Origin of the sequence: Paenibacillus sp. cl6col (assembly GCF_900102125.1) — a bacterium.
Lineage (GTDB): Bacteria > Bacillota > Bacilli > Paenibacillales > Paenibacillaceae > Paenibacillus_B > Paenibacillus_B suaedae.
The window spans coordinates 584,788-642,458 of sequence record NZ_FNAZ01000002.1 but is presented as its reverse complement, the minus strand read 5'-3'; the positions used below and the strand labels follow the sequence as shown (position 1 = coordinate 642,458).

Annotated in this window: 52 protein-coding genes (1 of these 52 running past the window's edge); 12 read left to right on the top strand and 40 right to left on the bottom strand. The window is 43.6% G+C overall.

Annotation, left to right across the window (positions count from 1 at the left end; translation table 11 throughout):
* Positions 1-954 carry the 5' portion of a GMC oxidoreductase gene (locus tag BLS15_RS07040; protein WP_254777299.1) on the bottom strand. It extends 549 nt beyond the left edge of the window, so the window shows 954 of its 1,503 coding nt (coding positions 1-954); the start codon lies at positions 952-954; its stop codon lies off the left edge, out of view.
* Between the two features lie 201 nt (positions 955-1,155).
* Here BLS15_RS07040 and BLS15_RS07035 point away from each other — a divergent pair, with 201 nt between their 5' ends.
* From BLS15_RS07035 to BLS15_RS07020, 4 genes are all read left to right on the top strand, one after another.
* On the top strand, positions 1,156-2,100 hold the full coding sequence (locus BLS15_RS07035; protein WP_090510640.1) for a ring-cleaving dioxygenase: 945 nt from the start codon (positions 1,156-1,158) through the stop codon (positions 2,098-2,100).
* Between the two features lie 2 nt (positions 2,101-2,102).
* On the top strand, positions 2,103-2,717 hold the full coding sequence (locus tag BLS15_RS07030; protein ID WP_021253758.1) for an alpha/beta hydrolase: 615 nt from the start codon (positions 2,103-2,105) through the stop codon (positions 2,715-2,717).
* A 4-nt stretch (positions 2,718-2,721) separates the two neighbouring features.
* Positions 2,722-3,276 (top strand): flavin reductase family protein, encoded by a 555-nt coding sequence (locus tag BLS15_RS07025; protein WP_090510637.1) that lies wholly within the window; start codon positions 2,722-2,724, stop codon positions 3,274-3,276.
* A 279-nt stretch (positions 3,277-3,555) separates the two neighbouring features.
* Positions 3,556-3,939 carry a hypothetical protein gene (locus tag BLS15_RS07020; RefSeq protein ID WP_021253760.1) on the top strand — a complete coding sequence of 128 codons (384 nt, stop codon included), beginning with the start codon at positions 3,556-3,558 and terminating at the stop codon, positions 3,937-3,939.
* A gap of 133 nt (positions 3,940-4,072) precedes the next feature.
* Here BLS15_RS07020 and BLS15_RS07015 read toward each other — a convergent pair whose 3' ends face one another.
* The 7 genes from BLS15_RS07015 to BLS15_RS06985 form a co-directional block, all read right to left on the bottom strand.
* Entirely contained in the window at positions 4,073-5,308 is a 1,236-nt protein-coding gene (locus BLS15_RS07015) for a HAMP domain-containing sensor histidine kinase (RefSeq protein ID WP_175460740.1), read from the bottom strand.
* Positions 5,309-5,312: 4 nt separating this feature from the next.
* Entirely contained in the window at positions 5,313-6,008 is a 696-nt protein-coding gene (locus BLS15_RS07010; protein WP_021253762.1) for a response regulator transcription factor, read from the bottom strand.
* An 85-nt stretch (positions 6,009-6,093) separates the two neighbouring features.
* A complete protein-coding gene (locus BLS15_RS07005; RefSeq protein ID WP_028532997.1) occupies positions 6,094-8,076 on the bottom strand; it encodes an ABC transporter permease in 1,983 nt (660 codons plus the stop codon).
* 17 nt (positions 8,077-8,093) lie between these two features.
* Positions 8,094-8,786 carry an ABC transporter ATP-binding protein gene (locus tag BLS15_RS07000; protein ID WP_028532998.1) on the bottom strand — a complete coding sequence of 231 codons (693 nt, stop codon included), beginning with the start codon at positions 8,784-8,786 and terminating at the stop codon, positions 8,094-8,096.
* Positions 8,787-8,826: 40 nt separating this feature from the next.
* Complete coding sequence (locus BLS15_RS06995) at positions 8,827-9,543, bottom strand: lipoprotein BA_5634 family protein (RefSeq protein ID WP_021253765.1); 717 nt, start codon at positions 9,541-9,543, stop codon at positions 8,827-8,829.
* A 240-nt stretch (positions 9,544-9,783) separates the two neighbouring features.
* Positions 9,784-10,329 carry a hypothetical protein gene (locus tag BLS15_RS06990; protein ID WP_021253766.1) on the bottom strand — a complete coding sequence of 182 codons (546 nt, stop codon included), beginning with the start codon at positions 10,327-10,329 and terminating at the stop codon, positions 9,784-9,786.
* Positions 10,330-10,551: 222 nt separating this feature from the next.
* The gene (locus BLS15_RS06985) at positions 10,552-11,733 is read right to left on the bottom strand and encodes a multidrug effflux MFS transporter (RefSeq protein WP_090510630.1); all 1,182 of its coding nucleotides are present in this window, start codon (positions 11,731-11,733) and stop codon (positions 10,552-10,554) included.
* A gap of 282 nt (positions 11,734-12,015) precedes the next feature.
* On the opposite strand from BLS15_RS06985, the gene BLS15_RS06980 reads away from it, so the two are divergent.
* Together BLS15_RS06980 and BLS15_RS06975 are read left to right on the top strand one after the other, a co-directional pair.
* Positions 12,016-12,972: an endonuclease/exonuclease/phosphatase family protein gene (locus tag BLS15_RS06980; RefSeq protein WP_090510628.1), complete on the top strand. Its 957-nt coding sequence runs from the start codon at positions 12,016-12,018 to the stop codon at positions 12,970-12,972.
* A 465-nt stretch (positions 12,973-13,437) separates the two neighbouring features.
* Positions 13,438-14,964: a flavocytochrome c gene (locus BLS15_RS06975; RefSeq protein ID WP_090510626.1), complete on the top strand. Its 1,527-nt coding sequence runs from the start codon at positions 13,438-13,440 to the stop codon at positions 14,962-14,964.
* 470 nt (positions 14,965-15,434) lie between these two features.
* Here the strand turns inward: BLS15_RS06975 and BLS15_RS06970 are convergent, their stop codons facing one another.
* The 8 genes from BLS15_RS06970 to BLS15_RS06935 form a co-directional block, all read right to left on the bottom strand.
* Complete coding sequence (locus tag BLS15_RS06970; RefSeq protein ID WP_021253772.1) at positions 15,435-17,150, bottom strand: methyl-accepting chemotaxis protein; 1,716 nt, start codon at positions 17,148-17,150, stop codon at positions 15,435-15,437.
* A gap of 335 nt (positions 17,151-17,485) precedes the next feature.
* On the bottom strand, positions 17,486-18,463 hold the full coding sequence (gene glpX / locus BLS15_RS06965) for a class II fructose-bisphosphatase (protein ID WP_021253773.1): 978 nt from the start codon (positions 18,461-18,463) through the stop codon (positions 17,486-17,488).
* A 41-nt stretch (positions 18,464-18,504) separates the two neighbouring features.
* Entirely contained in the window at positions 18,505-19,308 is an 804-nt protein-coding gene (locus BLS15_RS06960) for a pyruvate, water dikinase regulatory protein (RefSeq protein WP_021253774.1), read from the bottom strand.
* 16 nt (positions 19,309-19,324) lie between these two features.
* Entirely contained in the window at positions 19,325-19,963 is a 639-nt protein-coding gene (locus tag BLS15_RS06955; RefSeq protein WP_028533002.1) for a CBS domain-containing protein, read from the bottom strand.
* A gap of 192 nt (positions 19,964-20,155) precedes the next feature.
* The gene (gene ppdK / locus BLS15_RS06950) at positions 20,156-22,885 is read right to left on the bottom strand and encodes a pyruvate, phosphate dikinase (protein ID WP_021253776.1); all 2,730 of its coding nucleotides are present in this window, start codon (positions 22,883-22,885) and stop codon (positions 20,156-20,158) included.
* Positions 22,882-23,061 carry a GapA-binding peptide SR1P gene (locus BLS15_RS06945; RefSeq protein WP_021253777.1) on the bottom strand — a complete coding sequence of 60 codons (180 nt, stop codon included), beginning with the start codon at positions 23,059-23,061 and terminating at the stop codon, positions 22,882-22,884. Before BLS15_RS06945 ends, ppdK begins: the two co-directional genes overlap by 4 nt.
* Entirely contained in the window at positions 23,022-24,080 is a 1,059-nt protein-coding gene (gap, locus tag BLS15_RS06940) for a type I glyceraldehyde-3-phosphate dehydrogenase (RefSeq protein ID WP_021253778.1), read from the bottom strand. Before gap ends, BLS15_RS06945 begins: the two co-directional genes overlap by 40 nt.
* 300 nt (positions 24,081-24,380) lie before the next feature.
* Complete coding sequence (locus BLS15_RS06935) at positions 24,381-24,725, bottom strand: CHY zinc finger protein (RefSeq protein ID WP_021253780.1); 345 nt, start codon at positions 24,723-24,725, stop codon at positions 24,381-24,383.
* A 256-nt stretch (positions 24,726-24,981) separates the two neighbouring features.
* On the opposite strand from BLS15_RS06935, the gene BLS15_RS06930 reads away from it, so the two are divergent.
* Positions 24,982-25,518: a superoxide dismutase family protein gene (locus tag BLS15_RS06930; protein WP_021253782.1), complete on the top strand. Its 537-nt coding sequence runs from the start codon at positions 24,982-24,984 to the stop codon at positions 25,516-25,518.
* Positions 25,519-25,602: 84 nt separating this feature from the next.
* Here BLS15_RS06930 and BLS15_RS06925 read toward each other — a convergent pair whose 3' ends face one another.
* The 3 genes from BLS15_RS06925 to BLS15_RS06915 form a co-directional block, all read right to left on the bottom strand.
* Complete coding sequence (locus BLS15_RS06925) at positions 25,603-26,571, bottom strand: ABC transporter substrate-binding protein (RefSeq protein WP_028533004.1); 969 nt, start codon at positions 26,569-26,571, stop codon at positions 25,603-25,605.
* 110 nt (positions 26,572-26,681) lie between these two features.
* Positions 26,682-28,301: an AraC family transcriptional regulator gene (locus BLS15_RS06920; protein WP_139170645.1), complete on the bottom strand. Its 1,620-nt coding sequence runs from the start codon at positions 28,299-28,301 to the stop codon at positions 26,682-26,684.
* Positions 28,302-28,492: 191 nt separating this feature from the next.
* Positions 28,493-29,335: an aldo/keto reductase gene (locus BLS15_RS06915; RefSeq protein WP_021261505.1), complete on the bottom strand. Its 843-nt coding sequence runs from the start codon at positions 29,333-29,335 to the stop codon at positions 28,493-28,495.
* A gap of 351 nt (positions 29,336-29,686) precedes the next feature.
* Between BLS15_RS06915 and BLS15_RS06910 the strand changes: the two genes are divergently transcribed.
* A complete protein-coding gene (locus tag BLS15_RS06910; protein ID WP_254777298.1) occupies positions 29,687-31,285 on the top strand; it encodes a M3 family metallopeptidase in 1,599 nt (532 codons plus the stop codon).
* Between the two features lie 74 nt (positions 31,286-31,359).
* Here BLS15_RS06910 and BLS15_RS06905 read toward each other — a convergent pair whose 3' ends face one another.
* The 4 genes from BLS15_RS06905 to BLS15_RS06890 all read right to left on the bottom strand — a co-directional run bounded on the left by BLS15_RS06905 (position 31,360) and on the right by BLS15_RS06890 (position 34,880).
* Complete coding sequence (locus BLS15_RS06905; RefSeq protein WP_028533007.1) at positions 31,360-32,409, bottom strand: phosphotransferase enzyme family protein; 1,050 nt, start codon at positions 32,407-32,409, stop codon at positions 31,360-31,362.
* A 261-nt stretch (positions 32,410-32,670) separates the two neighbouring features.
* Positions 32,671-32,937 carry a CD3324 family protein gene (locus tag BLS15_RS06900; RefSeq protein WP_021253788.1) on the bottom strand — a complete coding sequence of 89 codons (267 nt, stop codon included), beginning with the start codon at positions 32,935-32,937 and terminating at the stop codon, positions 32,671-32,673.
* A gap of 334 nt (positions 32,938-33,271) precedes the next feature.
* Positions 33,272-33,976 (bottom strand): hypothetical protein, encoded by a 705-nt coding sequence (locus tag BLS15_RS06895; RefSeq protein ID WP_090510624.1) that lies wholly within the window; start codon positions 33,974-33,976, stop codon positions 33,272-33,274.
* The gene (locus BLS15_RS06890; protein ID WP_090510622.1) at positions 33,969-34,880 is read right to left on the bottom strand and encodes an ATP-binding cassette domain-containing protein; all 912 of its coding nucleotides are present in this window, start codon (positions 34,878-34,880) and stop codon (positions 33,969-33,971) included. Before BLS15_RS06890 ends, BLS15_RS06895 begins: the two co-directional genes overlap by 8 nt.
* 429 nt (positions 34,881-35,309) lie before the next feature.
* On the opposite strand from BLS15_RS06890, the gene BLS15_RS06885 reads away from it, so the two are divergent.
* The gene (locus BLS15_RS06885) at positions 35,310-36,206 is read left to right on the top strand and encodes a hypothetical protein (protein WP_090510619.1); all 897 of its coding nucleotides are present in this window, start codon (positions 35,310-35,312) and stop codon (positions 36,204-36,206) included.
* A 43-nt stretch (positions 36,207-36,249) separates the two neighbouring features.
* On the opposite strand, the gene BLS15_RS06880 is transcribed toward BLS15_RS06885, so the two are convergent.
* Positions 36,250-37,926 (bottom strand): M28 family peptidase, encoded by a 1,677-nt coding sequence (locus tag BLS15_RS06880; protein WP_254777297.1) that lies wholly within the window; start codon positions 37,924-37,926, stop codon positions 36,250-36,252.
* Positions 37,927-38,397: 471 nt separating this feature from the next.
* On the opposite strand from BLS15_RS06880, the gene BLS15_RS06875 reads away from it, so the two are divergent.
* The gene (locus BLS15_RS06875; RefSeq protein WP_021253794.1) at positions 38,398-39,237 is read left to right on the top strand and encodes an undecaprenyl-diphosphate phosphatase; all 840 of its coding nucleotides are present in this window, start codon (positions 38,398-38,400) and stop codon (positions 39,235-39,237) included.
* A gap of 140 nt (positions 39,238-39,377) precedes the next feature.
* On the opposite strand, the gene BLS15_RS06870 is transcribed toward BLS15_RS06875, so the two are convergent.
* The 9 genes from BLS15_RS06870 to BLS15_RS06830 form a co-directional block, all read right to left on the bottom strand.
* On the bottom strand, positions 39,378-39,929 hold the full coding sequence (locus BLS15_RS06870; RefSeq protein ID WP_021253795.1) for a GNAT family N-acetyltransferase: 552 nt from the start codon (positions 39,927-39,929) through the stop codon (positions 39,378-39,380).
* A 28-nt stretch (positions 39,930-39,957) separates the two neighbouring features.
* Complete coding sequence (locus BLS15_RS06865) at positions 39,958-41,253, bottom strand: CapA family protein (RefSeq protein ID WP_090510972.1); 1,296 nt, start codon at positions 41,251-41,253, stop codon at positions 39,958-39,960.
* A 23-nt stretch (positions 41,254-41,276) separates the two neighbouring features.
* Entirely contained in the window at positions 41,277-42,536 is a 1,260-nt protein-coding gene (locus BLS15_RS06860; protein ID WP_090510616.1) for an MFS transporter, read from the bottom strand.
* 47 nt (positions 42,537-42,583) lie between these two features.
* Complete coding sequence (locus tag BLS15_RS06855) at positions 42,584-44,521, bottom strand: B12-binding domain-containing radical SAM protein (RefSeq protein ID WP_090510613.1); 1,938 nt, start codon at positions 44,519-44,521, stop codon at positions 42,584-42,586.
* 744 nt (positions 44,522-45,265) lie between these two features.
* Complete coding sequence (locus tag BLS15_RS06850) at positions 45,266-45,547, bottom strand: barstar family protein (protein ID WP_021253799.1); 282 nt, start codon at positions 45,545-45,547, stop codon at positions 45,266-45,268.
* Positions 45,544-46,035, bottom strand: coding sequence for a ribonuclease domain-containing protein (locus tag BLS15_RS06845; RefSeq protein ID WP_254777296.1), 492 nt, complete (start codon positions 46,033-46,035; stop codon positions 45,544-45,546). The genes BLS15_RS06850 and BLS15_RS06845 overlap by 4 nt, the downstream gene beginning before the upstream one ends.
* A gap of 243 nt (positions 46,036-46,278) precedes the next feature.
* Entirely contained in the window at positions 46,279-48,039 is a 1,761-nt protein-coding gene (locus BLS15_RS06840; protein WP_021253801.1) for an ABC transporter substrate-binding protein, read from the bottom strand.
* A 376-nt stretch (positions 48,040-48,415) separates the two neighbouring features.
* On the bottom strand, positions 48,416-49,435 hold the full coding sequence (gene spoVAD, locus BLS15_RS06835; protein WP_021253802.1) for a stage V sporulation protein AD: 1,020 nt from the start codon (positions 49,433-49,435) through the stop codon (positions 48,416-48,418).
* A 31-nt stretch (positions 49,436-49,466) separates the two neighbouring features.
* The gene (locus tag BLS15_RS06830; protein WP_021253803.1) at positions 49,467-50,330 is read right to left on the bottom strand and encodes a DUF421 domain-containing protein; all 864 of its coding nucleotides are present in this window, start codon (positions 50,328-50,330) and stop codon (positions 49,467-49,469) included.
* Positions 50,331-50,493: 163 nt separating this feature from the next.
* On the opposite strand from BLS15_RS06830, the gene BLS15_RS06825 reads away from it, so the two are divergent.
* Both BLS15_RS06825 and BLS15_RS29375 read left to right on the top strand, forming a co-directional pair.
* Positions 50,494-50,700 (top strand): DUF1657 domain-containing protein, encoded by a 207-nt coding sequence (locus BLS15_RS06825; RefSeq protein WP_021253804.1) that lies wholly within the window; start codon positions 50,494-50,496, stop codon positions 50,698-50,700.
* Positions 50,701-50,850: 150 nt separating this feature from the next.
* Positions 50,851-50,970: a sporulation protein YjcZ gene (locus tag BLS15_RS29375; RefSeq protein WP_194483580.1), complete on the top strand. Its 120-nt coding sequence runs from the start codon at positions 50,851-50,853 to the stop codon at positions 50,968-50,970.
* 62 nt (positions 50,971-51,032) lie between these two features.
* Here BLS15_RS29375 and BLS15_RS06820 read toward each other — a convergent pair whose 3' ends face one another.
* The 7 genes from BLS15_RS06820 to BLS15_RS06790 all read right to left on the bottom strand — a co-directional run bounded on the left by BLS15_RS06820 (position 51,033) and on the right by BLS15_RS06790 (position 57,638).
* Positions 51,033-51,806 (bottom strand): M15 family metallopeptidase, encoded by a 774-nt coding sequence (locus tag BLS15_RS06820; RefSeq protein WP_254777295.1) that lies wholly within the window; start codon positions 51,804-51,806, stop codon positions 51,033-51,035.
* Between the two features lie 237 nt (positions 51,807-52,043).
* Positions 52,044-52,664: a 50S ribosomal protein L25 gene (locus BLS15_RS06815; protein ID WP_090510607.1), complete on the bottom strand. Its 621-nt coding sequence runs from the start codon at positions 52,662-52,664 to the stop codon at positions 52,044-52,046.
* Between the two features lie 286 nt (positions 52,665-52,950).
* Entirely contained in the window at positions 52,951-56,130 is a 3,180-nt protein-coding gene (locus BLS15_RS06810; protein WP_051614140.1) for a glycoside hydrolase family 10-like protein, read from the bottom strand.
* A gap of 369 nt (positions 56,131-56,499) precedes the next feature.
* On the bottom strand, positions 56,500-56,724 hold the full coding sequence (locus BLS15_RS06805) for a hypothetical protein (protein ID WP_021253808.1): 225 nt from the start codon (positions 56,722-56,724) through the stop codon (positions 56,500-56,502).
* Positions 56,721-57,053, bottom strand: a complete 333-nt coding sequence (locus BLS15_RS06800) for a YbjQ family protein (RefSeq protein ID WP_021253809.1) — start codon at positions 57,051-57,053, stop codon at positions 56,721-56,723. Before BLS15_RS06800 ends, BLS15_RS06805 begins: the two co-directional genes overlap by 4 nt.
* A 181-nt stretch (positions 57,054-57,234) precedes the next feature.
* Positions 57,235-57,438 carry a hypothetical protein gene (locus BLS15_RS06795; RefSeq protein WP_021253810.1) on the bottom strand — a complete coding sequence of 68 codons (204 nt, stop codon included), beginning with the start codon at positions 57,436-57,438 and terminating at the stop codon, positions 57,235-57,237.
* On the bottom strand, positions 57,435-57,638 hold the full coding sequence (locus tag BLS15_RS06790) for a helix-turn-helix transcriptional regulator (protein ID WP_021253811.1): 204 nt from the start codon (positions 57,636-57,638) through the stop codon (positions 57,435-57,437). Before BLS15_RS06790 ends, BLS15_RS06795 begins: the two co-directional genes overlap by 4 nt.
* Positions 57,639-57,671: the final 33 nt, after the last annotated feature.

Genomic DNA, 57,671 nt, shown 5'->3' with positions numbered 1-57,671 from the left:
ACCAAGATTATCAGAAAACTGGCTGCGGCTTATTTTACCCGTCCCCAATACAAATGAATGGTTGGTTAAATAACGTCCGATTGCTGCCCCTTGTATGCTCGAATTGAGCAAAATGCGAGGTGTTTCCAATGTACTTGCAGAAATGACAACATTTTTGGCTCGAATGGTATGCGTTTTTTTATCCGGAGATATTACACTTACGCCTGATGCTTTTCCATTTTCGACGAGCACCCGAGTCGTATAGGCATTCACTGCAAGATCAAAAGGTCTATCATTTAGGGCATAAGCAAGAAAATGAATGGAACTGAACCATGCATTAGAATGAATTTCCCCCATACGTGGGCCTGACATATCAATGGCAAGAGGCATATCAGTTGCCTCTAGTACTCCACCTGCATGAAGCCGATTCAAGAGAATCCTTTGCATGGTAGAGCCATCGGCATAAGATGTAGTGCAATGCAATACACGTTCTGCAGTCCTAAAATATGCGTCCAATTCAGCTGGATGAATAGGCCAAGATTGAAGTTGAAACTCTGCGGGTCGAGGACAAGCAGCATTCCAAAACAATGTTCTCCCGCCGAGAGCAAACGTTAACCTAGCTCCTGAAAATTCCGGAAGCCGCTCCCCGATAGGAGTAGAATTATCGGGCCATAATTGATCACGCATACGGTCGACATTCATGGTGGGGATATTTAATGCATGCGAATGAAATAGTTTATCCCCTTTTTCAAGAATCCCAATTCGCTTTGCCCCTTGGTTTTTCCATAACTCGCATAATCTATATAGCATTGCTCCACCACCTGCGCCACTCCCCACAATAAGCACGTCATATTCTGTATTGGCCATTTCATCGAGCGATTTGGTAGGTATCCAATTATTAGGGTACACCCACATATGGATCATTCCTCTCCATCTTAGAGTCCACACCATTTTATTACCCGCTTCTTGTCTCATATTCCAAATTCATTAAGCATTCTGCTCCCTTTCATTTTAATATCTTGATTTCGAGATAATTTGTGTTATACTAACTTTTATAAAGCAGCTCATCATTAATAACTATTAGAAAAGGAGAGCAGCTTTCCAATACGAAGGTCTTCTAAATTGAAAAAGAGGTTATGGGAAACAATAAAAATAAATGCAAAAGGAGCAATTATCATGGAGAAACATTCAACAGGTATTCACCACATCACGGCATTTGCTAGAAACGCGCAAGAAAACATCGATTTTTATGCAGGGATACTAGGTATTCGTCTTGTAAAAAAGACAGTGAATTTCGATGCTCCTGAGGTGTATCATTTTTATTTCGGGAATGAAAACGGAAGTCCCGGAACGATTATGACATTTTTCCCTTGGGAAACGGGACGGAAAGGCCGCGTCGGCGGCGGACAAGTGGGAGTGACAACGTTTGTCGTTCCTACGGGCTCCATGGACTTCTGGGAAGCGCGGTTGCAACATTTCGGTGTACAAACAACCCGAACAAACAGATTTGGCGAACAATACTTGCAATTCTCGGATCATGACGGGCTGCAGCTCGAAATCGTAGAACGAGAGGATGGCCCAAATAGCAAATGGTCTTTTGGAGGAATCCCGGTGGACAAGGCCGTTAAAGGTTTTGGAGGAGCTGTATTGTACAGCACTCATCCGAAGGCAACCTCTGAATTGCTTGAGAACGTGATGGGACTCGAAAAGATCGGAGAAGAAGGAGACTGGATGCGCTTCAAAGGCAGCGCCGATCTGGGCAATGTAATCGACATTAATATCGCACCAATGGAACGCGGCTCGGGCGGTTACGGTACCGTGCACCATATCGCATGGCGCGCCAAAGACTTTGAGGATCATGAGGAATGGAGAGAGCATGTTGCACAAGCTGGCTATCACCCAACTCCGGTCGTCGATCGTCAATATTTCAATGCAATTTATTTCCGTGAGCAGGGAGAAATCTTATTCGAGATTGCTACCGATCCTCCAGGATTCACCCGTGATGAGACATTTGAGGAGCTTGGTACGGATTTGAAGCTGCCTGCACAATATGAACCACACCGGGCACAAATCGAAAAGCTACTGCCTCCTATCCAAGTACGCGAATTGGAGGGGAAATAATTATGCAGCATATTTTTCAAAAAGGCACGGATCCATCAAAGCCTACACTCGTCCTGCTCCACGGTACTGGCGGAACTGAGCATGATTTGCTCCCGGTTGCACAAATCGTATCGCCGGAGTCTTCCGTGCTGAGCATCAGAGGAAATGTACTTGAGCACGGCATGCCTCGCTTTTTCCGCAGATTAAGCGAAGGCGTCTTTGATGAAGAGGATCTTATCTTTAGAACGAATGAGCTGAATGAATTTCTGAATGAAGCAGCGACGAAGTATGAGCTTGATCGCAACAACTTCATTGCAGTCGGCTACTCCAATGGAGCCAATATTGCCGGAAGCCTCTTATTTCACCACCAAGGTTCTCTAAGAGGAGCAGTGTTGCATCACCCTATGGTTCCGCGTCGCGGGCTGAAACTGCCCGACCTGTCCGGTACGCCTGTATTTATCGGTGCAGGAACGAACGATCCGATTTGCGCACCGCAAGAGACGGAAGAACTGCAGACGCTGTTAACCCAAGCAGGTGCACATGTAACCGTACATTGGGAGCAGCAAGGCCATCAATTAACGCATTCTGAGGTTCATGCAGCCTCATCTTGGTTGCAAAGCCATATCAATCAGGGGTGAGCCCATGCTAACCATTTATCCGGAGGAGCAAACCGAGCGGGATAATTATAAACTGCTAATCGGCAGTATCCTTCCAAGACCGATCGCGTTCATCACAACATTGTCAGCTGAAGGCGTATTAAATGCCGCACCTTATAGCTATTTCAATATCATCTCTGCCAATCCGCCCATGGTTTCTGTATCTGTTCAAAGGAAAAATGGCGTTCGCAAAGATACATCTAGAAATATGATGGAAACGGGCTCGTTTGTTGTTCATATATCGGATGAGGATTACATCGAGGCAATCAATCTAACCGCGGCCAATCTTCCGCCAGATGAGAGCGAAGTGGACTTCGCTCAACTTACTTCCATCCCAAGCACCAAGATTAAGGTTCCAGGGATTGCCGAAGCCAAAATCCGCATGGAATGTACGTTAGAGCAATCTCTTGCTCTCGGCGGATCGCCTTCGTCTCCAGCATGTGATCTCATTATCGGGAGAGTCGTGTGCTTTCACATTGCGGAAGAATTGGTTGAGGGCGGGCGTATCGATGCACAACGATTAAAGCCAGTGAGCCGATAAGCCGGTAACAACTACTCGAAGTTAGGTGAAATCTTTAGCATTGATCGACCCAATTAATTGATAGTTTTGAGTTCGCAACCCTACAAATCAATGAATCACAATATCTTTAATCATAGTAAAGGCTGCCAAAATGATTGGCAGCCTTTCTTCACGTATTGATATTTTTTCATTTCCTACAAAAAAAATCGGAATTTAGTGTTTACAAGAATCCGATGTTGAGTTATATTTAACATAACTTCCAGATATTACTTGCAAAACTATCAGAGGAGTTGAATCCGTTTGAAGAAATTACTTATGTCATTATCAGTACTGGTCGCCCTGGCTACAGCAGCACCTGCATATGCTTCCACTGCACCTGTCGATGCTGTCAAGCCTGAGGTTCAACAAACACAGAAGTTCGTTAAGTACTTTGCACTTCGTCCCAATGAACTGAGCTCACTGGAAGGGATCTATTTGAAGAAAGGCCAACAGCTTACGGTCTATGCACAAGGGAGCTATTCGTACTTTTCGGTATATGACTCGAGCAATCATCTCGGGACATTTTTCAACAGCAATGTAGGAAGAATTTTCACTGCGACTGAAGACGGGTATCTGTATTTGCAGTTTGCGGCACCTTCCACCTATACAATCAACCACATCACGGCTACTTATTTCATTAATTGACCTTAGGTTGATATAATACCGACCACATTTCTTGCAAAAACAAGAAATGGATCTGCTAGAAATGAAGACAGCGACTGTCATGGACATAAATAGTCCACGGCTGTCGCTGTTTTTTCGTAGTAAGAAGTGAACATTAGTATTTCAAGAACGTAACCGTAAATTTCGTATACTCATATCTCTCACTTTCCACCTTAATCAAGGCTTGATGCGCTTCGATAATAGATTTGGCTAAGGCCAAGCCAATCCCTACCGAATCATGCTTTTTGGAGCCTCTGGCTTTGTAGAATCGTTCAAAAATATGTGGCAATTCCTCAGCAGCAATTCCCTCTCCGAAGTCTTGAATCACAAGCTCTGTATAAATCGGTGTATCTTCGATTGCAATCTTAATCTTCTCACCCGGTTCGGAGTGTTCTATCGCATTCTTCAGCAGATTCAATAATGCTTCCTGCATCCATACTTTATCGTGAACAACGACGACTTCCTCCGGGGTATGCCAATCAATCGATATATGCTGATTGGTAATCATGCTCTGTAAGCGATCTAGAGCGTCCTCAATGGTCTCTACTAAATTGGCCGATTCTTTCTCAAATGAAATAGCTCTTGCATCGATTTTCGCTACCTTCAACAAATTGTGAATCAACACATTCATTCTTGAGATCTGCACATCATTATTTCCCAACAGTTGAACTTGTTGCTGGCGCGGTAAACTGTCATTCATCATCATCTCATTGTAGATAGATATCGTGGAAAGCGGTGTTTTTAATTGATGAGATATATCCTGCAGCATTTGTACTAGAAATGCCCTCTCATCACGTAAATCCTGCATGCTTTTGCGAATAATATCTTTCATCGAACGAAAGGAAACTGCCAGTTTCGCGAGATCCCCTTCTTTGTTCTCATTAATAACAACCGAATAATCCCCATCGATTATTCTTTTGGCAGCCGAAGTAAGCTGTCTAATTTTCTGGAAGATCATCTTGTGCTGTAAATAGCTTGCCAGAAGCAGAATACATCCGAAACACACCAATCCCCAAAACATAAATTGGTTATGGCTAACAATATGATTATTTAGAAGTGGGAAAAGCTGTGACTCCAGACCTTCATATAGTCCATAATGCCTTAAAATCTCTCTCCCTTTTTCCTGATATAGAATGGAGTCCGTAGAATGGCTAGTTAAGACTTTCAAAATTTCCGCTTCATTCTCAGGGTTTTGCTCAACCAATCTTGCGGTAATTTCCCCCCAAGATGCAATGGAATCGCTTTTCAATTGATTGTAGAACAGTTGTTGGGTAATGAATTGATAAACGGTAAATAACGTTAACAGAACGGCCAGTATCGTGATATAGCCTTTCAACTCGATATTTTTCATCATCTTACTCTCTGCTCACATCCTTGCTCCAGCGGTAGCCCAATCCTCTTTGTGTGACGATAAACTGCGGATTTCTCGGATCATCTTCTACTTTATCTCGCAATCGTCGAATGTATACAGATAACGTATTTTCATCAAAGAAAACCTCATCACCTTCCGTTATATTCATAAGGAGCTCATCTCTTTTCAGTGCTTTGTGGGCGTTCATCATGAATGTGAGAAGAAGTTTATATTCTAAATTCGTTACCGGAATGCTCTCTTGATTTTTGTACGCCTTGACTAGGTTCATATCGATTTTGATATTCTCAGATGTTAAGATCGTGGAAGTAGTCCCTAGACGCGCTTGCTTGCGCAATTGCACTTTCACTCTGGACATGAGTTCCTTCACGCGAAAGGGCTTCGTAATATAATCGTCCCCACCAATATCCAGTCCCATGACCACATTTGCTTCTTCATCAAGGGCGGTTAAGAAAATAACTGGTGTATCGCTATGTTTTTTAAAATGCATGCATAAATCATAGCCATTTCCATCTGGAAGGCCGATATCTAGAATAATTAAATGAAAAGTACGATGATCAAACTGCTGCTTCGCTTCTCTGACACTAGATGCTTTGACCAGCTCATACCCCTCATTTTTCAATGAAAATTCGATAGCTAGACCAAGAGCATCATCATCTTCAACCAGCAATATGTTGCTCAACGCGTGGCCTCCTCCTCTTTCTATTTCAGCCATAGGCCAACAAAATCAGAATAGCCTGACTATACACATAGCCAGGCCCTTCGTATTATTCTTCCCTGATCACATCAATAATATTATCCTTTTGGATTTTGCGCAGCGGAATCAGAACTGATACATAACTGATGAACAATGCAGCAGCAAACGTAATGAGACAAGCCGAATAAGGAATCGTCCATTCAAGCTTCTTGATACCGGAAACAGCCAAATATAATATATAAGAAAGTATACAACCGAAAAATATCCCTTGTAAACTTCCAGAAACACCATAAATGAGCGCTTCATAGATAATCATTTTTTTCAGATCTTTTTGCGACATGCCTATTGATTTTAATGCAGCCAGTTCTTTTCGTCTAATGATGATACTGATCGTAATCGTATTAATGATATTCACACTGCCAATCAGAGAAATAACCGCAATAAAACCATATACGAGCACTTTAATCACAAGCTCTGATTCTTTCCTTGTTTTATTCTCGTCCAGCTGATTAACGATTGTAATCGAGTGCTTGGTTCCAACGGTCTGCTGGATGTCCGCAACTGTCGCGCTAGATTGATTGACATCCTTCAATTTGATTCGAAAACTAGCGTCCTGTTGGCTAACTTCAGATACATTACTAAGCGACTTCAACTGCTCCATAACTTGTTGTCTTGCTGATGTCTTACCATGTATATCATCTTGCAGATAGATGGTTAGATCCGATTTCGTGGACTCATTGTTCACGTATTTGGTTGCAAATGCGATATCCATAATCGACGAAAAAGTAATAAACAATACACTACTTATAATGATGGATAAGATGGTAATCGTATATCGATTTTTATTTCTTTTTACATTTTTCAAGGCCAGGCTCATTGGAAAAGAAACCGGCTTTTTCAGCACCGTATTTTTTTGTTTTTTGATCGATTCTTTCCTTATCGATAACCTGCTGCTGATTGCCAGCAAGGGAGATATTCTGCCTGCAAAAAAAGCAGGATAATAGCTGGACGCCAGCACCGCTGTCAGGGTAATGAGCGAACTGATCAATATGATCGACCAATCGATATGTAAGAACGAGACGCTTGCACCCGTTTCTAATAACAGGTAGAAAATGAACTGTAGAGCTGCAAGTGCCAGGATGCTGCATACAATCCCAATCGGGATCGCGATAACAGCCAGTACAGCAGCCTCTCTCATGACGATGTGTCGAATCTGCTTGCGCGTAGCGCCAATACTTCGGAGCAATCCGAACTGTTTCATCCGCTCAACGACACTAATTTGAAAAGCGTTATAGATGACGACAGCTGTCGCAACCACAACGATACTGATGACGATGACGAGCACGGCCAAAATCGAACGATTCGACTGCGGCTTCAACACTCTGATCAATTCTTCATTGATCACCAGCTTCTCAGTTCCCGTAAATGATTTGATCTCGTCCAAAACTTCATTAAAGTTCGCGTTATGGTTGATTGTAATTAATATTTGGCCTTCACCGATGGCAAAATCATGCTTATAGGTTAATAAGCGGCCAACTTTACTTTTCTGTGTAAACTCGCGATTGTCGAGCAACCCAACAAGTTTATAGGTTTCTCCATCCAATTGAAAGGATTCTCCGAGCTTAAGATTTTTATTAATATAAGGAAGCGTCCATGAATCTACAGCCGCCTCATGCTCATTTGCAGGTAATTGGCCATCCAAAAGGCTATAGGGTAAAAACTCCATTGCACGATGATCGGCGAAACTCATTTGTACCGAAACGTCCCCAAGTGGGATTGTTTTGCCCTGAGACATCAATCCATACGATGCGATTTGAGGATTATATCTGATTTTATTCAATATTGCTTCATCGTAATTGGATATGCCGACATGAAACGAAAACCCATTCAGCTTTTTGATGTTTTCAATTTGGGAGAGCTGCGATCCTCTCATAAACAGGCCAATCGTGGAAATTAACGCTACAGAGAGTATGATTCCGACCAGGGTCAAGATGGTTCGCTTGATATTCCCTTTTAAATATCGGCTGCTTAGTTGTTTGTAACTGCTGATCAACTTCATTCTCCTCCAGTCTATGCCTGATTCGCAGCTAGCCGTTGATCTGAAATGATACTACCGTCTTCGATCGTAATGACCCGGTCGGAAGCCGATGCAATCGATAAATCATGCGTAATCAACACAATGGTTTGATTGTATTTCTTCGCTGTCAAACGTAATAAATCCATGACTTCCTTCGTATTTTTCGTATCTAGGTTGCCTGTGGGCTCATCGGCCAGTATCAAATGCGGACGATTGATAAGCGCTCTGCCAATGGAGACCCGTTGCTGCTGGCCGCCAGATAGTTCGGAGGGCAGATGAGTCTTCCGTTCATGAAGCCCTAGAGTTTCTATAATTTCATCGAGATACGTCATATCTACCTGTTCATTATCTAATATCGAGGGCAAAGCGATATTTTCCTGAACATTTAATACCGGAATCAAGTTAAAGAATTGAAAAATGAATCCGACTTTTCTTCTTCTGAATATCGAAAGCTCATCATCCGAATAATCGTAAATACTATTTTCCCCAATGAATACTTGTCCTGAAGTCGGCCGATCCAACCCTCCTAATATATGCAGCAGTGTGCTTTTCCCGGAGCCGGACACACCTACGATGGAGACAAATTCTCCTTGTTGAATCGAGAGGGAAATCCCTTTTAACGCGTCTACCCTACTATTGCCTTCGCCATAGCTCTTCACTACATTTTCCATGCGTACAACTTCCATACTGTCACCCACTTATCATGTAAAGTTCAAACTCTTACACTTAATCTTGAACATCTACAAAGTTTACTTTGTCTTCGCTATCTGGATACACACTTCTGACTTCATCCAAAATCTTGTTCACCTTCTCTTTATTTTTATAATCGTAGCTGTATCTTTGGAAATGAATTAATGAGAGCGTTGACTCTGCTTCCTTTAATTTGTTGTAAGTTTGGTCGTCAACAATAACAAGATCCATAGTTGGCATATACCCGATCCACGCCTGATGTTTCACATACTGTACAGGCACCATCTGACCATTCAAATCGATTTGGTTATTCTTCGTTTCGTCAAACAAAGAGAATAACAAGTTTTTACCATTCGATAATTCTTTGATGGAGGTAACTGGATCTGAAAGAATAGACACACTGCCAGGTTCTTTTCTGGCTCTAATAATCCCCTTCTTCATGAATTGCTCAGCTGTAGAACGAGTAATAACCGAATACTTGATATACCGAGTTGAAAATTCTTCACCCGTTTCATCCCGATCTTGCTCTGCAATTTTTGTAGTTATTGTTGTTGTAACCAATTTCATTTTGTAGTCAACCATTTCTTTGCTTACATCTTTGTACTTCTCTTTGACTTTGCTCACATCTTGATTCGTTCCAATCACTACAATTCCATCGGCCGGTTGCGATGGTCCTTCTATATAACGTTTTACCCCAAATCCTATTCCTGCAAAAATAGCGATAACCAACACGAAACCAATTATTTTTTTCATCCTGTCTGCTCCTTTTATCAAATTCATCTGATGTCTGGATTATAGATGACTTTGCTTCTCAAGTTAATGACTCTTGTCTAACCATTTTCATCATTTTCCTTACTTTTTAGTAAGAATCGAAATGAACACGTGACTTTTCCAGATAAAATAGCGACAGTCATGGACCAAAATTGCCCGAGACTGCCGCTGTTTTATGTGTTTACGGACTTCTCTATTGAATACCACGCATTTCAAATCGAACTATTCACTCGGCATAAAGCCAGATCCAAAAGCTTTCCTCATCTTCTGTTGAACAAGAAGCGCAGCTTCATAAGAATCAGCCGTGACAATAAAGTCCACATTCTCCTTCATCTCTTTGAAACACTCTATGTTTATATCCTGAAAATCATCATCAAACCAAATCATACCTGCCCAGATAGCTCCTTCCTCTTTATACTTTTTGAGGTCTGGGCTATGATAAAGCAAGCTTCCTGAATTAATCCCTTTTATTTTTTCAAATATATACGTATCTAATGATATATACTTGTTCGAAATATCGATGCCGTCAATTCGAATGGAACCTACGAATTTATGTTGTCGTAGAAAAGGCCGAACTAATGTCCCGGATATGTAAATCGAGGTTTTCTTAAAAGATGAAGGGTCTTTCTCATTATAAGTTATAGCAGATCGAACCACATCGATCTTCTTAGGAAATTGGTAGACTTCTAAGAATATGAACGTTGGGATTCCAAATACAATTAGCACTGATAATAAGATGATTAAGGTAGTTTTGAATGTATTATTCAAATGTGGTTCAACTCCTATATGAAGTAATATAGATGAACTGAAATACATATTTAACCATTCCGCTCAGAACTTGGAATTCCTTCAACCTCACTGTTTGATTAAGATCTATATGCAAATCATTTGGTCATATGAAAAAAAGCAAAAGAAGCCGATTTTCTATTTCAGAAAATCGGCTTCTGTCTCTATGCAGTAACACTTCTAGTTGCTATGCGTTTACATTGCTTACTCACTCGAAATTCGTCTGCTCACGATAACCATAATAGCTGCCAGCACGAAGAAGTACATAGGCATCGTCACTAATGAGTCATTATGCAAATAGCTCATTCCGCTCGTAATCAGACTCACGATGAGATAATACCCTAATCCAAAAATAGCTCCTGCTGTCCCCAATACATCGCTGTAGCGCACCAGCGCCAAGCTTAAGCAGTTCGGAATCGCCATACCGATACCGAGCAGCAGGATGAAGATACAGGCGACAAATACACCCATGGACAACAGCGATGAGCTTAATCCACTAAGCGTAAACCCGACCAACGCTCCTGCACCGAGTGCGGTTACAAGACAGCCGATCAGAATGATCTGCTCTGGCTTATAGGTGGACAATAGTCTTTTCGACAACATGGCTCCTACTATTGATGACAACGCAACAAAAATACCAAAGAAGCCATAGATGCCGGGCGTCATCTCATAGTATTCAATAAAAACGAAAGGAGCTTCTGCATAGTAACTGAACAGAATGCCATTTGTTGCGCCGATTAGAAAGCCAAATGCCCATACCCTGCCGTCTGCAATGAGGCGCTTGACGACAGCTATTGTATTCACATTCGAAGTCGTCGTAGCAACTCTCGTCTCAGGCAAAGAAGCGAACGTGTACGCGAATATTGCCACACTCATCACAACAAGGGTTAGAAATACAGCCCTGAAGCCTAGCGACTGGTCGACCCAGCCTCCAATCAGCGGCCCTAGAGCGGGTGTAAAGGCAAGAGCTGCTGAGATTTGAGCAAATACAGCATGACGCTTCGAGCCATCGATGCTTTCTCGCAAGATCGTTTGCGTCACAACCGAGCCTGTACTTGCACCAAATGCCTGAATGAACCGACTTACCAATAGCCATTCCACGGAACCTGACAGGTAACAGCCTAGGCTACCGATTCCATATACGAAAATGCCCCACAGCATAGCAGGACGTCGGCCAATTGCATCCGATAACCTTCCCCAGCACAACACGCCAAACGCAAAACCAAGAAAATAAATGCTGAGCGTAAGCTGAATCATGTTGTTGCTTGCCTGCAATTGACTAGCAATATCCGGCAAGGAAGGCGTGTATATCGTTTCACTGATTTGTGGAAATCCCACAAGAATAATAAACAAAAGCAATGATGGAGTTGAGATTTTTTGTGCCAAGTTGCATTCCCCCTATAATTTCGGAAATCTCAATTACATCATCGAAATGTCAGGGTATCGGGGGTTTGCATTTGATTAATCTTGCAAATGAGAGTGCCATAATAAGTGATCACCTTACAATGTTATAGGGGGTAAATATATTGAGGATTATATCAGAATCCTGTAAATATTACCACGCATGAACAAGTTTGTATTAGTAACCTTCTTGCTTACGCCGTCTCCAACTTCTCTCAAATTACATCTACTATAATAGAGTAGATCAAAGAATGGGGGTCATGATTGATGAGCAAGCATCTTTCCTTATTAACATGGAATATGTATTTGGGCGCAGATACCTCCCCACTATTTACAGCACCGCCCGTGTTGATACCAGAGCGAGTAACCGAGGTGTTCCGCCAGTTTCTCGCGACAAATATCCTCACTCGGGTGAAATCCATAGCACGTCAGATTGCTAGCAAGAAACCGGACTTTATTAGCCTGCAGGAAGCAGAACGAATTCAGCTTGTGATCCCAAGCTTTCGAACCGTCACGTATGACTTTATCAGCTTACTACTGAAGGAACTGCGGGAACTCGGCTTGCGTTATAAAGTGGCAGCTGTCAATCATAATTTCTCGGCAGAGCTTCCGGATAGTCATGGCAACACTGTTCGATTTCTTGATAGAGATGCTATTTTGATCCGCACAAGCAGCAAGCTTAAGATCGTTCAAAAGACTGAAGCAAATTTCAATACGAATCTTGTTATTCAAATTGGTGGGCAACCTTTTGTAGTGGTACGAGGATGGTCTTCCATTGATGTGTGTTGGCATGGGCGTACATTTAGAATCATTAATACTCATTTGGAACCACTCGCACCAGCTATACAGGTTGCACAAGCACAGGAGATTATTGATGGGCCAGGAAATAGCCAACTTCCCTTGATTGTTACAGGGGACTTGAATTCAAATGCAGATGGCAGCGGAACCCCCACCTACGGCTTATTTATAGCAGATGGTTTCCATGACACGTGGGTAGAAGTCGGTAAAGGCAATGGATTTACTTGCTGTCAAGACGCCGACCTATTGAATAATCAATCTTCCTTACTCTCCAGAATCGACTACATTCTTTTCAAAAATGGATGGATACCCCTCAAGGCAGATAATGTTGGAGAGAAGCAGCAAGATCGAACCGAAACAGGACTGTGGCCTTCCGATCATGCGGGAGTTTCCGCAGCATTGAAGCTGAACAAAAATTGTTACTAATCTAGATTGGACAGAATACTCTTCAACAGAGGCATTTTCAATGAGCATCCCTCCTCTGAACGGGCATGCGCTCATGAAAATGCCTTTTTATTCACCTATTTCAATGAGTGACGTCCCTTCCACAGTACTCCAATCACAAATGAATTCAAGCGTACGCTTATCACACAGCTCGAAGGAATCAAGTGCAGAAATCAGAATTACCAATATTTACGCATGATAAATATGATAAAAATCACCTTCTATTGTGAAATACATCACAAACACTAAGTTGAAAGTAGATTAAAATTGAAATGAACATCAAACAAATACTCTTTCAGCACGAAACAGCACCCAATAGCCGTCAGTCAATAACGGGAAAATTGGAGTACATAGCCACCCAATATCTGGTTTGCTTCGTCTGATTTCATTCGGGGGGGTATTGAAATTATGTTCATTTATAAAGAGATAGAAAGTGGAGGTTTTCACATGAGAAAGAAAGCAACAGCAACCATGATTCTCCTTCTGTCGATCATGCTTATCATCGCAGGATGCGGCAGTAACGGGAACCAAACGCAGGGTCAAGACAATGCAGCAAAAACGGAGAAACCAGAAACAGAAGCTGTGTCCGGCGCTTCTAAAGCGAGCTATACCCCTATCGATCAATTGAAAGACAAATATGACATCATCATCATCGGTGCTGGCGGAGCGGGAATGACGGCTGCTCTTGAGGCCAAAGCCAAAGGCATGAATCCGGTTATTTTCGAGAAAATGCCGGCAGCTGGCGGAAATACGATGAAATCCTCTTCGGGTATGAATGCATCTCAGACCAAGTTCCAAAAAGAGCAAGGCATTGAAGACAATAATGATCTCTTCTTCGAACAAACATTAAAAGGCGGTCACGGTACGAACGACAAAGAAATGCTTCGTTACTTCGTAGACAATTCCGCAAGCGCAATCGACTGGTTGGATTCCATTGGCATTCGCTTGAACAACCTTACGATTACTGGCGGTATGAAGGAAAAACGTACACACCGTCCTGAAGACGGATCTGCTGTTGGACAATATCTCGTCAGCGGCTTGGTCAAGAATGTACAATCCAAAGGAATTCCGGTTTTCGTAAATGCGAAAGTTACTGATATTACAGAAAAAGACGGAAAAGTGAACGGCGTTAAAGTCCTCTTCGAAGAGAAGGATGAGAAGAACATTGCCGCAAACGCAGTTGTTGTCACAACAGGCGGTTATGGTGCTAACATGGACATGATCTCCTCTGTTCGCCCTGATTTGAAAGGTCTGGTAACAACGAACCAAATCGGCAGCACTGGTGACGGCATTACGATGATTGAGAAGCTCGGCGGCGTAACTGTAGATATGGATCAAATTCAGGTTCACCCTACTGTACAGCAAGAGAAGTCCTATCTTATCGGGGAAGCAGTTCGCGGTGAAGGTGCAATCTTGGTTGATAAAGACGGCAAACGATTCACGAACGAGCTGGATACTCGCGATAACGTAACGGCAGCAATTAATAAACTGTCTGACAAAGCATCTTACCTTGTATTTGATTCTGGCGTGAAATCCCGTGCAAAAGCTATTCAACAATACGACAAAATGGGATTTGTCATCCAAGGTGCAACGGTTGAAGATTTGGCCAAAGTAATGGGCGTTCCAGGCGATCAACTCAAAGCTACACTTGATACATGGAACGGCGCAGTGAAAGACAAAAAAGATGCTGAATTCGGCAGAACAACAGGCATGGACAACGAGTTGTCCGCTGGACCATTCTATGCAATCAAAATTGCTCCTGGTATCCACTATACAATGGGCGGCGTAAAAGTTAACACAAACACCGAAGTTGTAACTAAGGATGGCAAGGCTATTACAGGTCTCTACGCAGCAGGTGAAGTTATCGGCGGCCTGCACGGTGAGAACCGTATCGGCGGTAACTCTGTTGCAGATATCATTATCTTCGGTCGTCAAGCAGGTATTAAATCTGCTGAATTCGTAAAAGCACAATAAAGCTAGTATATTCCTCCCTCAAACGCTTGGGCTCTTTGCAGTCCAAGCGTTTTATTTATCTGTACACTCTCTCCTCCCAATAATCACTCCCTCTTTACGCTAGGAAAGTGACAGTTTGCTCGAATAATAAGCAATTAGAACTATTGATTGTAGACCTCTGTTCCTCTACTATCTAGCTATGATTTCCTTTCATTTGTGTGAATAAAAAAGAGTGGGATGAATTGAGAAAAGCACTAATTGAAGCCAATATTGGCGGTGTAAAAAATGTTGTTATCAGCTTCCAAGTCAAAGGCGGCGGTGGATACTTTATTCCACTCATCGACTCCTATTATAAATAATCGTATACATAAAGGATGTGCTGCGACACATCCTTTTTCTGTACATAATGTTTCTGCTTCGTTTACAAAATAAATAACCGGCCGCTATTTCTAGCAACCGGTAATACAATGAAATCCCTATTCTCCATGCGATTATAGCTTGAAACGATTCACCATCTCCTGCAGTTCTTCCGCCATTTGCTTTAACTGCCCGATCGAAGCAGAAATGGTCTCTACAGAGGCAAGCTGCTCCTCAGATGCAGCCGCCACCGATTGTACGGTGGAAGACGTATCTGCTGCAATCTTCGCCATTTCGTCAACTGAAGCCGTAATCTCCTCAGTACCTGCTGACATCTGTTCTGTCGCAGCTGATGTCTCCTGTACTTGCCCTGTCACTTGCTGCACCAGCGCCATGATATGCTCGAACATCTGCCCTGCCTGCGCAACAACCTTCATACCTGACGCAACATCCTGACGTACATAAGCCATTGCATTTACCGTTTCCTGCGTGCTGTTTTGCATTTCCACAATAAGCTCGGCTATTTGCTTGGCTGATTCACTAGACTGTTCAGCCAGCTTGCGTACCTCTCCAGCAACGACTGAGAACCCTCTGCCGCTCTCCCCGGCTCTTGCTGCTTCAATCGAGGCATTGAGCGCAAGAAGATTCGTTTGCCCTGCAATATTCGTAATGACATCAATAATGTTCTCGATCTGCTGAGAATGATCATGCAGCTGTTCAACAGCAGATTCCGTTGTTTGTACAGATTGATTAATTGACTTCATCTGCTCCATCGCATCGACGATCGTTGCATTGCCCTGCTCAGCTTGTATAGCCGAATGATTGGCCAATTCCGCAACGCTCGATGTATTTTCGACAATCGATTGAATACCGCGTGCAAATTCTTCAAGCGCAATCGCATTTTCCTCCGATGCTGTCTGCTGCAGCTGCGCACCCGATGCGACCTGTTCCATTGAAGCGGCAATATGCTCTGTCGCTTGCGCCGTTTCATTCGCATTGTCAGAGACTAAGCGTGAATTGTGAAGCAGTTGCACCGAACGCTCATGCACCGTGCTCATAATCGAGGACAAACCGTCCATCATCTTGTTGAAGTCCTTCATCAGCACCCCGATCTCATCCTTCGAATCATAGGAGCCGCGAACCGTGAGATCTCCTTGTTCTGCTTGCTTCATCAAGGTTTGCATTTGTCGAAGCGGCTTCACAATCAGATTGGCGATCACATATCCAACCAGCACGCATACAAGCAGTGAAATCATTCCGATGATTACGTTCGTCGTGGTGGAAGCTTTCGTTAGCTCCGTTGATTTCTTCGCTTGCTGATCCGCCAAATTTTCATTCCACTTTACAAGCTCGGTCAACACTTCTTGTACCTTACTGCGAGAATCGCGTACATTGCTTACGTAATAGTCATATGCCTCTTCGTTCTTATTCGCGATTGCCAACTCTATAGCACGAATATTACTATCGCGATATGGCTTTAGCGCCTTCTCATACTCAGCTACGAATGTTTTTTCCTCATCTGTTTGCAAGACTTCCTTATATTTCTTCATGAGTGTATCACTTTCACCACGGAAACGAGCAATAGATGCTTTGAGCTCACTATTCCGCCGATCATCACTGCTTGCCATTAATTCGAAAATGGCTGAGTCAATGGAACGGTTATTCACCATAATCTGCTTCACCCACATGATCGACATCAGATTATGCTTGAAAATGGTGTCGTTCTTATGATTGATCTCGTTCATGGCGCGATACGAAATCGACGTACTTAATGCCAGCAGCAAAATGCCGACACCAACCAGTATAAAAATTTTAATTGAAGTGTTCAGGTCTTTAAATCTAAACTTCATGCTTTCTCTCCCCTCTAGTTAACTTTATCATTATCGACAAAATCAGACATAATTTTTATAGATGTTATGACTTTTTATCTGTTTTTCTGAAAACTTACTGCAAATACATCATATTCAAGGCTCTCTGATCGTCAAATAAACACAACAAAAAAACCCATCATTGAACGTACGCTACCAGCAGCTGCATTACAGCTCTCGCACGTATATTCATGATGGGTCTCGTCTACAAAAAGAGAAGTAAGTTGAATTTGTGATCGTAGAGGATCATGTTCACTTGCTGCATCTTCATTCAGGTGAAGGATGGCCATCTCATTTGAAATGAAATAAATCGGCTTCTATCCATGCATCCCTGCCGCATACTTAAGCTTAATCGACATATTGTGCACACACCGCAAGTACCGTATGGTTCCTGTATTCGCACGCATAATGACCGAATGCGTCTCCACACGCTGACCAGGTAAGTTACGAACCCCATTCAGCAAGTCGCTATTCGTGATGCCCGTCGCTGCAAATATGATGTCGCCCGAACCTACAAGCTGTTCCATTCGAAGCAATGCATCAGGGTGCTGAATCCCCATCCGCTTGCAGCGCTCTAGCTGTTCCCGACTCTGCACCATGAGCCGACCCTGCATTTCTCCGCCAAGACAGCGGAGAGCTGCTGCAGCCAGCACGCCTTCCGGTGCTCCGCCAGAACCGACGTACAGATCAACGCCACTCTCGATAATTGCCGGTACAATCGCACCGGATACATCCCCATGATCAAGCAGCTTAATCCGAACTCCACTGCTGCGTAGGGCTTCAATAAGTTCACGATGGCGATCTCGCTGAAGAATCATGACCGTGAGATCTTCTACAGACTTGCCCAGCCTTGCTGCGGACTTCTCCAGTGTTACCTCAATCGGATCATCTAAATTGACGTGGCCTGCGAGCAGCGGGCCTACGGCTAGCTTCTGCATATACATATCTGGAGCGTGCAGAAGATTGCCCCTCTCTGCAATAGCGATGACTGACATTCCGTTATTCAATCCATTCGCGACAACTTCTGTTCCTTCTAGCGGATCCACTGCGACATCAACATCCGGCCCGAAGCGGCTCCCAACCTTCTCTCCAATATAGAGCATTGGTGCCTCATCCATTTCACCTTCACCGATTACAACCGTCCCATTAATCGGAACGGAATCGAACATTTCCCGAATAGCAGAGGTAGCGGCATAATCCGCGCCATGCTTGTCACCCCGGCCGATCCAGGAGGCTGACGCCAGAGCGCCTGCCTCTGTAACACGTGCGATTTCCAGAGCTAGCTGACGATCCATCTCCACTTCTCTCCCTTTTATCTACGACAAGTTGATTTCACTCACGTAATCAAATCCATGACAATGCCTGCAGTTTCCTCAATTGCTTTATCCGTCACATCGATGACAGGGCAACCTAATCGGTCGAACAATGAACGGGCATATTCCAATTCCTCGACGATGCGATCGAGCGAAGCATATCTAGCTAAGACAGGAAGCCCCATCGTCTTCAGCCGCTCAGAACGGATCTTCAATAGATGCTCAGCGTTCATCGTCAAACCGATTATTTTACTTGGGGAGATGCTGTACAAGTGCTCCGGCGGCTGAATTTCAGGCACTACCGGATAATTGACAACCTTCTTCCCCTTATGAGCCAAGAAGACGCTCAATGGTGTTTTGGAGGTGCGAGAGACCCCTAACAGCACAATATCCGCCTTCAGGATCGCATGCAGATCCTTGCCATCATCACACTTGACAGCGAACTCCACGGCTTCAACGCGCTGAAAATAATCGGCATCCAAACGATGCAGCAATCCTGGCATTCGCTTCGGCTGATCCGCAAACGTATCGACGAAAGCTTGAATCATCGGCCCCATAACATCCACAGCTCGAACATTTAGACGGATTGCATGCTCTTTAATGGCTTCCCGCAATTCAGGCTGAACGAGCGTATACGCGACAAATCCTCCGGATTCGGCAGCCTCCTCCATCAACATGCGGAGCTCTTCCTCATTGCGCACATTCATATAGCGCTTAATCCTGATTTGTGGCGCTTCGAATTGTCGTATTGTCGCCTTCACTACAGCCTCTGCCGTCTCCCCGACGGAATCTGAACACACGGTTATCGTATATGACGCGTTCCCCATACGCTTCGTCCCCCTGCTAATCCTGGTCTACTTTGTCGAGCATCAGCTTGATGATCGTCGTCTTCGTTATTCGTCCTACGACATTCCCTTCCAGATCAGAACGATTCTCTGGGTAAGATACGACCGGAAGGCTGTCTACTTGGTGATGTATCATTTTACGCGCAGCTTCCAATACAGATTCCTCTGGCGTAATCGTTACAATATTCGGTTGTCTGGTCATCACCATGCTGACAGGCATCGAGGACGCATTCGGGTTGCCTAATGTAACCTTAAGCAAATCCTTGCGCGAAATGACACCTGCAAGCTTGCCGCCTTCATCGGTTACAATGAGACTGCCGATGTTCTCTAGGAATAAGGTGACAACCGCATCCTGTACTGTCGTCTTCACATCAACCACAACTGGCATGCCCTGAACCTGTCCGACCTTCATGTTGCGCAGGACGTAGGAATCCGACTCCTTCTTCTCCGCCTTCTCCCCGAGAAAATAGCCTACCTTGGGCTTTGCCGCAATATAATCGAGCATGACCAGCAAGGATAAATCCGCACGAATCGTAGGTCGACTGACCGTCAACATCTCCGCGATTTGTTCTCCCGTAATGGGGGCATGCTTCTTGACGATTTTAATAATTTCTAACTGTCTCGTTGTTAGTTCGATAGCGCATCCCTCCGTTTCATGCTATAAAGGTCGCCTTGAATCACGATCCCTGCCCATACGTGAAATACGTAGGATTCTGTTCATCTTCTGACAAGATTATAGCATTCTGGGCGGAAAGTGCGTAACTCCTGATTGCAGAAGTTCATGCACTCCGCCCCGTAAGTCATGCGCAGGGTTATAAGGTCAAGCTAATCATACCGCTGCTTCTTGTGATGATTGATCTACTGGTCGTTCTCCTGCATGTGATTCTGTTTGTCGCCTTAATGCGCCTCCCAGACGGATCTGCGCCTGTGCCGCTGCAATACGGGCGACTGGAAGCCGATACGGAGAGCAGCTAACATAATCCAAGCCGATCTGATGACAGAACATAATGGATTCATAGTCGCCACCATGCTCCCCACAAATGCTGGTCGTGAGCGTCGGGTTTACGGAGCGGCCTTGATTGACCGCCATCTCAATCAGCTTGCCAACACCTTCCGTATCCAGCACTTGAAATGGGTTATGAGGAAGCAGCTTATTTTCCACGTAATGCGTTAGGAACTTCCCCTCCGCGTCATCTCGACTATAGCCAAATGTCATTTGCGTCAGATCATTCGTACCGAAGGAGAAGAAATCCGCAGAACGAGCAATTTCGCCTGCTGTTAATGCCGCGCGAGGCACTTCGATCATCGTTCCTACCTTATACATGCAATTACGTCTCTCTTCACCCAATACCTGTTCCGCCACGAGATCGACAATGTTGCGCAGGAATTGCAGTTCATTAACGTGACCGACAAGTGGGATCATAATCTGGGGCTGAACTGCAACACCATCACGAAGACAACGCAGCACAGCTTGGAATATTGCTTCTACCTGCATCTCATAAATTTCGGGGAACATAATTCCAAGTCTACAGCCACGCTGTCCGAGCATTGGATTCGTTTCTTCCAGATCCCGAACTCGGCGGATCATCCGTTCAAGCTCCTTGCGCTCATATTCCTGCTCACGTTCTTCTTGTCCCGAGGAGCGAAGTGCATCCAATCGCTCTGTAAGCTCCTCAAGATTCGGGAGGAATTCATGCAGCGGGGGATCGAGCAGGCGAATGGTAACCGGCAATCCGTTCATCTCACGGAACATATCTTCGAAGTCTGCACGCTGCATTGGCAAAAGCCGATTCAATGCCAGCTGACGATCGATATCCTTATCTGCCATAATCATTTGCTGTACGATAGGCACTCTTGCCGGTGACAGGAACATGTGCTCTGTTCTGCACAGGCCGATACCTTCCGCACCGAATTCTCTTGCTTTGCGGGCATCAGCTGGTGAATCCGCATTCGCGAGTACCTTCATCGCACGAATCTCATCCGCCCATTGCAAGATGAGCAGCATCTCGGGTGATACATTGGCATCTTGAAGCTCAATTCTCCCCGGTATTACCTGTCCACTGCCCCCATCAATCGTAATCCAATCTCCCTCTCGAAGGACATTCCCCTCGGCGATCAGCTGACGCTGCTCCTCATCAATCTGCAGCGCTTCACAGCCGCACACACACGGCTTACCCATCCCCCGAGCTACAACGGCAGCATGACTGGTCATACCGCCACGCAGTGTTACGATCCCTTCTGCGGCAACAATACCATGGATATCTTCCGGTGTTGTCTCCATCCGAAGGAGAATAACCGACTTCCCTAGTCGCTTCCACTCATCTGCTGTGTCGGCGTCGAACACCGCTTGCCCACATGCCGCGCCTGGTGAAGCAGGAAGCCCAGTCGCGATTGCACGATAGCCCGCAGCTGTATGAAGCGAACGATGAAGCATATGATTCAGGTGCTGCACATCAATTCTCATTACGGCCTCTTCCTTGCTAATCAGGCCTTCCTTCACTAGATCGGCTGCAACTTGCAGGGCAGCTCTAGCATTGCGTTTGGCATTGCGGGTCTGGAGCAAATACAACTTCCCGTTCTCGATCGTAAACTCAATATCCTGCATATCCCGATATTGAAGCTCTAACTGCTTAGCGCATAAAGCCAGCTCCTCATAGGCATGTGGCATCGTTACTTCGAGCTGCGAGATCAAAACTGGCGTTCTTGTACCACCAACTACATCTTCACCCTGCGCGTTCATGAGGTATTCACCAAATAAGTCGGGTTCTCCTGTTGATGGGTTGCGTGTAAACAACACGCCTGTTCCACTTGTCTCCCCCATATTTCCGAATACCATCGACTGTATATTGACAGCAGTACCCTGATCGTGTGGGATGTGATGCACCTTCCGATATACCTTCGCTCTTGGACTCGACCAAGACAGAAATACAGCCTCAACTGCTTCTTGAAGCTGCTGCTTCACATCCTGGGGGAATAGGCGTTCCGAGCGCACTTCAATGAGCTGCTTGAACTTCTGAACAAGAGAACACAGCGATTCTTCCGTAAGCTGTTGATCCTCGGTGCACCCAGCGAGCAGCTTTTCTTGCTGAAGTATGCGTTCGAAATGGACAGCCTCGATATTATAGACAACAGAGCCATACATTTGAATGAAGCGGCGATAACAGTCATAAGCGAATCTGCGATTGTGCGTGAGCTTAGCCAATCCTTCTACTGTCTGATCTGTAAGCCCAAGATTGAGTATCGTATCCATCATTCCAGGCATTGATGTCACAGCGCCTGATCGAACCGATACAAGCAGCGGGCATTCAGCACTGCCGAATCGGCGCTGCTGTACTCTTTCCAGTTCCACCATTGCACGCATTACTTCATCCATTAATCCCTCGGGAAGTCGGCATCCATTGCTGTAATACTGTCTGCACATTTCTGTCGTTATGGTGAAGCCTGGCGGGACTGGGAGTCCCGCCTTCGTCATTTCAGCCAAATTAGCACCTTTGCCGCCCAGCAGCTCAGCATCCTCTTTGCCACCATTTCGGAACGAATTCACGCGCACACTTATCAAGCCGTAGCACTCCCCTCTTGCTCGCGGCACGCTTCTTTGTCACACACCATATATTTCGTCTTCACGCCATTCGTAGGCAGTGTATCAATAATGTCATCACAATATCGGCAAATGATTGTGCCCAAGTCGTTCTCTTTTACATACTGATCAATGAGCTCATCGATTTGGTTCCGCATGATTGTTCTACCTCCTCGGATTGGACGAACATATACTTGACGAAATCCGTTACACGGCATGCGTATGCCCATTCATTGTCATACCATGCCAGCAGCTTCACCTGATACCCTGATGTTTGAATTGATAACCCATCAATAATTGCAGATTTGTTGTTGCCAATATAATCGGAGGAGACAAGCGGCTCCTCGTTGTATTCTACATAATGCCCCATGCCTTCCTTAATCGCATTTGTAAATGCGCGGACGATGTCTTCCTTCGTAACTTCACAGTGCAAGTGAGCAGTAAGGTCGACTAAGGATACATTTTGCACGGGAACTCGCAAGGACAGACCCTGAACCCGCTCCGCCAGATGGGGCAGAATATCCTTCAAGGCTTTGCCAACTCCTGTTGAAGTTGGAATAATGGAGCTGCCGCAAGCACGGCCTCTTCTCCAGTCCGAATGTGCATTATCCAGATGCTTCTGATCATTCGTATACGCATGGACCGTCGTCATCCAACCGTAGCCCAAGCCAAATTCCTGATCAAGAACATGAAGAAGCGGAGCTAGACAATTCGTTGTGCAGGAAGCAGTAGAAATAAGTGTATGCTCCTGCGGATCATATGCGTGCTCGTTCACGCCCATTACGATAGTACAATCCAGATCCTTACCTGGGGCTGTCACGACAACCCGCTTCGCTCCCGCTTGCAGATGCAGGGATGCTTCTGAACGACTCTTAAACTTCCCTGTTGCATCAACGACAACATCAATTCCGTGCTCTCTCCATGGCAGCAGTTCTGGGTTGCGTTCGCTTACTAACGGAATCCGATGTCCCCGAATGATAAGGCATTGATCTCCCGCCTTAATATCTTCCTCCCAGCGACCGTGAATCGAATCATACTTCAAGAGATGCGCCAATTGATCAGGTGCACAGGTAGAATTAATAAGGCCAAGTGATGCACCGTTTCCATTCATGAACAGACTGCGAATAACTAATCTGCCGATTCTTCCTGTACCACTCACACCGAGTCGTTTCAGCATATATCGTTTGAACCTCCTTTGCTCAACTCATATATTACGTCATAATAAATGGAATTTCAATATATAATACACACTATATTCGATTTTATTTCGGTAATCAACGGTTTAAATGTGTATTATAATGAAAATTGGGTGCATATAATACATACTATAAACAACATCAAGCATGTCTTAATGACCACAAACAACTGCACATTCCTAGCCATAGCTAGATCCCACAAAAAAAGATGACCTCTGATCCATTCAGAAGTCATCTTTTGTGTATTCCATAGTAAGAAAGTATATTTTCCGTCTGCTTCTCTAGCCTTTACTCACAACCGCCGTTACCTTCTCTTGTTCAAAATACAAATGATCGTGGTTCTTGCATCCTGGGTTAAATGAGGTTCGACATATCGGGCACTCATAGTTACAACTAAGATACTCATGAATCGTGAGCTCCGTATGGCAATTGCCACATAAAATCGCCTTCGTACCCCATTCCGCTATTGGCCATACCATAGGCTCGTGATCCTCTGCCTCCTCATGACAATAATAGCAGCCATAATACGTACCACAGCATTTGAACTTAATCGCAATTACGTCCACCTCTGAATGATAATGACGGCATCTCGTCTTCGTATCAATTGCACCTTTCACCTGAATCATGCTCAACCCTCGCTTTAGGCTCTCTTCCTATTACTTTCTTATTGCTATCTTCAAATTAGCATGCTTCATATCTATCGCAAACATCATGTATCGTGCTAGCCCCTTGTATAGTACCTTGTCTCGTTTCTTCTTGTACAAGCATACCATATTTGCAAACTTCATTCTCCAGCCACGAGCAAAATTAAAGAAAGACGGTTTTCTTTCTGAAAAATAGGTGAACACTGTTACCGACACGATATTACTCAAGGAGGTCAACATGAAGAAATTCGTATTCGCGTGCCTGCTGACAAGCTGTCTGCTGCTTAGCGCATGTGTAGCTAAGGAAACAATGGCCGGAGTGAAGTCTCCCAGTGTAAACGTAAATATCATTAACACGAAAGGGGATTCCATCGGTACGGCACAGCTAACTCAAGTCGGCAATAAGGTTCAAATGGCGATCGATGTCCAAAGTCTGTCACCAGGTAAGCATGGCATACACTTTCACGCGGTAGGCCGTTGCGATACCCCTGATTTCAAGACCGCTGAGGCCCACTTGAACCCGACTCATAAGGAGCATGGCTTTGAGAATCCGAAGGGTTACCATAGTGGAGATTTGCCGAATCTTGAGGTAGGAGAAGACGGCAAAGCGCAAGCCACCTTCACAACCGAGATGGTCACGCTGGAGAAGGATAAGCCGAATTCGCTGTTGAAGTCAGGCGGTACAGCGTTAATCATCCATGCACAGCCTGATGATTATAAGACTGATCCGTCAGGCAACTCAGGTGATCGCATTGCATGTGGGGTCATTCAATAGGAATGGTCATAAGAGTAAGGGGCTTCCACCCGTCATCCTTGATGATGTAATGGCAGCCCCTTATTGTTTGCTAGACGCCGTCACCTATTTGCGCGTAAATAGGTTTACCGCCTCATCCAACGATTTAAGCTGGCCAAGAGCCGAGTAATCTAACCATGGCTGCTGTTCAATCGTATGAACGTTGCCGTTTTTAACCGCCTTTAGATGTTTCCAGATGGAGCTATCCTCCAACTCTTTGAACAGCTGCTGCGCAGCCTTGTCAGCAGATACCTCAAGCAGAATGTGATCGGGATCGAAATCCGGCAGCAGCTCACTGGAGATGGCTTGCGGCCCTTCCTTTCCTCGGCCTATACTTTCTAAGCCCTTGGCGGGCTTAATCCCCAAGTCTTGATAAAGCAATGAGCCATAATTGCGATCTAATCCGTATACTCTGAGCTCTTTTTTCATGACGCGCAGCACTAACACCGTCTCGTCACCAAGCACTTGCTTGATAGATTCTTTTGCTGTAGCGGCTTTTTGCTTATAATCGGCAATGAACGCTTCGGCCTCCTTTTCTTTACCTAACGCCTTACCGAGTTGCTGCAACTGTTCTTGCCAGGTCGATTGCTTGAAATTAAGCACAATTGTCGGCGCAATCTTCTCAAGTTCATCCTTGCCTTTTATCAGCTCTTCCTGCGCGATGATAAGGTCTGGTTCCACGTTCACGAGCGCTTCAAGGTTGGGATCTTGGGAATTCCCTAAATTTTGCGTATGTGGCAAGAGATCAGCTACATGTGGGAGAAACTCTTTACCTTTTTGCGTGACCGCTCCTATCGGGGTAATTCCTAAAGCAAGCAAGTCGCTCGTAAAAGGAATAGATAATACCGCAATCCGTTTGTCTGCTCCTGCAATATCAGCTGGCAGCTTCGTATCGGAAGTGGCCGTTTGAACCTGTAATGATTTCCCCGATTCACTCTGTTTATTTGAGGGCACTTGCCCGCTGCATGCTGCAGTAATCATTACGAGTAATGTGCAGATACAAGTAAGTATCTTCATGCGATGACGTGTAATCATGATGCCAAAACCCCTTTATATGTTGTTTAAATGAAAATGATAATCATTATTATGATCGAACTCTATCCATTAATCCATGCCATATCTTTAGATATCTACTTGTATAATTTTTATTTTGCAGCCATGAGCAGACTTACGGCCTCGCTGAGTTGACTTTCAATTGACCGTGGAGAATACATCATCCATTTGTCCCAATCCAACACATGCACATTACCATACTTCACGGCAGGGAGACTGCGCCAGCCTTCGCTCTGCTGTAACTCTTTTATGGAATCTCTCGCCCACTCTCCAGACTTCGTTACAAGGAACAAATAGTCCGTATCGCAATCAGATAAATTTGCTGTGGTCGCAGACATCCAATTAAAGACCGTTCCAGGCAAGTGCTTATCTATTTCTCTTCGAATTTGTTCAGGTGGTGATAAATTCAAAGATCGATAAAACACATGTCCAATGTTGCGCGCGCCATATAGTTTTACTTTATGATCGACAAATGTAAGCAGCCCAACCGTACCTTCCCCGATCATTGCTTTTACTTTTTTTTGGTCGCGATCGACTCGTTCTTCGTGACGTGCTATCCATTCATAAGCTTCATTTTCTTTACCCACAAGACGGGCAATCTCGCGCATGTGTCCGAACACGTCTAAACGCTTCCAAGGAATCGTTACAATGGGAGCGATATCCCCAAAATACCTGTTCATTTGCTGGGAAATGTGATCCTTGCACAAAATCATATCGGGCTTGTTCATCAATAACGATTCTCGATATCGTTCCCACATTCGATCATAGACTGGCATAGACATCATTGGCGCTTCTTTGTCGATATGTATGGCTAATGGCTTCACGCCCAGTGTTAAAAGATGGTCTGTGTATGGCTGAGAGAGTGACACGATATGTATATGCTGCTGCTTCATATATGCGGTTGGTGCGATTCCGCTGTATGTCTTAAATCGCCTGCTGAAATAAAACTCATCCTTGTATCCGACATCTTGGGCAATGTCGCGTATTTTACCGTTTGGCTGCAGCAATTGCTTCTTCGCCTGATTCATGCGCAGATCGGTCAAATACTCGATTGGACTCTTCTTCATTTTCCTTTTGAATAGTTGAGAGAAATAAGAAGGATTCATACCAGCCTGATCTGCTAGCTTGGCCAAGGTAATATTTGTGGAAAATGCCTGCTGCATATACTCAATTGTGCAATCCAGCAAATTGTCGGTGCTATCTAATATCCTGGACGTCCTGTTTTCAAATATGACGCTTAATATATCATGTAGATGAGGCTGATAAGGGGAATGAGCCATACGCGTTATAGAGGGGCTGTCCTTGCATAATAATCGAATCAAGCGTCTAATGTGATGCTGCTGCTCGACCCGTATTTCCCCGCTAACAGGCAAAGTCAACTCCTTCTCATATACTCTTCTCTTATCGCTCCATTCCATTGCGCGATAGATGTCGAACTCGATTTTATAGAGGTGCAGTCCATGTTTCGCGGCGCATTCAGCTGCAAGAACGGATCCGACCGGCAATAGAAAAACAGTATTCGGCAGCAGCTCTGCAGCATTACATCCGTCGTTCATGTACAATTTTCCTTTACCCTTCACTACAAACAGTAACATATGCGATATAAGCTCTTTTTTCTCCCATTTCCTACTATCGTGAATTGCAACCTGCTCCATCTCTTTGATTTCCAACAAGGTCTTATGTAAAAAGGCGTTGTGTATATCCTCTTTCACCACTTTCCCCCTACTCCTATCATTCGTTAACCACGATTATTATTTAATTAATAATGATTCTCAATATCAGTCATTTATTTTCTCATGTTCGTTTTCATTTGTCTATAGATGATGCATGATGACCGTTCAATAAACGTAAAAAGGCTGCCCCTTGTCACACTAGTGACTTGGGCAGCCCTTCGTTATCCAATTTAGAAGTCGAAATTGTCGGGATCTGGACCAACACGATGATGTTGATTCAATCCGTCAATGCGCTCCATCTCTTCTGGTGACAATTCAAAATCGAAAATGGAGGCATTCTCTACGATCCGATGTTCCTTAATCGATTTAGGAATGGTAATGACGCCATGCTGCAAATCCCAACGCAAGATTACTTGTGCAACCGATTTTCCGTGCTTGCTAGCAATCTCTTGCAATTCAGGTTGATCAAGCAGTTGTCCTTGCATAAGCGGAGACCATGCCTCAAACTGAATGCCTTGCTCCAAGCAAAATTCGCGAAGCTCTTGCTGTGTCAAACGTGGATGGAATTCGACTTGGTCGATCATTGGTTTGATTTCTGCATCCTTCAGCAAATCTTGCAAATGATGAATATGGAAGTTGCTCACCCCAATTGCTTTCACGCGGCCAGCTTTATAAAGGGTCTCCAACGCTCTCCATGCGTCTTTAATCTTACCTTCTACCGGCCAGTGAATTAGATACAAATCCAAATATTCGAGACCGAGCTTCTTCAGGCTTTCATCATAGGCTGCAAGCGTAGATTCATAACCCAAGTCCGCATTCCACACTTTCGAAGTGATGAACAAGTCTTCTCTCGCGATACCCGCTTCTTTCAATCCGATTTGGATCCCTTGTCCTACGCCTTCTTCATTTCCATATATAGCCGCAGTATCAATACTGCGGTATCCATTCTTGATTGCTGCCGCAACGGAATCGACAACTTCGGAACCGTCATTCACCTTGAACACACCAAGTCCGAACCACGGCATTGTCACTCCATTATGCAATGTCACTCTATCTTGTAAATTCGCTGCCATTTCACGTTCCTCCTAAGTCTTCTTCATGATCGTCCACCCGTTCACATCATGTGATCGGCGAATATCAATATAATGCGATACATGCATTATGGCTTACATGAATTCGAAAAGGAAGTACGCACTTTGAAGTGTTCTAGTAACCTAGAAGTAACCTTGTTACCTCTAAGTAACTGTTAATTGGAGCTGCCTGCTCTATTCATTTCCCCGGTACAGCCAGCTATACGTCAATAATACCTACCTAATTGTACGATTAATGCCATAAATCAAAAATTCCAAATTTCATTATTTTGGTATGGTAATAACTATAAACTTACACATTGTGCTAGTAGTGTTATGGAGAGGAGAATTCTTATGGATGTCATGGATTTGGAGTCTTTTTTGCAGCGTGAGAACAAGATTCTTAAGGAGCTAAGCGTAAAGATTGGTCAAGCAGGATGGATGGTAACTTCTACAGGTGAGGAATCATGGAATGATGCGTTGGAGGTTGCTCAAAATGAATGGAAGCGTTATTTATCAGATACAGAGCGGTTCGCCCTCATTACGAAGCACCTAGAGAATAAGCAGCTTACATCATTACAACAACGTCAGCTTACAGAGCTTCACCACTTGATGATCAATCAACAGTTAGATCCGCAGCTGGCTGAACGCTCTACTCGCATGACGAAGGAACTAGTGGACATTTTCAATTCCTACCGTCCTACCATACAGAACCAGCATGTATCGAATAATGATATTCGCACGATTCTGGAAACGAGTCTTGATCCGGAAGAACGCAAGCAGGCATGGCTCGCTAGCAAGCAAATCGGCAAGCAGGTCTGCGATCGCGCACTGCAGCTTATCCAGCAGCGCAATGAAGAGGCTCGCACACTTGGTTACGACAATTATTATCAGATGCAATATAGCGCGCAGGATCTCGATCTTGACGTCGTATTTGCCTTAATCGATGAGCTGCTTGTCCAGAGTGAAGAACCGTATCGGCTCGTGAAGCAGCAAATTGACGAGGAACTAGCTCAAAAGTTTCGTATTACGGTATCGCAGCTTAGGCCGTGGCATTATTCAGATCCGTTCTTTCAAAGTACGCCTGCCGTCAGTGAATGGAGTATGGCTGAGTATTTACAAAATAAAAGGATGGAAGCCATTACAGCAGAGACGTTTCAAAGTATGGGGCTCAATATCACAGATGTAATCGCACGCAGTGACCTATATCCGCGCGATAAGAAATATCCATATGGGTATTGCACGGATATGGGACGTACGGGCGAACCACGCGTCATGATGAGCATGAATCCGAGCGAATTTTGGATGAGTGTGATGCTGCACGAGTTCGGTCATGCGGCATATGAGAAAAATATTGACGCAGCGCTGCCTTTCCTTCTACGCAAGCCTGCCCATACGCTTACTACCGAAGCGATTGCGATGCTCTTTGGCCGAATGACAAAGGATCAGGATTGGATTACCCGCTTCATTAAGCCGGAACCAACCGCCTTTGCTTCCCATGCCTCTGCCCTGCGCGATACTCTTCAACGCGAGATGCTGGTCAGTATGAGATGGTATATTACATTTGTGAAGTTCGAGCGCGAGTTGTATGAGCGTCCGCATACCAATGTGAATGAACGTTGGTGGCAGCTCGTAGAAGAGATCCAGCACTTGCAAGCGCCAGAGGATACCCGGCATCCGGACTGGGCCGCCAAGATGCATTTCACGCTCGCTCCCGTAAGCTATCAAAGCTATATATTAGGTGAACTGACCGCTTCCCAACTGCATCATTATATCATGACGAACATTTCGCGAGACTTGTTCTCTCTAGAAGCTGGAACTTATGTAAAGGAGCAAGTTTTCTTCCCTGGCGCGACATGGACATGGAATGATCTATTGAAACGTGCAACGGGCGAGCCACTTCATCCTAAGTATTTTGTCCAACAGTTCGTAAGCTCGCACTGCAAACAATAATACAACAATCGTACTCGTACATATGGGGAATGCAAGAGAGAATAATATCTCGCTACGCATTCCCCTTGCACGTTCTAATGAGAAGTGATGTTCACCGGGTTCACTGGACTTCCTATTTGAACCGGATCAACTCGGCGGAATAAAAACGACGAATCTTGCAAAAAGGCATGCAAATACGTTTGTGCAAATACCTGTTCGGATTTCAGATTTTCCGTCTCTTCCGGATTTGCAGCATGATGACAGTAGTTCTCGATCATAAACATGATAAAAAAACACTCCACCTGCTGAATATAGCCGCTGGACAGCTTTTTCACATTTTCATATCCTGCAATAAACTGCTTGCGCTGCTTTACACCAAGTCCTAATAGTGCACCCGCCATATCATAAAGATAATAACCATAACCGCACCGACCAAAATCAATCGGACGTGGCTCTTCCCCGGTATATACAACATTCCCTGTATGCAAATCAGCATGAATCAGACCATATGTATCAGCATTTCGTTCCATCCCGGCAACTTGAGCAATAACCTTATCGGCCGCTGCTTGATAGAGATCCCAACCTTGCTTGGCTAAAAATCGAGGGTAATATCGTTCGAGCTTCTTGAACTCCTTCCTAAAACTGTCAATGCCCCAGGCGGGACGTGTGAAATCAGAGGAAGGAACATAATGTGCAGCTTCCTCATGGAGTCGTGCCATCATCGTACCGGTTCGATACGCTTGGCTATCCGTTAATGCCATAGCATGCTCCCCTTCTACCCATCTCATCAACGTGACATAGGGCCTGCAATAACCCATTTCCGTTTCCACTTCAATTACATAGGATCCATCCTTGCTCGCCACCCCAGTCGGCACTGTCAGCTCCTTCGAATGATGCAATATCTGAAGAAAGGCGAGTTCGGAAGCAATCTCATCTCGACTGCACCGATCCGAGTGAATACGCAGTAGATAACATTCTTGAGAAGTCGCTTCAATCTTATACGTAATCGTATCCGACAACTGTATGAATTGGATTTTTTTCCATGCGATGTCATACTTCTGAATAGCATTTAGCGCCACATTTCTCGCCCGTGCCAGCAGCACATGTTTCTCTTCGTTCGTGTCGAATTGAAAGAATGAAATCATTTTTCTCCACTCCAATATTGAGCATATTCGAGCACTTTGCCACATGAAGTTCGTATCGAAGCTTGGATGTTCTTATCGAACTATTTCTCGGTCGACACATTCATAAGCTGCTCTTACAGCCTTTATTGTAGTAGGTGCACTCCAAGCAACATAGGGAAAAAATCAAACAAACATTACAAACACGCTGCAAGAAGCTGCAACATGTTGCTAATAAAAAAGACTGCACCAGATCCCTCTGATGCAGTCTTTACATCCAAATCACTATGATTTTGTATATACAATCTTCTTAATGCTGTCTGAGGATAAGCAATATTGCTCTGCAAGCTCATCTACCGTTGAGCCCGCTGCAAAGGAATGACGAATAGCCGTGTTCCGCCTGTTCAACATCTTCCTGCCTCCCGATTGTTCGCCCCATTTCTTATGCTGCGACTTCGGCGCAGGGACATATAGCAGTCCGCCTTGGATATATTTTTGAATCTCTTGAATCAATGTCTTGGGTAATACTCGATCTGCATTTACATATTTCATCTTCGCTCTACTCCTTACAGAAATGTACTGTGAAGAGAGCAAAGTCTAAGCTATCAACTTCATAACTTCATTTGAAGTCATGGCGGTATCTATTTCATTCAGGCTTCAGCTCTATACAAACAACCGCCGTTGTTCATAGTTCAGACTTTGCATAGAGCGCATCTGTAACCTACCGTTATCAGTCATGGCGATTCTCCTTATCAAAGAAAATAAAGTAATAAACTAGCGATAGCCCTTAGCTGATTTTGATTTTCCCCATATATTACTCCTCGCTTCGTAAGAGTCTCTCGTTTATATTATGTACCTCCATATAATTGCGCCCATGATCTGCAGACTACTCTTCAACCCGCTTCAGCACTTGAACGAGCAGAATCATCAGTAGCACCGCATATCCAATAGATAACCCGATCGTACCAACAGTTGATGTCATCGTATAACTGCTATAGTTCAGCAGCATATTCATCGTATGATAGGCAGGCGGAAATACCCATGATAGAAGCGCACCTGCTATGCCTGCTTTTGCGATAAGTGCTCCTTGACAGAAGGACAGTGCAAGAATAAGCAGTATCCCGCCAATTGCATAGCTAGCACGCTCCACCCGTTTCGCGAAGTACAGCGATATCGCAATTCCGAGGAGTGCAGAGCTGAGGTGCGTGAACAGCCCGACAATGAGATGCTCGAACCGAATAGGCTCGTCAAATTTATCGAACACGATTGGGTAAACAATTGCAACCACAACAATGAAACACATGATAAGCGCAACCGAACAAATAAGCCCGATCAAATAGAGTGCTCGGCTCTTCACATGCAAGATTGTCAGTTCTTCCTGAACCGCATGCTCCGTCTTCAGGAAGCTGTAGCTGAACCATGCTGCCATGATATAAATCAGCATCGTCGTGAATGAGAAGCTGCCCATAATCGGATTCGGTGAATACGTATAGAACAAGCCCAAACTAATCAAGAACGTGAATAACGGCGGTATGTAGCGATACGATCGACTGTAGTTGCGCAGCAAGTACCATATGGTTGCTTTAAGCATATTCGCGTTCCTCCTGTCGAGAAGGCTGCTGCGCATAATTTGAACCAGTATATCCATGGGCGGCACTTGCTTGAACGGATACAATCGAACATTTCCGCATTAGCAGCTCTAACAGCACGTGATCTGAATCATGCTGCCTCGAACGTATGACATACCTGTCCGAGATTGTATCATGCTCTTTATAACCGAGAATCCCTTCTATTCGAGCGATCTCATCACTTAGAGACAGAGATGTCGGTACCGTCACCTCAATCTGCACATCTTCCTCGAGCGGACGAACCTTTGTAATTGAAATAGAGCCACGGTGAATGCTTACGCATCGATCCGCAAGCTGATCGACCAAAGATGCCTCATGACATGACATCACCATTGCAATGCCTTGCTGCTTCATATGTCCGAGCAGACGAATAAGCTCTCGCTGTGAGTCCGTATCCAATCCGGATAGAGGCTCGTCCAGCAGCAATAAATCAGGTTTATTCAGTACAGCTTGCATGAGGTTCACCTTTTGCAGCATCCCTTTGGAAAAAATATTCATTCTACGTGCAGCTGCATCCTCCATTTTGAACAAGGCAAGCAATTCATCCAGCCGTGCAGATATGGCTTCCTTGCTCATCCCTTGCATACCACCCATGGAAAATAGGTACTCTTCCAGTGTAAGCCGCAGCTTCGGCAGTCGATCAGGAACGAAGCCAATACGCTGTTTGCTTCCTCCGTGACGATGAATCATTCCGGTCGTCGGCTTGGCTAATCCGGCAATCAAGCGGAGCAGCGTGCTTTTCCCCGATCCATTCGTTCCTGTAATCGATACTGCTTCATGCGCTCCGATAGACAATTCTACACGTTGCAGGATGACTCGACGATCATAGCTCTTCGTCACTTGCTCCAACTTTACTAACCCTTCCAATCAGATATCCTCCCGAATCTATCATTTCCACTAAAAACAAACATGCACATGCTATATAGTACCATTATCTTAATAGGTTGTAACAGCATGCAAAGAAGAATAAACGTTGTCAATCCATACCGCAGTTATTCGATATCCAGATCATGACCGAACCGTTGAGGAACACTCTGTTCCGATCCCCATTTTACATGAGCATCATGAACATCTTCTTTCTTGCCCGCGTAAGATTACATCGCCAGATGGAATCGATATCCTTCCTGCGATTGATGTTGTTAGCTTTAAGGTTCGCTACAATTAGATGTTGTAGCTACAAACTTGTGAAGTACGTTGATCAACGAAATCCTTCCCGTTCGCTCGAAAAGTGTCCAGGAGAACAAAGCAAGTCACTTCATATGGTTTGTAAATGAACAATAGAGAGGACTACAACTTATGCTTACGATCATCATGACAAGTTTGGGAACGGTAATGCTCCTCGTCATTATTTTTGCTTGTGCATCTATACTCTGGCTACGTAGAAGCTTTCGGATTACACCTGCAAATCGCGATCGTTTCAATTTTCCTCACCCAGAACCAATGACGAATCATCAAGCGAAGTACGTTTTACGGACGGTACAGACAAATGCAATTCCGGAATGGGAACGACGATACGAAGCTCTTCTACAGCACATGATCTCGCATGGAGTTTTGTTAGAGGCATGGGGATTCCGCACCTCTCTCGTTGTACAAGGAAGAACGAACAAATCGCAATGGAGCGATCTATTCATTTACAAGCTTCCTCCGGACGTGAGCGCAGCGGAATTTACGGCGCTGGAACAGACGTATGGAAACGATGGCGATCCCTGCATGACTGAACAGCTCCGCTCACACAGCCGAACCTTATCAGCTCATCTTATACCTAACTGTGTAATCGGAGAAGAGACGAACTTGCCGCCAGAATGTGCATTCTATGTTGAATATATCACGGTACAGCCTGACGCCCTACAGAACTATTCACACAGCATGGATGCAATCACCGCACCTGCGATGTCTATGCTCAGCAAGCAGGGAGATATCCACTCCTTTACGGTATTTGAAATGGATGTGGCCGATACGGATGGTACAACTACGACTACCCATAAAAGGTGGAACCAAATTCATATCACCGCCGGTTCGCCGCTCTCGTTCATTCCATTCAGTTCCCGCTTCAACCGTGCAATTACAACGGTGCAGCCACAGGTCGGTGGATTAGAAGGCGCAATCAAGCAATGGGAGCAATGGTGCTCGTATGAGCGGGTTGATGTGATGAAACTATTATGGCACTGTCGCGACTCCAAGCAAACCGAATAATACACGAGCAGAGCCCATGATGCATACATGGGCTCTGTTTTACTTATTTGCTATCCACAATTTTCGCGGAACGGCTTCCCCGAACCATCGTTAGACTCGTCATAAGCGGCTGCAGCAAGGTCAATATTAACACGCACAGAACCGTGGTGAATAACGTAATCTGAAGTGGCATTCCCGTATATAGCACATGAAATAAACTTGTTGTCAGCGTCAATGGAGCAAGCGCGAATACAAGGCTCACCCATGGCCGCTGCAAGACTATAACCGGATTGCGCTTATGCAGTGTACACCCGATGATGCTGCAGTGAATAAGAAGCGGGAACAGGAATAGGTAGCTTGCTCCAGGGATAAGCCCTAACACAACGATTAGAAGCAGGAAGTAGAACAACATTCCGGTTAGAATCATTTCCAAGACGTTGACCCTATGCCGAGTCAGACGCGTGATTACGAGATGAACAAGTAGCGCGATCAGTACAAAAGCAAGATTGACCTGAGCCGGAATGGAAGCCGATTCAAGTGGCATCCCCGCCACTGAACTTCCAATATACATAATCCCTACAAACACCAAGTAAGCAATCACAACAGATGTTATGATACTTCCAAGTGTAAGCAAGAAGCTGAGTGCCATTCCCTTCAACGTAATCGTTCTCTTCTTGAATAACACCGCGAGGCAGAATAGCCATCCAATTCCAATCAGGATAGACATCGGTATCGTCCAGGAAGCAGGATAATGAAGGAGCATCGTGAACCAGTTAAAATAGACCCTATCGGAACCATTCAATTGCTCCAAATCCATACTTCCGAACTGCTTCGCCGCTGCAAGTGCATTCTCACCATGGTGCTGAAATGTAGCCATTGAGACATTATCGGGCGTATCTTGTTCGGAATGGTATTTGTCCCAGCCGTCGATATATCCGAAATTCAGCCCTGGTATGCCTGCATTTAGTGAGACGGTCAAATCCGTCTCATTCGGCATCGTCCGATACAAGTCGCCTAACAGAGAAGTGCTGACTGGAGACACCGCGAAAGAGGCAAATTCAGAAATCAGCTTACCATTATCTCGACTCGTTTGGAACATGATTGACGGTCCTCTCGAACCTCTTGCCTCGAAATTCACGACAAGGCCGATCTGTTCACGAACTTTATTGTCAAACCAGAATGCCTCTGCACCAAGCAATCCTTTCTCTTCCCCATCGGTCAGCACGAACCAAATGTCCCGATCCATCGACGGACTGGCCTGTAGAATGCGTGCCGTCTCCAAGAGTGCTGCAACTCCAACCGCGTCGTCATTAGCCCCTGGGCCAAACGGTGTAGAATCGTAATGAGCGGTCAGCATCAATGCTTTTCCCGGCTTGGTTCCCTTATGTACTCCAATGATATTGTGCAGCTCGAACGACTCGGAAATGCCATTAAATTGCCCTGTCCATGGATACGTGTTCACAATTGGCTGTAGCCCTAATAACTCCATTTGCTCAACTAAATAGGTTCGAACCCTTTCATTCTCAAGCGAACCTGATGGATGCGGCAGCTGTGCGATGGCACTCACATGCTTCATAGCTCTTTCCGCTGAAAATTGTTCGATCGGCGCATTCTCTCCTTTTGGCGCCGGCGGCTGTTCTGACCATAGTGTTGCGAGAACAAGCATGATACAGATGGCAGCGATACCAAGCGCACTCCATCTTGTCATGTGCGTCTGGTGCACTCTGACCGTCTTCCCCACAATCGACTACCTCCTAATCATCTTTTATTTCTAGATATAGGAATAATTTACCTATTTAGATAGAGTTATCATATATGACCTCCCTTATAAGTACAAGACATAAATCTGAGCGCGAACTACTTCAAATCATTAAAAAATCGTTGTTGATCTGATATTTGAACATAGCACTGAACGTAGCAATACAGACACGGATTATGTATCGTCGACCGAAGAAGTTATTTTATTCATGGATAAAGAATCCTTTATCCCCGCTGGACAGAGCTTCCCAAATTGATGGTTCGGGATTTGTATACTATACTAGATGATTTTTCGATTGGCGCTAACTCCCGTACTATTTGTATGTAAATCATTTGTTAACACACTATATATTATGTAAACTAGCACTACCACAATGTGCAAGATCGCTATATAATACAATCTGTGCTATTGCACATTCTATTTTACAGGCCTTACATAGGAGAGTGACTATCGTTGAATTGGTGGGACATGTTTGTTGGATTTATTTTAGGCGTGGTAGAAGGCCTGACTGAGTTTGCTCCGGTCTCTTCGACCGGGCATATGATTCTAGTGGATGACTTTATGCTTCATTCAAAAGAGATATTTAGCCCTCAAATGGCGAATATGTTCAAGGTCGTGATCCAGCTTGGCTCCATCCTTGCGGTTGTCGTTGTGTTTTGGGATCGTTTTTTCCAGCTGCTTGGGTTGAAGCGCGCTCCAATTGATCCAGAGCTAGGTAGAGCGGGACATTCCAGATTGAAGCTCACACAAGTGCTCGTTGGATTAATCCCAGCAGCAGTGCTTGGATTACTGTTCGAAAAGTATATTGATCAATACTTATTTTCCATCCAGACTGTGTTGATCGGCCTTGTGCTCGGAGCAGTGCTCATGATCGCAGCAGACTGGTTCCGCCCTGCGAAGCCAACGGCAAAGACGGTGGATCAGGTAACATACAAACAAGCATTTGGCATCGGCTTGTTCCAATGTCTTGGTCTATGGCCAGGATTCTCCCGTTCTGGCTCTACGATATCAGGCGGGGTACTGCTGGGGATGAGTCACCGTGCGGCTGCTGATTTTACATTCATTATGGCCGTACCTGTCATGGCTGGAGCGAGCGGATTATCCCTGCTGAAGCATTGGAAGGATTTCTCCATGGATGCGCTGCCGTTCTTCATCGTCGGCTTCATTAGCGCATTCCTATTCGCTCTCATCTCTATCCGCTTCTTCTTGAAGCTGATTAATCGAGTGAAACTCGTACCATTTGCTATCTATCGCATCGTATTGGCAGCCGTCATTTATTTTTTCTTCTTGTAAAGAATACATTCCACAACACAAAAGAGACAAAAATGACTGCAAGATTAGTCAGTAAAAATATTCATAATTTTTTAGAAAACCAGTCGCCTAAAATCAGTTGGCGACTGGTTTTCTAAAAAAGTGATTTATATTATGTTTACCTAACAATAATTAGACCTTAAACATTCTGACTTAAGTATACTCATAATTACACTGTCATAGTACTTGCCATCCCTATATACTTTCTCTCTAAGTATCCCCTCTTCTTTAAAACCACATTTTACGTAGCAATTATATGCGGCTCTATTGAAACTATAAACTTCAAGTTCGATTCGATTCATGTTTAGTGTATTAAAGCAAAAGTCCCGTAGTAATCGTAAAGCCTCGGATCCATATCCTTTCCTATGTAGTTTTTTTCTCCCTATAACAATTTGTAATGAAACAGATCGACTATACCAATCAAAATCAAATAAATCAATTTGTCCTATATATTCAAACGTATTAATATCGGCTATTACAAAACCTCTTATTTCTGCTTTTCCATCCATAATTGTATTTAAAAATTTTTCTGTTGAATTTCGTGTCTTGGGATATATAAAAGATGATCCTAAGGTAGAAGTTATTTCAGGATCATTCACCCAATTCAAAATATATTCAATATCTGCTTGTTGATATTCACGTAATATCACCTTTTCACCTATTATTACAGACATACACACAAAAACCTCCATCGTAAGTAATTCACCAGTGAATCTTTCCTACTCCATCCATAATTTCAATTTCAACCCCAAATTTTCTAGAAAGTTGAGCTACATTATGTAAAACCTCCATATTAGAGGTTAGTTCAGGCCATCCTCTTTTATATCTTGGTTTTTCAAAACCAAGATCAATAGGATACAATGCCAATTCGCGTAACTCTCCATTTTCCATTTTCCAATATGGTATTAGAGATTGCCAAACTTTATAGTCTCTCGATAGCCCATTTAGCCCGATCTCTTCCTTTTTATCAAAAACATCCGCAATATTATGTTCGTGACCTAATCCAAACTTATCATAAAAATCTGATGGCTGAGAGGTTATTGATTCATTTTGAAATATAAAATTACCTAAGCTATAAAATATAGGTCGGTTTTTGTAAATCTCTATCCCCCGTACAATATGTGGTCCATGGCAGATAATTGCGTGTGCTCCTTCATCTATACATTTTCTCGCAAAATTAACTATGAAATCTGCTGGTTCTTCTAAATCATCAGAATTCGGTTGGTGTGTGTGAATGCTTAAAACAACATAATCTGATTGCCTCTTAGCTTCACGAATTGAATTGACGATTCTATTTTCATCACGGGGATCTATTTTTATGATCGTTGACTCACTATCCCCTTCTTGGAAAATATACTCACCAAATGGAAACCAACAATCGGGATGTTCTTTCATATAGCCTTTATTCGTAAGAATTTGATAAGCTGAATTTATTTTACAGTTCTCAGCAATTTCTTTTAATTGTTTCATATGTGTTGCATTAATCGTATATATCGTATTCAATCTCATCGGATTGATACCTGGTCTACCAATCATGTCTCTTCTTTGTTCTCCTGCAATCCAAGTACGATCAAAATTAGACGTTGTTGCGATTAACGCAACTCGATTATTATTCGTCTCCAAATATCTTGGTTCACTTGCACTTGCCAAATTATTGCCTGCACCAGCGTGTACAATCCCATACTTGTTTAATAACTGTTCAGTAGATCTTAATCCTCCATAAGAAAAATCAAGCGTATGATTATTGGCCCAAGCTACCAAATTAAATCCATAGCCTAGTAAATCACAAAACATTTCTGGGGATGCTGAACTCCAAGTTCCCCCACTTACAGCCGAGGGAAAAGATTCTGTACTTTGTACCGTTGTTTCTAAATTAGTGAATCTGACATCCCCTAGTTGAATAATAGATTTTATATTATCCATACTAACATCACCACTAGGCAACCTCCGCGTAATCAAACTATCCCCAGTTGCCGTAAACGTAATTGAATTACTCAAGAAAATCATTCCTTCTACATTTTTCAAATTTCTATATCGCTTGTTTGCCTAACTCCTTTCACAGGAGACATTACTAAAAGAAATACAGCTCCCAAAGATAAACACCCTGCAGTAATAATGGTTTCGCGCAATCCAAATAACATCCCACTGAGCCCTCCAAGTAATGCTCCAATTGGAACAGCTCCTCGACTTATAAACACCTGAGTAGCGTTAACTCGTCCCATAATTTCATTTGGCGTAACCGCTTGTCTAATACTCACTTGACTAATAAAGAACACAGTATTACCCATAGATATAAAGAATTGTGATATAGATAATATTGCTATATTTACAATTATATATTTTGTTACTATAGCAACAATTAAGAATCCTACCCCTACAATTACGGTGGAAATGAGAATAGTATTTCCAGTTCCTATCTTTTTAACGAGTTTATTAGCAGTAAAAGCCCCTAATAATGCCCCTAAACTGCCTACTCCAAATATAATACCTAAAATGCTAGCGTCTATAGAAAACACAGTCACGACATAGAGCATGTAAACAGCATCAAATGCACATCGAGAGAAGTTCAAAATTGCCGTGGACAAAGAAATCGTTCTTAAAAATGGATTAGTAAATATATGGTGAAACCCTTGACTTATCTGCTTGAGGATCGTGTTTTTAGTTGCCGTAGGTTCCTTTTCATCTATATTAATTCTTTTAAAAAAGAATATAGATACAAGATATGTAATAATATTTATAAAGAGAGAAATAGGCGCGGATAAAACATGAATAATTACACCTGCAATACTTGGGCCAACAAATTGTGTCATCGCTCTAGAAATCTCCAGCTTGCTATTACCCTCAGTTAAGTCATTTTTGCTAATAATTGATGGTAATACTGAGGTGTATGCAAATTGAAATACCATTGAACAAGATGCTGTAAAAAAAGAAATCGCACACAAAATCCAAATATTCATCACATTAAGCCAGTTAAACAGAGGAATGAGTAAAAGGAAAAACGCTGTAATAAGATTCATATTAATTAATATTGGAACTCTCTTAATCCGATCTATCCAAACTCCAGCAAATAACCCAATAAGAAAGTATGGTGCTGTAGAGGAAGCTGTGAGTAAACCCATTTGAAAAGCGTTTGCATCTAACAATATTACTGCTATTAGTGGAATTGCAATGTAAGAGATTTGAGAACCTAAAACTGAAATAGTTTGACCGATCCAAAGTTGTCTAAATGAATAATGTCCCCACAATCCCTTTAGCACTTCGATATTTTTTTTTGAAGTCATAAATATAGATTCCTTTTATTGTTTTTAATGAAAATCATGAAATTAAACTAACATTCTGCTAACCCAATCTCAATGAATTGCTGTAGTAATTGATATGCATCTTCTTCATTATCACTTGATTTAGGCTCGATATTATCATTATTTAATAACAGCGTTTCTGGGAATAAATATATTTTTTCAAACAACAAATTTACTATATACGTTATTTCCCGTTCCTCTTCAATTACACTTATACATTTGACCCATGGAAGTAACCTTGTATTATATTTTCCGGTACTATCGGTTGTCTCATTTTTCTTTTGAATCTCTGTATTTAAAGCTGGTTTAACTTGATGCAAGATTTGCATCATCCACTTTTTCCTCTCCTCATAATTGGCTCCTTCTTTATACTCTATTTCATATCCCATTCTTCCCATGCCGTAATTAATTACCTTATTACCTATAAGAATGTTACTATTTTTTTTAATTTCTAATCCAACACTTGCCGTTTCTTCTCTCTCTGTTAAGAATGATTGTGGTTCTGCTACTAACATTTGAATTACATCAATACCCAATTTGTTCTCATTTTTTTTCAAAAAATGTAACGATTCTTTAGCCTCTTCTTCTGTCTCTGTGGGCAAACCGCCTATTATATTTAATCTCAGCTCTAATTCAGCATCATAGATATTATCAACGATTTGTTGAAAGTTTGCTGATGTTACCCCTTTATCAATAATATCTAAAACTCTTTGAGAAAACGTTTCATATCCAACTGACAGTTGGGTACAGCCCAGATCTTTCAACTCAAAGCACAGTTCTTTATCTAGAAACGTATCTTCAAGCCTACAACGTATGCTAAATTCAGCTTTATAACCACGTTCTTTCAGCCTTTTCATTGCTTTCATAATTAATTTGATATTAGTATTCTCATCAACAAAATTTATACGTTTTATACCATATCTCCCAATCAAAAATTCAAACTCATCTGCAATTTGGCCAATTCTTTTCTGCTGGTAATTGCGAGTACTTCTTGATCTATTTCCATATGAGCAAAAAGTACACCTACCCCACGAACAACCAGCACATGAAATAACCCCTAATTGCATTCCATGTGACATGTAGTTCCTGATCGGCAAACCATCAAAGTCTAGAATTGGCTTTTCGTTTATGTGTAAATTTGAAACATGTAGCTTTTGCTTTACCTTAGAAATACTTGTGTCAATAATATTCGGAATATTGGAGTAAACTTCTTCGCCATTTAGATATTTATGTAGCATTAACAGCGTCTCTTCTCCATCACCAATTCCCAAATAATCAATATACTTTTTTATGCACTTCAAATTAATCATTTTTTCATGAAAAAGAGTTATTTGAGGCCCCCCAAATATTATCTTTACGGTTGGACATATACTCTTAATTATTTTTGCAGCTATCAGACTAGGAAACACTTGACTATAGAAGGCCACAGAGATTCCTACTATTTGATAATTGCCATTCTTAATAATTTCTTTTATGTCAGACAAAAATTCTCTTCCAGAAATATCATTGATCATAAAAGCATTAAATTTAATAACTTCATTATCTATATCATCAAAAGAACAAAATTCCTTTTTTAACAATGATCCTTCTAGAATCATCTCAATTATTTTTCTTACAAAGTCTAACTCATATCCTTTCAGATGCTTATTCCTTTTATCTTCATTCTTTTCGAATATATATCCGTATATAGCCTCATAGTTTGATAACATAAAATCACACATGTGCCTTCTAATTTCTATCGCTATCCTCGATTTATCGCCGAGTTTACTAATAATTATGTCTCTATATTCAAGAATTGATTTATATGAAGCTAGTTTTTGACTTAGTTTAATATTTAAATCCTCTTGAACTACAGAAACCCCATTTTTACGCAAATAAGAAGTTAGCATAGGAAGACTTAAATAAGGAAAAAATCTAGCTTCAGTTAACGGCGGAAAGATAAGCAGAATGTCTCTATCACTGATCATTTAGCCCTCCAACATGAAAATACGAATTATTACAATCATACAGATTCAACTATATACTCACGATTAAGGCATCCATTTTAACAACAAGCCTCTATTACACCAACTATGTATATTGGTATTTCTTGATTTATATCTAATAGAAACATATATAAAGAAGATGTTGCTAAACAGCAACACCTTCTTTATATAAAATATACATATCAATCTGGCCAATGATAGTTAAACTTTTGTCCTTCAATTGCTGTTCCTTCGATGATAATTTCTTTCATATAGTCCACCTCCTTGTATTTGAAATGTTAACGTTCACATTTACTAATATACCAATTTCTTCTTTTTTAGTCAACAATATTTTCCATTATTCATTATCCCCCATACTAGAACACAATTCAACGTTTCATTTGAATAAAATAGCTATACTGAACAGATACAACATCAATTTTTCACAGTAGAAATGAAATAGAGAAGGAAAAAAGTTTAAATAAAAATTAAAATAACATTGATTGAGAAGGAGTAAACACATTAGTCATATATCGAGTGAAAGTAAATTCTTCACGTCCACAGAGCAGCTCACCATTAGCAACGCAAAAACACCTACAAGGGTATCACTCATATTTTACGATAATAAGAGCGACTTCTTGAAGGTGTATTGATTTACCTCACACTATGGAGTTAATCCTAATGTAATGACCTATCTTATTAAACTCTTTTTTCACTGTCTATTAATACATTATTAACTTACTTTTTCTAGCTGCTAATCTCAAAATAGAAGTCATCCAATTCGACTTTGGCATCTTCAAACAACTGCTGTAGCTCGTCGCAGTAGTTACCGAGTTGTCGTTTACTTGCCTCGTAATGCGTCCAACGAATCGTGAGTGGAAGTGACTGAGATTCAGTCAAACAATCCCATAACGCATCCAAATTCCGTCCATAGTAATTAGGCAATTCTAATACCTCGCTAAGAACATCATGCAGCTTCGTAATCGAGGTTAAGAGTCGTCCATCCAATTCAATAATTTGTCTGGTCATCGCTCTCCATCCTTCCCTTTCATCTGCTGGAATGTATCATAATGATCCTCTGTTTTATAGATCAGCCCGTCATTTGAGAAGAGAAGACGATCTTTCCCACGGAATCCCTTGGAGTAGTTTATATCTGCTTCATACCAGATGCGCCCCTTCTTCTTCTGCAGCTTGCCTTCTCGATTGCGGAAGATGTCTCCACCAATGCTCTTTCCTGGAGCTACTTCATTTAGATTGCCTTCCTTCGCATTCCAGCCCAGCTTCTCTGCATCCTTTTTCGTGATGAAATTATCAGGCAGAGAATGATTCTTCCGTATATAACTCGCCACTTCCTCGAAATCTGTAAGGGGCTTCGATTGGGCAGGTTCGTTAGTCTCTACTGTTGTCGAAGGGCGATCTGTCGCAACCTTCTTCTCACTATCAATCTGTGTCGTGCCGCACCCTGCCAGTACCATCAAGGTAAGGAACAGGACGAACAGCGATTTCATCCATCTCAACGTATAATTCCCTCCATATGTCTATCTTACAGCTAGTGTGATCAGGCACTATTGTAACATGAATGAGCAATGAGAATAAAATTCTCTTAATTCTTATTATGTAACGATATCGAAGTAGAGATTTGGACAAGGTTAATGTGTAGATATTTTTCATGTAAGCGAACAGAAGGCATGTCTATTTACCAAATTAAAAAAGAAAGTCCAGCAAATTGCTGGACTTTCCGAGAACATCATCCTGCTCGATTATTGAATTTGAATGTTAGGAAGCGAGTACGAGAAATCACGGTAAGGCGACATATCGAAGCCTTGAACGCGTGCGTTCGTTGCGTACATATCTCGACGTTGGTACATGTAGATGTAAGGAAGATCTTCGTTCAACTCTTTATAAATAGAATGGAAGATTTCTTTACGCTTCTCAACATCAAGCGTCGAATTGGATTGAATAAACAACTCATCGACCTTCGGATTACTGTATCCGATGTCGTTCTGGTGGCCCTTCGTTGTGAATACATTTTCAGAAGATTGCGGATCTGGTGTTAAGGACCATGCCATGAACAGCATGTCGAAGTCGCCCTTCTTACGCTTGTCGATAACCGCGTTGAATTCCATTTGGTCAGCAATGAATTCAATGCCCAGATCGCCATAATTCTTCTGTGCAATTGGAATAATTGCATCATTGACTTCACTAGGAGTAGAAGCCGTGAAGTGAATGACGAACTTCTCGCCATTCTTCTCACGCTTGCCGTCAGCGCCAACTTTCCATCCAGCTTCGTCAAGCAATTGCTTAGCCTTCTCCAGATCGAAGTTGTACTTCGTTACATCATCTGTGTAAGACCAGGATTGCTTGGATTGTGGAACGTCGATAGGATCTGCATAGCCTTGGAATACCGCATCTACGATTTCTTGACGGTTCAAGCCGTATGCCAACGCTTGACGTACACGCTTGTCCTTGAACTTATCCAACTTATGGTTGAAAGCGATGTAGCCGTAGCCATTTGTACGGTACAAGGTGGTATCCAAGAAGCCCATTTCCTTCAATTGCTCAACTTGGTCTTTGGATACTGTAGGTTCATCCATGTCCGTTTCACCCGTTTGCAGCAATTGAACGTTAGTCTCGGCTGTTGTAAATTTATAGATCAGCTTCTCTACCTTAGGCTTGCCCAAGTAGTAGTTCTCATTTGCCGTAAGCTGAGCTTCTTGTCCAGCTACGAACTTATCCAACTTGTAAGGGCCTGCGCCAACTGGCTTCGTGAACAAATCGTGCATGTAGCCCAGGTCACCTTGCTTGTAATCCTTGCCATAGTAAGCCTTAGGCATGATTTCCACACCACCGATTGTGGAAAGTGCTAACGCGCTTACTTCTGTAGTCGTGAATTCAATCGTCAACGGATCGATTACCTTGATACCTTCAATGGAAGATACTTTACCGTCGCGGTATTCTTGTCCACCCTTAATATGTGCATTCTTCACGATATCAGATGGTCCATCGTAAGACTTATCATGTAATATTGTTAATGTAAACGCTACGTCTTCTGCTGTAAGAGGCGTACCGTCACTAAACTTCAAGCCTTCCTTCAGCTTGAATGTATATTTCAGATTGTCAGGAGACACTTGATAGTCATCCGCCAATGCTTTCTTCAATGTACCGTCTTTATCATACTCCAGCATCCCCTTGAACAAGGAACGCACTAAATAAGCATCATATGAAGTCTCCGAGTAAATCGGGTTGAAAATACCCTTAGGAGCTGTAATACCGAGAATCACCATATCTTTACGGTTGTTGGCCAATTCTGGAGACTTGGAAGGATCTGCGGCCTTAATGACACCCTCAGAGACGATTTCGCCTTCCCCTGCCGCATCATCTTTCTTCTCTTCTTGGCCAGAACCCTGCTCATTCGATTGTGCATTCTTCTCTGGTTCCTTCGCTTTGTCGCTGCCGCACGCGGACAACGCGATCGATACAGCAAGAAGCGTACTCAAGAACAAACTCCACTTCTTCTTCATACAAAACTCCCCCTATTTCTGGAATAAATCCAATGATGTGATGTTTTTTATGCACTATTTTAAACATGGAAGCAGCAGCAAAAAAACGAGATTTCCGATTATTCTCCAAATGATTTTTTGCATATATATCCACTTACCATAAATAGGCATCTCAATATTTCTCACTATACTACTTTATCTATTTTATTTTGTAAAGTAGTTTTTTAGATTTTCTTGCAGGAGTAGTCGTGGAGAGGATTTTCATACAGATCGATATTCCCACGGAAGACATATGAATAATTAACCATATGTCTGAAAACAAAATACATTATTACATAAAAAGGGATCTTGTCATACAAGATCCATAATAGTAATTATTTGTTGTGATATTATCTTCTTACTCACCTTCCGAATCCATCTCAATGGATACGGCATGAGCAATACATGGTATGCTCTCACCTTGTTGATATGAGAGTGGCGACAGCAGTGAACCGGTGGCCACAATTAACATTCGTTTCAATTGACCTCGAATCATCCGCTTCATCAAGTGCCCATAGGTGACAACAGCAGAGCAGCCGCAGCCGCTCCCTCCAGCTTGTACGGCTTGCTTGTTGCGGTCAAATATCATTAAGCCGCAATCATCGAATACGGTATCCTCCATCGATACCCCGGACTGCCTCAATAAGTCTGAAGCGATAGGATGGCCCACGGCGGACAAGTCTCCGGTTACGATCATGTCGTAATAGCTTGCCTCTCTCCCGGTGTCAGTAAAATGCGCCCGCAAGGTATCCACTGCGGCTGGCGCCATAGCCGCCCCCATGTTGAACGGATCGGTTATACCTAAGTCAATGACCTTCCCAATTGTAGCGGTGGTTACCCGCGGCCCACTCCCGCGATTGCACAATACCGCAGCGCCGGCCCCGGTTACGGTGAATTGTGCCGTCGGCGGTTTCTGGGAACCGTACTCCGTAGGGTAACGGAATTGCTTCTCCGCTGTACAATTATGACTGCATGTTCCTGCAAGAGCATAATGCGCATTCCCGGAATCAATAATCATCGCTGCAAGCGCAAGTGACTCCATGGAAGTTGAGCATGCACCGAATACGCCAATATAGGGAACAGACAGAGTTCGAGCCGCGAAGCTGTTACTCGTAATTTGGTTCATCAAGTCCCCACCGATAAAATACTCGATATGGCTTGTGTTAACGTTCGCTTTCGTGATCGCAAGACTCGTTGCTTGTTCAAGAAGCTTGCGTTCTGCCTTCTCCCAGCTCGTCTCGTAAATATCAAGCTGTTCGTGGATAAGGTCATAATCAGCGGCAAGCGGCCCCTGCCCTTCCTCAGGCCCAACGATGGCTGAAGTGCCTATAATATAAGGAGCTCGCTCGAATTTCCAAGATTGCTTACCTACTAGCATGAAGCCACCTCACTTTATCGCATACCTTCGATTATTGGATGAGTAATGGTCGTACCTTCTCAATAATGTGCTGCAACGTGCGAGAGCACTGTCCATACATTTGTTTTGCTTTCTCATCTTCCGTTGACAGACAGAACATTTCCAGATCAGCTTCGCACTTTTTCATCGTTGCTAACGTATTAGCCCGCTTCTGCGGAATCGTAACTTTAATTTGATCGTTGAAGAGATCAACATACAGCTCCCCGAAGCTATCTACTTGGCCAAAATATACATCCTGAACCGCCTTTACACCAAGCGAAGTCAGCTGCTCGCTCAGCCACTTTTTATCGCGGCCAATCGTTGCAAGCGGCTGCTCCATAACCTGCCCGTCCATAATAACCACTTGCGGTTCATACTCAGGTGCGACCTTAATCCCTAGATGTTTTGGAGTAAAGGGCATATTTTCACTTTTGAGCAAAACACTTACGTCACCACTTGATTCCATCATCGCGAATTCCACATCAGCTACCTTGAATACATCCTTCATGCGAAGCTTCAGCATCAATTCATCAGAGGTCAGGCGTTCCTTTTTTAAGTTGTCTTCAAGAATTTTACCATTCTTGATGAGAACTGTAGATTTGCCGTCAATCCAATCCCGCATCGTCTTGCTCTTCAATTGCAAGAATTCGATCCCGAATGATACTGAAGCCCACACACCCAGCGACACAATCCCAAGATACCAATTGTCCTCCAAATCCAAGGAAACATACGCAGCAAGGCTTCCGATCGTGATGCCGGTTATGTATTCAAATACGGATAATTGAGTAACTTGTCGCTTCCCTAACATCTTCGTTATCAGGAACAAGACAACGACCGCAACCAAAGTTCGAAGCGTGATTTCCAGCCAAAGTGGCATCATACATCCTCCTTGATAAGAAAAAGTTCCATTCCACTACGTCATTATTTGTAGATGCTCATGATTTTATGAAGTGAGTTAATTTAATTATTGGAGGTATGGCTGTTCCTCTTTCGGGACAAATTATCCTCTGTAGTTTGGAGGAGGAAGGGAGGTGTACAGCATGACAGTTGGATCTCAAGTGAAAACATGCTTAGCTTCGTTAAAAGGTGTACAAGCTGACTTGGAGTCTTTCGCATTGGCCACTCAGAATCAAGAAGCAAAGCAATTATATACGAATGCCGCAGAGCAAACGCAGCAGATCGTCGACCAAGTGGAAAACCGAGTGCAGCAATTAGAAACGGAGGAGCCTCAATATAAAGGCTTCTAATCCTAGCAGAACATACAAGCCATGCAGGAAATGCATGGCTTATTTACATAACAGACGTGATGCAACCCGTCAAACGTCCAATCACCTCCACAGTTTCCTTCATACACTTATACGGTAATACATCATAACCAAACGAAAGGGGATTTGAACATGTCTGATGTAAGAGGCTGTGGAAGCTGTGGTTTCGGTGGATTTGGCTTTACCAGCACTGGCGTTATCTTGGTACTTTTCATTTTGCTCGTAATCATAAGCCGTTCTTTCTTGTTCTAAGAGCTGCGCCCAGGCGACCACCCAGGCATGCTTGGGTGGTTTTCCTTTTGCCATCGACGTCGTTATCCGTTCTCCGGAGCAGACCAATACGGATAAGATGAATCATAATATTCTTCAAGCGTTATCCTCTGTGCTGTCAATAGAGCGGACAATTTCTTCCCAACATAACGGATGTGCCATGGCTCATATTGATACCCTGTGATGTGCTCTTTTCCTTTTGGATACCGAACAATATACCCATATTCATGTGCATGATTCTGCAGCCATTTTGCCTCTTTCATGTCCGCGAAGCAAGCTTCCGCTGCACATCTTCCATCGCTGCGCGTGAGATCTACGGCGAGCCCTGTCTTATGTTCGCTATGCCCCGGTTCCGCACAATACAACTCCGCATTTTTCTTGCCATAACGCCGTACATTGCTATGATATATGGCCGTCTGAGCAGCATGCGATCGGTAGGCAGATACACCTGCCAAATAATTACCGTCTTGTCTAGCACCAGCGATTAGCTGCTCCAGAGCTCTAGCTGCTTCCTTGCGCAATTTGCGCTTATCTACCCGCTCGTCAAAAATAAAGGGTGCGTTTGGATAAACCAGATCATCTGGCCGGTAATCAAGAGGGAGTTCGTGAAATTTATTAACGAGGATCCCGATACTGCCGATTCTAGCCTTATCCATTTTGACATTAAGTTCACTTGGGATCTGATGCATCTTCAACATCGTATGCTGGAATGACTTCAAATCATCCAGTTGCATCGCGACAACATCGATTGCTTGTCTTGGATGAAGAGCGTTCATCTGTGTCTCAGTCACTGTCACTTCATATCTTGGGTGTTCCATCCCTTGTATCCTGCAGCTGCTGCATAATGGAATCAATAACAGCATGGACATTACTCGTGCAAATCGCAATCCATCACCCCCCATCGCCTATCGTTAGTATGGATCGATGAGACATGATTCATGTGAGCCAATTAGCAGTTGTATGCATGAAAAAAGAGCCTGCTGTGTGCTCGTCCATTCGCACTTGGCAGACTCTTCATTCTGTTTATATTTAATTTAGTTAAATGAAATAAAGTGCTATGCTTCGACAGAAGCCGGTGCTGCTGCCGCTTCTGATTCTTCATCCCCTGCCTCTTCAATGCCCCGCTGTGTAACAATGGAAACCAATAGCTCATTCTTATGGGACAAGAGATGGATATGTTCTGGAATTTGCACGTCTTCCACCAACATCTTACCACCTATGCCCAAATGGGAAATATCCACTTGAATCACAGAAGGAAGATGTGCGGGCAGACCTTCGATTTCCAAACTTGTTTCTTGCGTTTGCAAGATACCGCCTTTTTTGACCCCAGCAGGTGTACCGATATATTCTATTGGCACATGAATACGTATTGGGTGATTTGCAGATACCTGTTGGAAATCTACATGCGTATAAGCACCATCTTGTTTGACAACGTCTTTGATCAGCGCTTGGACTGGCTTCATGCCTTCCACCTGCAGTTGGAACACTTCTGTCCGGCCAACATGTGCAAGCTTGACGAAGTCTCTTGAATCGACATGCAATGCAGTACTCTCGATATCCGCACCGTATACGACGCCCGGGATCCGGCCTTTCTGACGTAATTCACGAAGGGAAGAGCGAGTAAAGTCCGTTCTTCTCTCTGTTTTCAGTTGATAAGTTTTGCCTTGTGCGTTCATATTGAAACTGCCTCCTTGTAGCAATCCTCTCACTTCACCAGAGTGACGTCCTGCGATGTGTGTTGCAGGACATGTCTATTATTAACCTCATTAATCTTATTTGAAACAACTTTTCAGAATTTTTTCGCAAATTTTCTGAAAATAGAGATATATCCTGATCGCAACTCCTTTTCTGTCATTTCACATAAACAATGCCAGCATTCGCAAGGAACACTGGCACTGGCTCTCGTATGCTTCTATTTCCACTGAATATGCTGTAACGAATATCGTGCTGTGATATGTCCAACTACTTCTGTGACACTTTAATTTGCATTATGCTCTGCAAGAAACTTCCATACTTTACGGTCACAACAGCGGTACCCGATTTATTCGCCTTCACCATGCCTGCCTCGTTAATGGACAACACCGAAGGCTGATTGGATGTGAAGCGAAGATCATTCGTCAACTCCACTCGATTCCCACTCTTGCCAACTCCGAACACCTTCAGTTGCTGTTGTTTCCCCGCTGTCATATTCGTATCGCCCTTCAACTCAATTGAGACAAGCGGTTCATTCCAGATCCATTTGGATTGGCTAGGCGCACTCTCGTTGTGCAGACGGTCAGCCGCCGTAACCGCATACGTATATTGTTTGCCTAGCTCACCTGTCGTATCAAGGTGAAATTGATATGCGCCGTTTATTTTACGTATCGTCTTCACGATTTGCTTCGGATCATTGACATTAATCGACTCGCCGCCCTCTGCCCGATAGATCACATAGTAAGCAGCCGAGCTGTTCGTAACGTCCTCCCATGACAGGTGAACTCCTTTATCGGTGACATGTGCAGTTGTAAGCTTCGGTACAGATGGAGTATTAGCTGGAAGCCACGGCATCTCTGGCACAAGGGCTTTATACCGGTAACTGTCCCCGCTTAGTCGATCCTTCAACCCAAGCGGATTATTGAGAATATCGACGGTGCTGAAATGCATGCTCCCCTTTACCGTATCGAAGTTGAGCAGGTATTTCAATTGATTTGGAAGCTCATCGGGATTGAGCCAGGCTGGCGTGTTCGGATCATTCACCTTGTAATCGGCGTGACCAACATAGAGCTGTGTATGTGTTCCTTCTGTTTCCTTCACCCACCAATCCACAAGCTTCTCGAAGGCTGCAGGAGTAAAGCCAAAATACCAGTAAATCTGTGGCGTAATGTAATCAATCCATCCCTTTTGAATCCACAAGCGTGTATCTGCATAGAGGTCATCATAATTCTGAACCCCAGCTGTTGTATCCGAGCCTGTCGGATCTGTCGCTTTGTTGCGCCATACGCCGAATGGGCTGATGCCGAATTTCATATGAGGCTTCGCCTGCTTCATTTCTTTGGACAATTCCTCAATGAAGGTATTCACATTATTGCGTCTCCAGTCCGTAATATCGGAGAAACCAGCTCCATACTGCTGGTAGGTCGCGCGATCAGGGAACTCTACCCCATCTACCTTATACGGATAGAAGTAATCGTCGAAATGAACCGCGTCAATGTCATAATTGTTGACGACCTCCATGATGCTGTCCATTACGAATCGCTTCGCTTCCGGCACCCCTGGATTGAAGTAGAGCTTGCCGCCATAAGAAACTACCCAATCTGGATGCAATCTTGCAGGATGGTCGGGAACTAACTTGTTGATATCTGGCTGCATACTTACACGATACGGATTGAACCATGCGTGGAATTCCATATTGCGCTTGTGTGCTTCATCAATCATGAATTGAAGCGGGTTATAGCCAGGATCCTTGCCCTGTACGCCAGTGAGCCACTCCGACCAAGGTGCATATTTAGACGGATAGAAGGCATCTGCAGTCGGTTTAATTTGCATCACAATAGCATTCATGCCTGCTGTTTCTAATTCATTGAGAAGATTAACAAAGTCTTGCTTCTGCTCTCTTTCCGTAACTACGCCTTCACGCGGCCAATCAATATTGACGACGGAAGCAATCCAACCCGCTCGCAATTGCCGCTTAGGCAGGATTGTATCCTTGTTCACGACAAGTGTGAAATCAGCAGTCTTGCCTCCGTAAGCAGCAGTTATGGAGCTAATGCCTACTTGAAGAGCCATGACGTTCCCGCTAGCATCTATCGTTGCATTGTGCGGCTGACTGGATTTAAACACAACGCCTGTCGATACTTCTGAGGAAGAGCCATCGGAATAGTATGCTGTCACCTTCCCTTGCAGCGACTCACCGATAGTCATTGCATGCAAGCCGGTCAGCTCAAGTCGTTCCAGCTTCGGCTGAGGCACGGATACCTTCAATTCATAAGCGGAGGAGAATTCGCCATATACCGCCCGCATAACAGTCGTTCCGTTCGCTTGTGCAGTGACCATACCAGCTGCATCAATGGAAGCAACCTCCGGATTGCTGCTATTGTAGCTAACTCCTTCCAGCATGGATACAGGCTTCGCAGCACCTTCATATCGCGCCAATGTATGGGTCTTCACGCGCTCACCTATCTCCATAGCTGGTGCTCCATACAAGTTCAACTGCTGAATGACTGGAGCGGCTTGGCTGACGACTACATCAACTACGGATTCTGGTGCTTGCATGTAGCGAGCCGTTAGTCTTGTGCGCCCTTCGGCCACAGCAGTAAGTGAATTGTCTGGATTTACAGCGACAATGGAAGGATCATCACTGATAAGTACGGCTTCCTTCGTCACATCTACTTGTTCTGCTTCACCAGCAGAAGTCGCTAACACCTGAACCCGTTTTGTTTCTCCTACCTGCAAAGGAGGCAAGCCGATCATCGTTAGCTCATATATATTTGTCGATCCATAAATAGCTCGCAGGCTATCAAAATAAATAGCGCCGCTATTTTTATTCCGATCATTCGTTTCTACCACATAGAGCTGATTCAATTTGATAGGCTGAACAAGATTAGTAGGCAAACTCGCAGTAACGTACCTCCAGCCATTCCAGCTGAGCCCGCTGCTAGTAGTAAGGTCAATCGTGGGCTTCGCTCCGCCAGCATCCTGCAGTTGACCTCGCAGCCAGTGCTTATTTCCATCCCCATACACCCACACTCCGATTGAAGATGGATATCCTTTTATTTCACGCCCTACTCCCCCAGATGCGTTCAAGAAATTCAGATAAGCCGCTGATGTTCCCGTCGTTTCCGTGAAATCATAGGTAAGCTTTACTGCATGTTCATCATGTTGTACCGGTTCCGGTCGTGAGGTTAGAACCGCCTTAACAGAACCAGGGACTACTCTTACTGAGGTTGCAGACAGCTGTTGAAGCTGCTCGAAGTCTTCAATAATCTGGGATGAAGCCGTACTGCCTGATGCGAGCGGTTCTGCCTGCGCTTCAGATGACGATAAGGATGAAGAGGATAAATCAGAGGAACTCATTGCGGAAGCGTTTACAATTGTGCTGAACATAAGCACGACCGACATCATCGACATGAGTAAGATACGAGCCCGGTTCCTTGCAAAATACAATGTTAATTCCCTCCCTTTGGATATCGAGTAATGAGAACATCATCGTATGTCGGCTCTAGATGAATGAAATTTTATTTCAATCTTTGAAGCAGTTTAAGTTTAAAATATTTCAAACCGAATGTATATAGCGACAAAAGTATACTTTTGTCTAATGAATAGGACTGGGGACGTAATTCGGTATCACTGTTCTCTGTGGCTGAAAATGAATAAAAATACCCCAGCAGCTGGCAGCGCGGGCTCATAAGTACCGTTACGACTTACGAACCAGCCTAGCCAACGCTAGGGTATTACTTGAGTATCGAGGTATCTGGCTATTGGAAGCAACCACGTTAACAAGATTGTTCATTCGTAGATTGCATCCTTCCATTGTTACTCCACGCGGTACCATCGCTGTCCTGTACGCAGATTGTAATAAACCGTTACCTTTTTCCCTGTTGACGGGTCGATACTAACTTCCGAAGTCTTCTCGAAGCCTTCCGGCACATGTTCATGTTCATTCGCTTGGTGACGGCGATCTCGGAAGGCCGAGACGATAAGAAACACAATAAAAAAGAGCAGCTGCAATGAAAAATAAACAATCAAAAACGTAATCATCTTACTTCTCGCTTCGGCCGAAGCGTTACAGCCGTGCCGTATGCAACAATTTCGCTCATATTGGTTCCGACTTCACCAGAGTCAAAACGCACCATAATGACAGCATCCGCACCCATTGCTTGTGCGTTCGATACTAAGCGATCCAGCGCTTGCTTCCGTGCATCCTCTAGCATTTCCGTATATTGAGTGATTTCGCCTCCTACCAATCCTTTGAATGCAGCAGCGATATCCTTCCCCAACCCTCGTGCGCGAACGGTCAGCCCGAATGCTGTACCGAGTACTTCCTTTACTTCATAATTGGCCACTTGCTCTGTCGTTACGATAATCATCGTCAATACTCCTCCTCAACCGCCTTTTCTAGACGGAAACCCATAATGAATCATAATGTATCTATAGTACGGTTGAGACGATCCTTGCGTTCAATCTTCATCATTATTTATTTTAGTTTACATAATTAAGTTTATATGATTAGATAAGTGACCCTATCTCATCGATTTTTCACGGTAATTATTACATTACTTTTCGCTTATAGTAGACGCGTGTCCATAGGAAGATGGCGTTCCCGATTAATAGGATAGTAAATTGCAATCCGCTATTCCCCTTGACAGTAAAATCATACAGCCCCCATATCAGCAATGCGATCGTATAGAACATGTAGCCGTTCTTCGCTGACTTGTCATTATGATAACGTTCCATTTCATCTTGCTTTCTCATCGTGATGCCTCCTCATAAGTAAACAACTGATCGACTGTGACCTCTAACGTTCGTGACAGCTTGAACGCTAGCGCTAAGGTTGGATCATACTTATCATTCTCAATCGCGTTAATCGTCTGCCGACTCACTTCACACCGCTGAGCCAGCTCTTGCTGTGACATGCCCATTCGCTTGCGCAGCTCTGATATCTTGTTTTTCATAACGAGTTCTATCTCCTCAAATGTAAAAAACAT

What these genes read in the sequence shown, in the direction of transcription:
- BLS15_RS07035 (WP_090510640.1), top strand. Translation starts at nt 1,156, where the DNA reads ATGGAGAAACATTCAACAGGTATTCACCACATCACGGCATTTGCTAGA.
- BLS15_RS07030 (WP_021253758.1), top strand. Translation starts at nt 2,103, where the DNA reads ATGCAGCATATTTTTCAAAAAGGCACGGATCCATCAAAGCCTACACTC.
- BLS15_RS07025 (WP_090510637.1), top strand. Translation starts at nt 2,722, where the DNA reads ATGCTAACCATTTATCCGGAGGAGCAAACCGAGCGGGATAATTATAAA.
- BLS15_RS07015 (WP_175460740.1), bottom strand. Translation starts at nt 5,308, where the DNA reads ATGAAAAATATCGAGTTGAAAGGCTATATCACGATACTGGCCGTTCTG.
- BLS15_RS07000 (WP_028532998.1), bottom strand. Translation starts at nt 8,786, where the DNA reads ATGGAAGTTGTACGCATGGAAAATGTAGTGAAGAGCTATGGCGAAGGC.
- BLS15_RS06995 (WP_021253765.1), bottom strand. Translation starts at nt 9,543, where the DNA reads ATGAAAAAAATAATTGGTTTCGTGTTGGTTATCGCTATTTTTGCAGGA.
- BLS15_RS06980 (WP_090510628.1), top strand. Translation starts at nt 12,016, where the DNA reads ATGAGCAAGCATCTTTCCTTATTAACATGGAATATGTATTTGGGCGCA.
- BLS15_RS06975 (WP_090510626.1), top strand. Translation starts at nt 13,438, where the DNA reads ATGAGAAAGAAAGCAACAGCAACCATGATTCTCCTTCTGTCGATCATG.
- BLS15_RS06970 (WP_021253772.1), bottom strand. Translation starts at nt 17,150, where the DNA reads ATGAAGTTTAGATTTAAAGACCTGAACACTTCAATTAAAATTTTTATA.
- glpX (WP_021253773.1), bottom strand. Translation starts at nt 18,463, where the DNA reads ATGGATCGTCAGCTAGCTCTGGAAATCGCACGTGTTACAGAGGCAGGC.
- BLS15_RS06960 (WP_021253774.1), bottom strand. Translation starts at nt 19,308, where the DNA reads ATGGGGAACGCGTCATATACGATAACCGTGTGTTCAGATTCCGTCGGG.
- BLS15_RS06945 (WP_021253777.1), bottom strand. Translation starts at nt 23,061, where the DNA reads ATGCGGAACCAAATCGATGAGCTCATTGATCAGTATGTAAAAGAGAAC.
- gap (WP_021253778.1), bottom strand. Translation starts at nt 24,080, where the DNA reads ATGCTGAAACGACTCGGTGTGAGTGGTACAGGAAGAATCGGCAGATTA.
- BLS15_RS06935 (WP_021253780.1), bottom strand. Translation starts at nt 24,725, where the DNA reads ATGATTCAGGTGAAAGGTGCAATTGATACGAAGACGAGATGCCGTCAT.
- BLS15_RS06930 (WP_021253782.1), top strand. Translation starts at nt 24,982, where the DNA reads ATGAAGAAATTCGTATTCGCGTGCCTGCTGACAAGCTGTCTGCTGCTT.
- BLS15_RS06925 (WP_028533004.1), bottom strand. Translation starts at nt 26,571, where the DNA reads ATGATTACACGTCATCGCATGAAGATACTTACTTGTATCTGCACATTA.
- BLS15_RS06915 (WP_021261505.1), bottom strand. Translation starts at nt 29,335, where the DNA reads ATGGCAGCGAATTTACAAGATAGAGTGACATTGCATAATGGAGTGACA.
- BLS15_RS06910 (WP_254777298.1), top strand. Translation starts at nt 29,687, where the DNA reads ATGGATGTCATGGATTTGGAGTCTTTTTTGCAGCGTGAGAACAAGATT.
- BLS15_RS06905 (WP_028533007.1), bottom strand. Translation starts at nt 32,409, where the DNA reads ATGATTTCATTCTTTCAATTCGACACGAACGAAGAGAAACATGTGCTG.
- BLS15_RS06900 (WP_021253788.1), bottom strand. Translation starts at nt 32,937, where the DNA reads ATGAAATATGTAAATGCAGATCGAGTATTACCCAAGACATTGATTCAA.
- BLS15_RS06895 (WP_090510624.1), bottom strand. Translation starts at nt 33,976, where the DNA reads ATGCTTAAAGCAACCATATGGTACTTGCTGCGCAACTACAGTCGATCG.
- BLS15_RS06885 (WP_090510619.1), top strand. Translation starts at nt 35,310, where the DNA reads ATGCTTACGATCATCATGACAAGTTTGGGAACGGTAATGCTCCTCGTC.
- BLS15_RS06870 (WP_021253795.1), bottom strand. Translation starts at nt 39,929, where the DNA reads ATGTCTGTAATAATAGGTGAAAAGGTGATATTACGTGAATATCAACAA.
- BLS15_RS06860 (WP_090510616.1), bottom strand. Translation starts at nt 42,536, where the DNA reads ATGACTTCAAAAAAAAATATCGAAGTGCTAAAGGGATTGTGGGGACAT.
- BLS15_RS06855 (WP_090510613.1), bottom strand. Translation starts at nt 44,521, where the DNA reads ATGATCAGTGATAGAGACATTCTGCTTATCTTTCCGCCGTTAACTGAA.
- BLS15_RS06850 (WP_021253799.1), bottom strand. Translation starts at nt 45,547, where the DNA reads ATGACCAGACAAATTATTGAATTGGATGGACGACTCTTAACCTCGATT.
- BLS15_RS06840 (WP_021253801.1), bottom strand. Translation starts at nt 48,039, where the DNA reads ATGAAGAAGAAGTGGAGTTTGTTCTTGAGTACGCTTCTTGCTGTATCG.
- spoVAD (WP_021253802.1), bottom strand. Translation starts at nt 49,435, where the DNA reads ATGCTAGTAGGTAAGCAATCTTGGAAATTCGAGCGAGCTCCTTATATT.
- BLS15_RS06830 (WP_021253803.1), bottom strand. Translation starts at nt 50,330, where the DNA reads ATGCCACTTTGGCTGGAAATCACGCTTCGAACTTTGGTTGCGGTCGTT.
- BLS15_RS06825 (WP_021253804.1), top strand. Translation starts at nt 50,494, where the DNA reads ATGACAGTTGGATCTCAAGTGAAAACATGCTTAGCTTCGTTAAAAGGT.
- BLS15_RS29375 (WP_194483580.1), top strand. Translation starts at nt 50,851, where the DNA reads ATGTCTGATGTAAGAGGCTGTGGAAGCTGTGGTTTCGGTGGATTTGGC.
- BLS15_RS06820 (WP_254777295.1), bottom strand. Translation starts at nt 51,806, where the DNA reads ATGGAACACCCAAGATATGAAGTGACAGTGACTGAGACACAGATGAAC.
- BLS15_RS06815 (WP_090510607.1), bottom strand. Translation starts at nt 52,664, where the DNA reads ATGAACGCACAAGGCAAAACTTATCAACTGAAAACAGAGAGAAGAACG.
- BLS15_RS06805 (WP_021253808.1), bottom strand. Translation starts at nt 56,724, where the DNA reads ATGATTACGTTTTTGATTGTTTATTTTTCATTGCAGCTGCTCTTTTTT.
- BLS15_RS06800 (WP_021253809.1), bottom strand. Translation starts at nt 57,053, where the DNA reads ATGATTATCGTAACGACAGAGCAAGTGGCCAATTATGAAGTAAAGGAA.
- BLS15_RS06795 (WP_021253810.1), bottom strand. Translation starts at nt 57,438, where the DNA reads ATGAGAAAGCAAGATGAAATGGAACGTTATCATAATGACAAGTCAGCG.
- BLS15_RS06790 (WP_021253811.1), bottom strand. Translation starts at nt 57,638, where the DNA reads ATGAAAAACAAGATATCAGAGCTGCGCAAGCGAATGGGCATGTCACAG.